The organism is Polynucleobacter sp. es-EL-1 (assembly GCF_018687975.1).
In the GTDB taxonomy this organism is placed as follows: Bacteria; Pseudomonadota; Gammaproteobacteria; order Burkholderiales; family Burkholderiaceae; genus Polynucleobacter.
In genome coordinates this window covers 1,379,151-1,435,498 of record NZ_CP061310.1, presented here as the reverse complement: position 1 = coordinate 1,435,498, position 56,348 = coordinate 1,379,151, and the positions used below count along the sequence as shown (strand labels likewise).

The 56,348-nt window shown below is 45.5% G+C and carries 57 protein-coding genes, 1 other RNA gene and 1 pseudogene (2 of these 59 cut by a window edge); 37 read left to right on the top strand and 22 right to left on the bottom strand.

Annotation, left to right across the window (positions count from 1 at the left end; translation table 11 throughout):
• Nucleotides 1-725, bottom strand: the 5' portion of a protein-coding gene (locus FD974_RS07365; protein WP_215363960.1) for an SDR family oxidoreductase. 37 nt of this gene lie to the left of the window's left edge; 725 of the gene's 762 nt are visible here — the first part of the coding sequence; its start codon is at nt 723-725; its stop codon lies beyond the left edge, outside the window.
• Between the two features lie 108 nt (nt 726-833).
• On the opposite strand from FD974_RS07365, the gene FD974_RS07360 reads away from it, so the two are divergent.
• The 12 genes from FD974_RS07360 to FD974_RS07305 all read left to right on the top strand — a co-directional run bounded on the left by FD974_RS07360 (nt 834) and on the right by FD974_RS07305 (nt 12,201).
• Nucleotides 834-2,129: a TAXI family TRAP transporter solute-binding subunit gene (locus FD974_RS07360; protein ID WP_215363958.1), complete on the top strand. Its 1,296-nt coding sequence runs from the start codon at nt 834-836 to the stop codon at nt 2,127-2,129.
• Nucleotides 2,130-2,153: 24 nt separating this feature from the next.
• Nucleotides 2,154-2,909: a 2OG-Fe dioxygenase family protein gene (locus tag FD974_RS07355; protein WP_215363956.1), complete on the top strand. Its 756-nt coding sequence runs from the start codon at nt 2,154-2,156 to the stop codon at nt 2,907-2,909.
• Nucleotides 2,910-2,964: 55 nt separating this feature from the next.
• Nucleotides 2,965-4,200, top strand: coding sequence for an MFS transporter (locus FD974_RS07350; protein ID WP_215363954.1), 1,236 nt, complete (start codon nt 2,965-2,967; stop codon nt 4,198-4,200).
• Between the two features lie 9 nt (nt 4,201-4,209).
• A complete protein-coding gene (locus FD974_RS07345) occupies nt 4,210-6,669 on the top strand; it encodes a heavy metal translocating P-type ATPase (protein ID WP_215363952.1) in 2,460 nt (819 codons plus the stop codon).
• A 9-nt stretch (nt 6,670-6,678) separates the two neighbouring features.
• Nucleotides 6,679-6,858 (top strand): cbb3-type cytochrome oxidase assembly protein CcoS, encoded by a 180-nt coding sequence (gene ccoS / locus FD974_RS07340; RefSeq protein WP_215363950.1) that lies wholly within the window; start codon nt 6,679-6,681, stop codon nt 6,856-6,858.
• 169 nt (nt 6,859-7,027) lie between these two features.
• Nucleotides 7,028-8,467, top strand: coding sequence for a cytochrome-c oxidase, cbb3-type subunit I (gene ccoN / locus FD974_RS07335; protein ID WP_215363947.1), 1,440 nt, complete (start codon nt 7,028-7,030; stop codon nt 8,465-8,467).
• A 12-nt stretch (nt 8,468-8,479) separates the two neighbouring features.
• Entirely contained in the window at nt 8,480-9,130 is a 651-nt protein-coding gene (gene ccoO, locus FD974_RS07330; RefSeq protein WP_215363944.1) for a cytochrome-c oxidase, cbb3-type subunit II, read from the top strand.
• Between the two features lie 32 nt (nt 9,131-9,162).
• A complete protein-coding gene (locus FD974_RS07325; RefSeq protein ID WP_215363942.1) occupies nt 9,163-9,330 on the top strand; it encodes a cbb3-type cytochrome c oxidase subunit 3 in 168 nt (55 codons plus the stop codon).
• Nucleotides 9,327-10,250 (top strand): cytochrome-c oxidase, cbb3-type subunit III, encoded by a 924-nt coding sequence (gene ccoP / locus FD974_RS07320; RefSeq protein WP_215363938.1) that lies wholly within the window; start codon nt 9,327-9,329, stop codon nt 10,248-10,250. Before FD974_RS07325 ends, ccoP begins: the two co-directional genes overlap by 4 nt.
• A 3-nt stretch (nt 10,251-10,253) precedes the next feature.
• Entirely contained in the window at nt 10,254-11,711 is a 1,458-nt protein-coding gene (ccoG, locus tag FD974_RS07315) for a cytochrome c oxidase accessory protein CcoG (protein ID WP_215363936.1), read from the top strand.
• Between the two features lie 29 nt (nt 11,712-11,740).
• On the top strand, nt 11,741-11,944 hold the full coding sequence (locus FD974_RS07310; RefSeq protein WP_215363934.1) for a FixH family protein: 204 nt from the start codon (nt 11,741-11,743) through the stop codon (nt 11,942-11,944).
• Nucleotides 11,941-12,201, top strand: a complete 261-nt coding sequence (locus FD974_RS07305) for a hypothetical protein (RefSeq protein WP_215363932.1) — start codon at nt 11,941-11,943, stop codon at nt 12,199-12,201. Before FD974_RS07310 ends, FD974_RS07305 begins: the two co-directional genes overlap by 4 nt.
• A gap of 5 nt (nt 12,202-12,206) precedes the next feature.
• On the opposite strand, the gene FD974_RS07300 is transcribed toward FD974_RS07305, so the two are convergent.
• Nucleotides 12,207-12,965 (bottom strand): helix-turn-helix domain-containing protein, encoded by a 759-nt coding sequence (locus tag FD974_RS07300; protein ID WP_215363929.1) that lies wholly within the window; start codon nt 12,963-12,965, stop codon nt 12,207-12,209.
• 79 nt (nt 12,966-13,044) lie between these two features.
• On the opposite strand from FD974_RS07300, the gene FD974_RS07295 reads away from it, so the two are divergent.
• Nucleotides 13,045-13,776 (top strand): sulfite exporter TauE/SafE family protein, encoded by a 732-nt coding sequence (locus FD974_RS07295; protein ID WP_215363927.1) that lies wholly within the window; start codon nt 13,045-13,047, stop codon nt 13,774-13,776.
• Here the strand turns inward: FD974_RS07295 and FD974_RS07290 are convergent.
• Both FD974_RS07290 and FD974_RS07285 read right to left on the bottom strand, forming a co-directional pair.
• Nucleotides 13,773-15,404 (bottom strand): SulP family inorganic anion transporter, encoded by a 1,632-nt coding sequence (locus tag FD974_RS07290; RefSeq protein ID WP_215363923.1) that lies wholly within the window; start codon nt 15,402-15,404, stop codon nt 13,773-13,775. The genes FD974_RS07295 and FD974_RS07290 overlap by 4 nt on opposite strands.
• Nucleotides 15,405-15,416: 12 nt before the next feature.
• On the bottom strand, nt 15,417-15,833 hold the full coding sequence (locus FD974_RS07285; protein ID WP_251374561.1) for a DUF2177 family protein: 417 nt from the start codon (nt 15,831-15,833) through the stop codon (nt 15,417-15,419).
• A 72-nt stretch (nt 15,834-15,905) separates the two neighbouring features.
• On the opposite strand from FD974_RS07285, the gene FD974_RS07280 reads away from it, so the two are divergent.
• A complete protein-coding gene (locus FD974_RS07280) occupies nt 15,906-16,346 on the top strand; it encodes a universal stress protein (protein WP_215363919.1) in 441 nt (146 codons plus the stop codon).
• 15 nt (nt 16,347-16,361) lie between these two features.
• Here FD974_RS07280 and FD974_RS07275 read toward each other — a convergent pair whose 3' ends face one another.
• Entirely contained in the window at nt 16,362-17,738 is a 1,377-nt protein-coding gene (locus FD974_RS07275) for a M23 family metallopeptidase (protein WP_215363917.1), read from the bottom strand.
• Between the two features lie 221 nt (nt 17,739-17,959).
• Between FD974_RS07275 and FD974_RS07270 the strand changes: the two genes are divergently transcribed.
• On the top strand, nt 17,960-19,093 hold the full coding sequence (locus FD974_RS07270; protein WP_215363914.1) for a mandelate racemase/muconate lactonizing enzyme family protein: 1,134 nt from the start codon (nt 17,960-17,962) through the stop codon (nt 19,091-19,093).
• Nucleotides 19,094-19,169: 76 nt separating this feature from the next.
• Here the strand turns inward: FD974_RS07270 and FD974_RS07265 are convergent, their stop codons facing one another.
• The 4 genes from FD974_RS07265 to FD974_RS07250 form a co-directional block, all read right to left on the bottom strand.
• Nucleotides 19,170-21,182, bottom strand: a complete 2,013-nt coding sequence (locus FD974_RS07265; RefSeq protein WP_215363912.1) for a TRAP transporter fused permease subunit — start codon at nt 21,180-21,182, stop codon at nt 19,170-19,172.
• A gap of 69 nt (nt 21,183-21,251) precedes the next feature.
• A complete protein-coding gene (locus FD974_RS07260) occupies nt 21,252-22,202 on the bottom strand; it encodes a TAXI family TRAP transporter solute-binding subunit (protein WP_215363909.1) in 951 nt (316 codons plus the stop codon).
• A gap of 26 nt (nt 22,203-22,228) precedes the next feature.
• A complete protein-coding gene (locus FD974_RS07255) occupies nt 22,229-23,158 on the bottom strand; it encodes a dihydrodipicolinate synthase family protein (RefSeq protein ID WP_215363904.1) in 930 nt (309 codons plus the stop codon).
• Nucleotides 23,159-23,173: 15 nt separating this feature from the next.
• A complete protein-coding gene (locus FD974_RS07250; RefSeq protein WP_215363901.1) occupies nt 23,174-24,103 on the bottom strand; it encodes a 2-hydroxyacid dehydrogenase in 930 nt (309 codons plus the stop codon).
• 84 nt (nt 24,104-24,187) lie between these two features.
• Between FD974_RS07250 and FD974_RS07245 the strand changes: the two genes are divergently transcribed.
• Together FD974_RS07245 and FD974_RS07240 are read left to right on the top strand one after the other, a co-directional pair.
• A complete protein-coding gene (locus tag FD974_RS07245; protein WP_215366755.1) occupies nt 24,188-25,129 on the top strand; it encodes a 3-hydroxyacyl-CoA dehydrogenase family protein in 942 nt (313 codons plus the stop codon).
• Nucleotides 25,130-25,167: 38 nt separating this feature from the next.
• Nucleotides 25,168-25,848 (top strand): cytochrome b/b6 domain-containing protein, encoded by a 681-nt coding sequence (locus FD974_RS07240; RefSeq protein ID WP_215363899.1) that lies wholly within the window; start codon nt 25,168-25,170, stop codon nt 25,846-25,848.
• Here FD974_RS07240 and FD974_RS07235 read toward each other — a convergent pair whose 3' ends face one another.
• Both FD974_RS07235 and FD974_RS07230 read right to left on the bottom strand, forming a co-directional pair.
• Nucleotides 25,849-26,301 carry a cytochrome c gene (locus FD974_RS07235; protein ID WP_215363897.1) on the bottom strand — a complete coding sequence of 151 codons (453 nt, stop codon included), beginning with the start codon at nt 26,299-26,301 and terminating at the stop codon, nt 25,849-25,851.
• An 85-nt stretch (nt 26,302-26,386) separates the two neighbouring features.
• Nucleotides 26,387-27,049 (bottom strand): site-2 protease family protein, encoded by a 663-nt coding sequence (locus FD974_RS07230; RefSeq protein ID WP_215363895.1) that lies wholly within the window; start codon nt 27,047-27,049, stop codon nt 26,387-26,389.
• A 35-nt stretch (nt 27,050-27,084) separates the two neighbouring features.
• On the opposite strand from FD974_RS07230, the gene FD974_RS07225 reads away from it, so the two are divergent.
• Genes FD974_RS07225 through crcB form a run of 4 tightly spaced genes read left to right on the top strand, consistent with a single transcriptional unit; the run spans nt 27,085 to nt 28,607 of the window.
• Nucleotides 27,085-27,252 carry a hypothetical protein gene (locus tag FD974_RS07225; RefSeq protein ID WP_215363893.1) on the top strand — a complete coding sequence of 56 codons (168 nt, stop codon included), beginning with the start codon at nt 27,085-27,087 and terminating at the stop codon, nt 27,250-27,252.
• Between the two features lie 40 nt (nt 27,253-27,292).
• On the top strand, nt 27,293-27,430 hold the full coding sequence (locus FD974_RS07220; protein WP_174221123.1) for a hypothetical protein: 138 nt from the start codon (nt 27,293-27,295) through the stop codon (nt 27,428-27,430).
• A gap of 9 nt (nt 27,431-27,439) precedes the next feature.
• On the top strand, nt 27,440-28,219 hold the full coding sequence (gene ygiD / locus FD974_RS07215; protein WP_215363891.1) for a 4,5-DOPA dioxygenase extradiol: 780 nt from the start codon (nt 27,440-27,442) through the stop codon (nt 28,217-28,219).
• Between the two features lie 10 nt (nt 28,220-28,229).
• Nucleotides 28,230-28,607, top strand: coding sequence for a fluoride efflux transporter CrcB (crcB, locus tag FD974_RS07210; RefSeq protein ID WP_215363889.1), 378 nt, complete (start codon nt 28,230-28,232; stop codon nt 28,605-28,607).
• A 10-nt stretch (nt 28,608-28,617) separates the two neighbouring features.
• Here crcB and FD974_RS07205 read toward each other — a convergent pair whose 3' ends face one another.
• The 3 genes from FD974_RS07205 to FD974_RS07195 are packed head-to-tail and all read right to left on the bottom strand — an operon-like array spanning nt 28,618 to nt 30,655.
• Nucleotides 28,618-29,139, bottom strand: coding sequence for a chromate transporter (locus tag FD974_RS07205; protein ID WP_215363887.1), 522 nt, complete (start codon nt 29,137-29,139; stop codon nt 28,618-28,620).
• Nucleotides 29,136-29,675, bottom strand: a complete 540-nt coding sequence (locus FD974_RS07200; RefSeq protein ID WP_215363886.1) for a chromate transporter — start codon at nt 29,673-29,675, stop codon at nt 29,136-29,138. Before FD974_RS07200 ends, FD974_RS07205 begins: the two co-directional genes overlap by 4 nt.
• 5 nt (nt 29,676-29,680) lie before the next feature.
• Nucleotides 29,681-30,655, bottom strand: coding sequence for a D-2-hydroxyacid dehydrogenase family protein (locus tag FD974_RS07195; RefSeq protein WP_215363884.1), 975 nt, complete (start codon nt 30,653-30,655; stop codon nt 29,681-29,683).
• Between the two features lie 76 nt (nt 30,656-30,731).
• Between FD974_RS07195 and FD974_RS07190 the strand changes: the two genes are divergently transcribed.
• Nucleotides 30,732-31,034, top strand: a complete 303-nt coding sequence (locus FD974_RS07190; RefSeq protein WP_215363883.1) for an antibiotic biosynthesis monooxygenase — start codon at nt 30,732-30,734, stop codon at nt 31,032-31,034.
• A 10-nt stretch (nt 31,035-31,044) separates the two neighbouring features.
• Here the strand turns inward: FD974_RS07190 and FD974_RS07185 are convergent, their stop codons facing one another.
• Nucleotides 31,045-31,812 (bottom strand): sulfurtransferase, encoded by a 768-nt coding sequence (locus tag FD974_RS07185; RefSeq protein ID WP_215363882.1) that lies wholly within the window; start codon nt 31,810-31,812, stop codon nt 31,045-31,047.
• Between the two features lie 112 nt (nt 31,813-31,924).
• Between FD974_RS07185 and FD974_RS07180 the strand changes: the two genes are divergently transcribed.
• Together FD974_RS07180 and FD974_RS07175 are read left to right on the top strand one after the other, a co-directional pair.
• Nucleotides 31,925-32,476 (top strand): carboxymuconolactone decarboxylase family protein, encoded by a 552-nt coding sequence (locus FD974_RS07180; RefSeq protein ID WP_215363881.1) that lies wholly within the window; start codon nt 31,925-31,927, stop codon nt 32,474-32,476.
• Between the two features lie 3 nt (nt 32,477-32,479).
• The gene (locus FD974_RS07175) at nt 32,480-33,670 is read left to right on the top strand and encodes a class I SAM-dependent methyltransferase (RefSeq protein ID WP_215363880.1); all 1,191 of its coding nucleotides are present in this window, start codon (nt 32,480-32,482) and stop codon (nt 33,668-33,670) included.
• A 29-nt stretch (nt 33,671-33,699) separates the two neighbouring features.
• On the opposite strand, the gene FD974_RS07170 is transcribed toward FD974_RS07175, so the two are convergent.
• Nucleotides 33,700-34,122 (bottom strand): VOC family protein, encoded by a 423-nt coding sequence (locus tag FD974_RS07170; protein WP_215363879.1) that lies wholly within the window; start codon nt 34,120-34,122, stop codon nt 33,700-33,702.
• A 190-nt stretch (nt 34,123-34,312) separates the two neighbouring features.
• Between FD974_RS07170 and FD974_RS07165 the strand changes: the two genes are divergently transcribed.
• Nucleotides 34,313-36,055, top strand: a complete 1,743-nt coding sequence (locus FD974_RS07165; protein ID WP_215363878.1) for an IlvD/Edd family dehydratase — start codon at nt 34,313-34,315, stop codon at nt 36,053-36,055.
• An 889-nt stretch (nt 36,056-36,944) separates the two neighbouring features.
• Here the strand turns inward: FD974_RS07165 and FD974_RS07160 are convergent.
• From FD974_RS07160 to ompA, 6 genes are all read right to left on the bottom strand, one after another.
• Complete coding sequence (locus FD974_RS07160; RefSeq protein WP_215363877.1) at nt 36,945-37,739, bottom strand: hypothetical protein; 795 nt, start codon at nt 37,737-37,739, stop codon at nt 36,945-36,947.
• Nucleotides 37,740-37,744: 5 nt separating this feature from the next.
• Nucleotides 37,745-38,899 (bottom strand): glycosyltransferase family 4 protein, encoded by a 1,155-nt coding sequence (locus tag FD974_RS07155; RefSeq protein ID WP_215363875.1) that lies wholly within the window; start codon nt 38,897-38,899, stop codon nt 37,745-37,747.
• A 320-nt stretch (nt 38,900-39,219) separates the two neighbouring features.
• Nucleotides 39,220-39,578, bottom strand: a transfer-messenger RNA (tmRNA) gene (gene ssrA, locus FD974_RS07150).
• Between the two features lie 72 nt (nt 39,579-39,650).
• Entirely contained in the window at nt 39,651-40,334 is a 684-nt protein-coding gene (locus FD974_RS07145) for an HAD family hydrolase (RefSeq protein WP_215363873.1), read from the bottom strand.
• A complete protein-coding gene (gene ubiG / locus FD974_RS07140; protein ID WP_215363871.1) occupies nt 40,331-41,020 on the bottom strand; it encodes a bifunctional 2-polyprenyl-6-hydroxyphenol methylase/3-demethylubiquinol 3-O-methyltransferase UbiG in 690 nt (229 codons plus the stop codon). The genes FD974_RS07145 and ubiG overlap by 4 nt, the downstream gene beginning before the upstream one ends.
• Nucleotides 41,021-41,117: 97 nt before the next feature.
• Nucleotides 41,118-41,693 carry an outer membrane protein OmpA gene (gene ompA / locus FD974_RS07135; protein ID WP_215363869.1) on the bottom strand — a complete coding sequence of 192 codons (576 nt, stop codon included), beginning with the start codon at nt 41,691-41,693 and terminating at the stop codon, nt 41,118-41,120.
• Between the two features lie 160 nt (nt 41,694-41,853).
• Between ompA and gyrA the strand changes: the two genes are divergently transcribed.
• The 12 genes and pseudogenes from gyrA to rfaE1 form a co-directional block, all read left to right on the top strand.
• A complete protein-coding gene (gene gyrA / locus FD974_RS07130; RefSeq protein WP_215363867.1) occupies nt 41,854-44,571 on the top strand; it encodes a DNA gyrase subunit A in 2,718 nt (905 codons plus the stop codon).
• A gap of 31 nt (nt 44,572-44,602) precedes the next feature.
• Complete coding sequence (serC, locus tag FD974_RS07125) at nt 44,603-45,700, top strand: 3-phosphoserine/phosphohydroxythreonine transaminase (protein WP_215363864.1); 1,098 nt, start codon at nt 44,603-44,605, stop codon at nt 45,698-45,700.
• Nucleotides 45,700-46,794 carry a prephenate dehydratase gene (gene pheA, locus FD974_RS07120; protein ID WP_215363862.1) on the top strand — a complete coding sequence of 365 codons (1,095 nt, stop codon included), beginning with the start codon at nt 45,700-45,702 and terminating at the stop codon, nt 46,792-46,794. The genes serC and pheA overlap by 1 nt, the downstream gene beginning before the upstream one ends.
• The gene (gene hisC / locus FD974_RS07115) at nt 46,791-47,918 is read left to right on the top strand and encodes a histidinol-phosphate transaminase (protein ID WP_215363860.1); all 1,128 of its coding nucleotides are present in this window, start codon (nt 46,791-46,793) and stop codon (nt 47,916-47,918) included. Before pheA ends, hisC begins: the two co-directional genes overlap by 4 nt.
• A gap of 34 nt (nt 47,919-47,952) precedes the next feature.
• The gene (locus FD974_RS07110; protein WP_215363849.1) at nt 47,953-48,834 is read left to right on the top strand and encodes a prephenate dehydrogenase/arogenate dehydrogenase family protein; all 882 of its coding nucleotides are present in this window, start codon (nt 47,953-47,955) and stop codon (nt 48,832-48,834) included.
• A gap of 8 nt (nt 48,835-48,842) precedes the next feature.
• The gene (gene aroA / locus FD974_RS07105) at nt 48,843-50,162 is read left to right on the top strand and encodes a 3-phosphoshikimate 1-carboxyvinyltransferase (protein ID WP_215366752.1); all 1,320 of its coding nucleotides are present in this window, start codon (nt 48,843-48,845) and stop codon (nt 50,160-50,162) included.
• Between the two features lie 12 nt (nt 50,163-50,174).
• Nucleotides 50,175-50,861, top strand: coding sequence for a (d)CMP kinase (gene cmk, locus FD974_RS07100; protein WP_215363846.1), 687 nt, complete (start codon nt 50,175-50,177; stop codon nt 50,859-50,861).
• Nucleotides 50,862-50,980: 119 nt separating this feature from the next.
• Nucleotides 50,981-52,654 carry a 30S ribosomal protein S1 gene (gene rpsA / locus FD974_RS07095; protein ID WP_215363843.1) on the top strand — a complete coding sequence of 558 codons (1,674 nt, stop codon included), beginning with the start codon at nt 50,981-50,983 and terminating at the stop codon, nt 52,652-52,654.
• A 52-nt stretch (nt 52,655-52,706) separates the two neighbouring features.
• Nucleotides 52,707-53,045: pseudogene (locus FD974_RS07090) on the top strand (integration host factor subunit beta); the annotation flags it as partial.
• A gap of 66 nt (nt 53,046-53,111) precedes the next feature.
• Nucleotides 53,112-54,323, top strand: coding sequence for a lipopolysaccharide assembly protein LapB (lapB, locus tag FD974_RS07085; RefSeq protein ID WP_215363837.1), 1,212 nt, complete (start codon nt 53,112-53,114; stop codon nt 54,321-54,323).
• A 79-nt stretch (nt 54,324-54,402) separates the two neighbouring features.
• A complete protein-coding gene (locus tag FD974_RS07080; protein ID WP_215363835.1) occupies nt 54,403-55,767 on the top strand; it encodes a UDP-glucose/GDP-mannose dehydrogenase family protein in 1,365 nt (454 codons plus the stop codon).
• Between the two features lie 47 nt (nt 55,768-55,814).
• Nucleotides 55,815-56,348, top strand: the 5' portion of a protein-coding gene (gene rfaE1, locus FD974_RS07075) for a D-glycero-beta-D-manno-heptose-7-phosphate kinase (RefSeq protein ID WP_215363833.1). The gene runs 396 nt beyond the window's last position; 534 of the gene's 930 nt are visible here — the first part of the coding sequence; its start codon is at nt 55,815-55,817; its stop codon lies off the right edge, out of view.

Sequence of the window (56,348 nt, the reverse complement as noted above, 5' to 3'; positions counted from 1 at the left end):
ATGGTCATGGACAGAATATTACTTTCCAAGGGAAGTTGTGCCATATGAAGGACTGCTTGACCTACATGGTCAACATCCATTAAAGGTTCAGCTTTTTTAGACCCATCTGCTTGCATGATTCCGGCAGCCATCGGAATAGTCATTTCGGTTCCGGCATTACCAATATCAATCTGACCGCAGGTAATATTAAATGGGCGACCATCCAAAGAAATGACTTTAGTTAAGCCGGTAATGGCATGCTTAGTGGCAGTGTATGGCGCGGACATTGGGCGCGGCGCATGAGCAGAAATAGAGCCATTATTAATAATTCTGCCGCCTTGGGGAGATTGCGCCTTCATCATGCGAATTGCTTCTTGAGAGCAGAGAAAGGCACCGGAAAGATTGGCGTTCACCACATTCATCCATTGCTCATAACTTAACTCTTCCATTGGAATGGCCGGAGCACCCATGCCAGCATTGTTAAAGAGTACATCAATGCGTCCAAAGCGATTTTTGATAGCGCTAAACAGTTCTTTTACTTGGGCTGGTACACCAACATCACAAGTAAGGGCCAGGCAGTTTTCGTTAGTCCCGCCAATGTCATGCACTGCTCGATCAAGCTTATCTTGATTCCTGCCGGTAAGCACTACAGCAAAGCCCCCTTGAAGCAATGCTTTTGCAGCAGCTTTACCAATTCCAGTGCCAGCTCCAGTAACGAGGGCTACTTTTTTAGTTGTTGAGCTCATAGTCAGGTCTGTCCCAGTAAAATTTATTGTTAATTTATGGATTTGATTCTACTACCCATCTAATGCCTAGGGGCATAATGGCGGATACGGTACTTTCCATCCCATGTCATGCGTAAACTGATCTACAACCCGCTCGCTATTGCAGTTGCCTTTTTGGCCGTAGTAGCCATCTTGTTTGCTACGCTTTGGATTTTGATTCCCCCTCCACCGAGATCAATTGAGTTAGCAACAGGCTTTCCGACAGGTCTATATCAGGTGTTTGGAGAGAAGCTTCAGAGCGAACTTGCAGAAGAGGGCGTTTCCCTAAAGCTGAGAACGACGGGTGGATCTGCTGAGAACTTAGCTCTATTGAGTGATCCACATTCAGGCGTTGACTTTGCCATAGTGCAGGGTGGTGTTGCTGATATCGCTAAACATCCTCACCTTGTCTCACTAGCAGGTCTCTTTTATGAGCCGGTATGGGTTTGGTATCGAGAGTCTGCATTTAAGAGTGATGGCGGTAAGCTGGGTTTATTAAGTCAGTTAAAGGGGAAGCGTGTATCGGTTGGTAATGAAGGTAGTGGAACCTTTGCCTTGAGCTCTGAGCTGCTCAAGGTAACTGGTTTGAAAGCCGGGGATCTCATTACCGAGAAATTAAAACCAATAGAGGCTCTAGAGAAATTCAGGAAAGGGGAGTTGGATGCTGTTTTCTTGGTAAGTGCACCTGAGGCCCCAATTGTGCGAGATTTCTATCAAACTCCTGGTATTCGTTTAATGAACTTTGAGCAAGCTGATGCCTATGGAAACTTATTTCCTTATCTTTCCAAAGTAACTATTCCACGAGGTATCGTGAGTATTGAGCATGATGTCCCAAAGCAAAACATAGATGTACTTGCTGCAACTGCCACGCTTGTAGGTAAGGACAACATTAGTCCCGCCCTAGTTACCTTATTGCTAGGTGATACATACGATATTTTGAAGTCTTACACTTATCTTCAGCGACCTGGAGAGTTTCCATCAGGTGTTGGTCTAGATTTTCCCTTGCAAGTAGATGCAGAAATTTACATGAAAGATGGACCATCTTTCTTGCATCGATATTTACCATTTTGGACAGCTGTTTGGACTGGTCGCTTCATTAAGATTGTTATCCCATTGTTAGTCATCTTCCTGCCTTTGCTGACTTACATTTCGGCGACGAAAAATTTATTGCTACGCTTAAAGTTATCTCAGGTGTATGAAGAGCTCAAAGTCATTGAGAAAAATGCACACAATCCCGCTCTTAAGGAGAAAAACTTTAAGGAACTAGCTGCGATTGAGAGAAGGGTAGGCAATATCAAAGTTTCTTTACTGGATGCTAAAGAGCTCTATGACTTAAAGGGGCACGTAGGTGATGTGCGTAACCGCTTAAATTTGGTAGATAGCTAAGTATTCTTGCCCTAAAATCATTTAATGACACTCCCAAGCTTAACGCCATCCCTCACTCCTGCTATTGAAGTATCGCAATCCTTAAAACAAAAAGGATTTGCTGTGATTTCAGCGGAAGATGTTGCGCAGATATCTGGAGTGCCTCTTGGGCAGCTGATGGATCTCATTCCTTTTTGGGATGACCTTCCCCGTGATCCCTATCTTAAGGATGGGGGAAGGTATCGCTTTCGTCGGCATTCTAGCTACGAAATAGAGCGTGAATCCTTGAATATGGTTCCTCACCGCGCACATTGGCAATCGGTTGATTACAACGCTCTGCATGGTGGAATTGAGCGTTGGTTTGAGCCTTCCCAGCTTGCGCTGACTAACAATGCCGCTTGGCAGGCACTCTTATTAGGCCTTGGACGTCTTTTGAGTGGGCTCAAGCCAGTGAAGACTTGGTTTGTAGAAGCGCACCAATTTCGGATTGATACCACCGATGGTATCGGGCGCCCAACGCCTGAGGGGGCTCATCGCGATGGCGTAGATTTTGTTGCTGTCTTTTTGTTAAACCGTGTTGGTATTAAGGGCGGTGAAACTCGTATTTTTGAGGCGAGTGGTTCTGCTGGTTTGAGATTTACCTTGTCCCAACCTTGGTCTTTGCTCCTCATGAATGATGAAAGCATGATTCATGAATCTACTCCAATACAGCCGATTGGCTCGTATGGGTATCGGGATACTCTGGTCTTGACGTTTAGGTCTAATGGGTTTCAGGATTCGCCCCAGCGCAGTCAACAGTAGGACCTCCTCGCGACCATAGGCGAGTAGAATGGCTCATCGAATTGGCTAAGCTCCTATGCGTTTTAAACCTACTGGCTATACACCCCTCATGCTCATGGCGCAGACTTGCGCACTATTGGGGTTTGCATGTTACGCCGTTGTATTGACCACCTTACAAGATGAGTGGTACCTAAGCAATTTGCAATCGGGCCTGATTGCGAGCGCCTTCTTCTTTGGTTATATGCTGACTGTCCCCTTGGCAACCGCGCTGACTGATCGCGTGGATGCCAAAAAAGTCTATATTGCCGGAGGTTTATCAGCCACTTTGGGGCTTTTAGGTATGAGCCTTTTTGCCTACAACTTTTGGAGCGCTTTAATCTTTATGGCTTTAAATGGGGCGGGCTTAGCGGGAACCTATATGCCGGGATTAAAAATTCTCTCCGATCGCATTAAGACTGGTGAGCTAACAAGGCATATTGCTTTTTACACAGCATTCTTTGGTATAGGTACAGGCTTTTCCTATTTGTGTTCGGGCTGGCTTTTAAGTGCTCTAGGTTGGCGCTATGTATTTGGCTTCATTGCTTTGGGACCATTTACAGCTTTAATGATTGTGCTCGTATTTATCCCAGCCTTAGCACATGAGAAATGGCATGGCCCCCTTCATATTCGATTACGTGATATTTTTCCTGTAGATAAGTGGCGTTTAGTTTTGCAAGATAAAACTGCCTCTGGATTTATTTTTGGCTATACCGTTCACTCTATTGAGTTATTTGCATCACGTAGTTGGATCGTCGCTTTTTTTGGATTTTGTGCTGTTGTCTCAGGAGAACCTTTTTGGTTAATGGCAACGACTTTAGCGGGCTTAATTAATTTCTTTGGGGTGCCGGCATCCATTCTGGGTAATGAAGTTGCTCTGAAGGTTGGCCGTCAAAATTGGATATTTTTTGTGATGATTACTAGCGCGCTCTTTGGAGTCGCTCTGGCTTTATCTACTGGCCAGTCTTGGTGGCTCATTATTGTTTTAGCAATAGGCCATACGATTTTTATCATGGCTGACTCAGCTACTTTGACTGCAGGTTTAGTGATGAGTGCGCAAGAAAATATCAAAGGGGCGGCAATGGGCTTGCACTCTTTAATGGGCTTTGGCGGAGGTCTTTTGGGACCAGCCATTTTTGGTTATGTAATGGATCTCACTGGCTCGCGGGAAACCCAAATGTCTTGGGTATGGGCTTATGCTGCCGTTGTCATATGGGGTGTTCTCTTTGTTCTTTATGAGCGTCGTCGAGGTTGGGCGAATAAATCATCAAGGTAGTTGGGGTTTATGAGTTCAAGCGATAAAACCAATCCTCCAAGCAATAGCTGCTATCACTGTGGCAGCTTTATATTGCCAGGTGATTCCTATGAACTTGTTTTGGGCGGTGAGGTACGCAAATTTTGTTGCGCTGGTTGCATGGCAGTTGCGCAAACTATTCATGGAGAAGGTCTAGAAGTTTTCTATGCGCGCCGTGCACAATCAAGCGATAAGCCCGCTGCCTATCTTGCCTCAAATGAAATCCCTGAAAGCCTAGCGCCTTATGATGACCCCTCTTTATTGGGTCGTTACACACGTCCCAGCGGTGAAGAAGGGCATTTAGAAACTACGCTTCGTCTAGAAAAGATCCGATGTGCTGCTTGCGTCTGGTTGTGTGAACAACACCTTCGCCGGATACCGGGCGTTAAAGATGTGCAAATTAATTACGTGAGTCAAAAAGTCAAAGCTGAATTTGCTCCAGAGCAAACCAGTTTAGCCCGTTTGCTTTTTGAGGTGGAAAGAATTGGTTATGAGGCGTGGCCCTTTGAGCCCTCCCTATCAATTGAGAAATCAAAAAAAGAGCGACGTCAATTACTGACGAGATTGGGCGTAGCGATGCTTGGCATGATGCAAGTGATGATGTATGCATGGCCAAGTTACGTGGGAAATAGTGACATCACTGTTGAGTATGATTTGTTGTTGGGGTGGACTAGCTGGGTCTTGACGGTTCCAGTCATGGTGTATTCCGCAGGGCCTATTTTTCAGGCTGCATGGCGAAGCGTCATGTCGTTTCGTCAAACACATATGTTGGGAATGGATGTTCCCATTGCATTAGCTTTAGCGCTGGCATTTTCAGCCGGAACAATTAATTTATTCATGGGATCTGGTGAAGGTTACTTTGATTCCATCACTATGTTTGTCGCTTTTATCTTGGCTGCACGTTATGTGGAGCTATTAGCTAGGCAGGATGCCCAAGGCGGTGCAGAGGCTTTAGCAAAACAACTGCCAGCAACTTGTGAGCGTGTATTACATTACCCAGCCTCAGAGCAGGTCGAGATTGTGCCGGTAGTGAACTGTAATCCTGGTGAGGTGCTGCGAGTCCCTCCTGGTGATGTCGTCCCGGCTGATGGCGTTTTGATTGAGCATGAAAGTGCCTTAGATGAATCTCTTTTGACGGGTGAGTCTAAGCCAGTAGATAAAAAAGTGGGCGATCGTCTTTATGCGGGGACTCACAATATCCTCAATCCACTACTGATGAGAATTGAAGCGGTTGGTCAAGCCACACGTATCGCAGGTATTGCCTCCTTGTTAGATCAGGCTTTGCAAGCAAAGCCTTTGATGGTTAGTCTTGCCGAGAAATGGGCTGGCTATTTTGTAGGCTTCTTATTGGTGGTTGCTTTTCTTTCTTCTGCAATTTGGTGGTACGTAGATCCAGCTAGAGCTTGGACAGTATTGGTCTCCGTGTTAGTGGCCAGTTGTCCTTGCGCCTTGTCCTTAGCAGTACCAACTGCGATGGCAGCTGCTCAAGGTGCAGTAACTAAACTTGGTCTATTGATTGTGCGCGGCCATGTTTTAGAGGGTCTGGTTAAAGCGACAGATTTAGTCTTGGATAAAACAGGCACTCTGACGATTGGTCAGCCAGAGCTTACTGAAATTCGCATTGTTCGATCCGGGTTTTCTCGAGAAAAGGTATTGGGTTTAGCAGCAGCCATGGAGGCAGGGCAAAAGCATCCTTTAGCACTCTCTTTGCTGCGTGCTGCCCAAGCTGAAAACATTAGCGCGCATGACTTAGTAGAGCCCATTTCAAATCAATTAGGCAAAGGTTTAAGTTCGGGCACTTATCGCTTGGGAAGTGCCAGTTGGCTTGGGATTTTGCAAGGCAGTCACGATGCAAATGCTGGGCAGTATGGTCAAGTGCATTTAGCGGATGACCAAGGTTTAATAGCAAGTTTTGTTTCCCTAGATACTCCTAGAGCTGGTTTAGAGAATTTATTGTCAGCGGCTAAAACTAGGAAGATCACCGTTCATTTGGTTTCTGGGGACGATCCAGCGACAGTTGCCTGGTGGGCTCAAGCAATGGGCATTACAGTTTTTCAGGGTGGGTGCTCGCCAGAAGATAAATATCACTACATTGAGAGTCTGCAGCAAGAAGGGCGCTTTGTCTGGGCAATTGGCGATGGCATTAACGATGCTCCACTATTAGCAAGAGCAGATGTTTCAGTTGCTGTAGGGGCGGGTGCGCCTTTGGCAACGGCGGGGGCGGATGCTATTTTGACTTCCAGCTCCCTGTCTCCTTTAGCTAAAGCCTTGTTATTGGCTGATAAGACCCAATTGATTATTAAGGAAAATCTCATTTGGGCGCTTGTCTACAACCTGCTGGCCATTCCAGCGGCCATGATGGGATGGGTAAATCCTTGGGTGGCCGGAATCGGCATGTCTTTATCTTCCCTGGCTGTCACTTTAAATGCCTGGCGACTAAGAAAGGCCTAGACTAGAGGGATGGAGAGTCTATACCTTTTAATACCCATATCGCTTATTTTGGTCGGGCTACTGGCTTGGATTTTGTATTGGTCAGTGAAAGCAGGTCAATTTGATGATTTGGAGGGTCCTGGGGAGGCGATTTTGATGGATGATGACACCCCAAATACTAAAAATGTTAGTAAGCACTCTGAAAAATAGTTATATAAAACAATAATTTATAAAAATTGACTATTTGAATGTGCATTAAAGATATGCAAATGCACGCATCCTTTTTGATGTAGATCAAAACACCACAGGCGGCTTACTTCGATAATTGCCGCAGTCTATTTGAATTATGTCGCTGTTTGGTCACCAAAAAGGAGAAACCATGGGACTTACCGTGGGGAACAATCAAGATACCTTCAATTACAAGGTAGTCAGTCAGTTTGCCATTGTCACCGTACTTTGGGGAATTGTCGGTATGTTAGTTGGGGTAGTGCTAGCTGCTCAGCTCATCTGGCCTGATATCACCTTAAATATTCCATGGTTAAGTTATGGTCGCTTGCGTCCACTGCACACCAATGCGGTGATTTTTGCCTTTGGTGGCTCGGCGTTGTTTGCGACCTCTTACTACATCGTGCAGCGTACTAGTCAAGCAAGACTCTTTTGTGACAAATTAGCGGCATTTACGTTTTGGGGCTGGCAACTGGTAATTGTTTTAGCTGCAATCACTTTGCCGCTGGGTTACTCCACTTCTAAAGAGTACGCTGAATTAGAGTGGCCAATTGACGTGCTCATTACCCTGGTTTGGGTTGCCTATGCAGTGGTGTTCTTCGGCACCATCATGAAGCGTAAGACGAAACATATTTATGTATCGAACTGGTTCTTCGGTGCGTACATCTTGACTATTGCTATTTTGCATATCTTCAATAACCTGGAGATGCCAGCAACGTTGTGGAAATCCTATTCTGCTTATGCTGGTGTACAAGACGCGATGGTGCAGTGGTGGTATGGTCACAATGCAGTTGGCTTCTTCTTGACCACAAGCTTCTTGGGCATGATGTACTACTTCATCCCTAAGCAGGCTGATCGCCCGATCTATTCCTATCGCTTATCGATTGTTCACTTTTGGGCTTTGAACTTCACTTATATGTGGGCAGGTCCTCATCACTTGCAACACACTTCATTACCTGACTGGACTCAATCTTTAGGTACCGTGTTCTCATTGATTTTGTTGGCACCTTCTTGGGGCGGCATGATCAACGGCATTATGACTTTGTCAGGTGCTTGGTACAAATTGCGTCAAGATCCTATTCTGAAATTCTTGGTAGTGGCACTTTCTTTCTACGGTATGTCTACCTTTGAAGGTTCCATGATGTCTATTAAGACTGTGAATAGCTTGTCACATTACACAGACTGGACTATTGGTCACGTGCACTCAGGCGCTTTAGGTTGGGTTGCAATGATTACGATCGGCTCGCTGTACTACTTGATTCCACGTTTAGTGGGACAGAAAGAAATGTATAACGTGCGCTGGATTGAACTGCACTTCTGGATTGCTACGATTGGTGTTGTTCTCTACATCGCTGCAATGTGGATTGCTGGCGTAATGCAAGGTCTCATGTGGAGAGCATTCGAAGCCGATGGTACTTTGACTTACAGCTTCGTTGAGTCAGTTAAAGCAACCTATCCGTTCTATGTAATTCGTTTATTGGGTGGCCTGTGCTATCTCAGCGGTATGTTCTTGATGGCCTATAACGTCTTCAAAACAGTCCAAGGTAAAACTTTTGTCAATGCGCCGATTCCAATGGCCGTGGCTGAACACTAAGAGGAGAAGAAAATGTCTAGCGAAAATAAATTCTTTTCCCATGGAACGCTTGAGAAGAACGTTGGCTGGTTAATCATTGCTACGATTTTGGTAGTGTCGATTGCTGGTTTGGTGCAGATTGTGCCCTTATTCTTCCAGCACACTACTACTGAACCAAGCCCTGGTATTGAGCCATACACCGCCTTGCGTTTAGCCGGCAGAGATGTATACCAGCGCGAGGGTTGTGTTGGTTGCCACTCTCAGCAGATTCGTACCTTGCGCTCTGAAGTAGAGCGTTATGGCCCTTACTCTTTGGCTGGTGAGTCTGTATATGACCACCCATTCTTGTGGGGCAGCAAACGTACTGGCCCGGATCTAGCCCGTGTTGGTGCTCGTTACTCCGATGATTGGCATCGTATTCATTTGCGCAATCCTCGCGATGTAGTTCCTGAGTCTAATATGCCTGGCTATCCATGGTTAGCAAAAAATGCTGCTGAAACTTCATCGATTCAAGCCCATATGGTTGCAATGCGTCGTTTAGGTATTCCATACACTGATGAAATGATTGCTAATGCTCCTAAAGAGCTAGAAGGTAAAACGGAAGAGGATGCTTTGATTGCTTACCTCCAAGGTTTAGGCATCTCTCGTCGTTACATCACCGTAGACGAAGTAGTAGCAAAGTAAGCACGAATATTAATTAACACTATATAAATTAAATGGAACAGATCGCCCCCTATCTCTCCGCATTTTCAACAGTCATTGGATTGGTTGTTTTTATTGGGATTGTTTGGTGGGCTTGGTCTCCAGGTAGAAAGAAGGCTAATGAAGAATCTGCCGAACTTCCATTTGATCTTCCGGATGAATTTAGCAAGGACAAATCATGAGTGACTTTTTTAGTGGTGCTTGGAGTGATTACATTGCACTCGTTTCATTGGTCGGTATTGTTTGGTGTATCTGGCTACTCGCTTCACAGCGTAAAGCTAAAGTTATCCATACAGCTGATGGGGCAGTAGCGGATACTGGGCACGTATGGGATGGTAATTTACGTGAGTTGAATAACCCACTCCCACGTTGGTGGGCATGGATGTATTTAATTTTCTGTATCTTTGCCTTGGTGTACCTAGTCTTATTTCCTGGTCTAGGATCTTTCCCTGGTGTTCTCGGTTATACCACTGATGGCGCGTTGATGAGTTCGATGACAGATGCGAATGAAGAGTTAAAGCCTGTCTATGCGAAGTATGTTCAGATGGATATCGAGCAAGTGGCCGCAGATCCAAAGGCTCGTGAAATGGGTCAGCGTTTGTTCTTAAATTCTTGCGCGCAGTGCCATGGCTCTGATGCTGGTGGCGCTAAAGGCTTCCCGAATTTGACTGATGGTGACTGGCTGTATGGCGGTTCACCAGAAAATATCAAGACTACATTGATTAATGGTCGTGCAGGTGTAATGCCTCCATTCCCGCAATTGGATAGCAAGCAAATTGTTGATGTTGCTAACTATGTTCGTAGCTTGTCTGGATTGCCGTCTGATGACCTGAAGGCTGCTCGTGGTGCTGATGTCTACAAGGCGAATTGCGCAGCCTGTCATGGCGCAGATGGAAAAGGCAATATTGTTTTGGGTGCACCGAACTTGACCGATAAAACTTGGTTATATGGTGGCTCTGAGGCAGCAATTGTGGAGACGGTAACCAAGGGTCGTATGGCTATGATGCCTTCTCAAGATAAAGTCTTGAGCCCAGAGAAAATCCATCTTTTGACTGCCTATGTCTGGAGTCTATCCAATAACAAACCTACTCAGGCTAAGTAACTAGTGTCAGATAATTCGCCGGTTGGGAAACCTATTCCCATTGATATCATAGAAGAATCTCTTTATGAGGTCCGGCGAAAGATTTACCCGCGCTCTGTAAGCGGGCTGTTTGCCCGCTGGCGTTTCATACTGGTATTTGCTACCCAATTACTCTTTTATGGTCTCCCATGGATTGATTGGAATGGTCGTCAAGCAGTTCTTTTTGATTTAATTCAGCGTAAGTTTTATATCTTCGGCATTGTCTTATGGCCGCAGGACGTGATTTACCTCACGCTCTTGCTGATCCTCTCCGCGCTCGCTCTTTTTCTGTTTACGGCTATTGCGGGGCGATTATTTTGTGGCTATGCCTGCCCACAAACGGTTTACACCGAGATCTTTATGTGGATCGAGCGCAAAGTGGAGGGCGATCGTTTTGCGCGGATTCGTTTGGATGGCGAAGAGTGGCCTTGGAGCTTGCGTAAGTGGCGCCTCAAAATCACTAAGCATTTCTTATGGCTGCTCATTGCATTTTGGACGGGCTTTACCTTCATTGGTTACTTCACCCCCATTACTACTCTGGGCTCGGCCTTAATCCATCTCTCATTAGGCCCTTGGCAAACATTCTGGCTCTGTTTCTATAGCTTTGCAACTTGGGGTAATGCTGGCTTTATGCGTGAGCAAGTTTGTAAATATATGTGTCCATATGCACGCTTCCAAAGTGTGATGGTGGATAAAGATACTTTCCTGGTGACTTACGATAAGGTTCGTGGTGAGCCAAGAGGAAGTCGCAGTAAATCAGCTGACCATTCTTCCTTAGGTCTTGGCGATTGTGTGGATTGCAGTATTTGCGTGCAAGTTTGCCCGACGGGAATTGATATTCGTGATGGCTTGCAGTATATGTGTATTGGCTGTGGCGCCTGTATTGATGCTTGCGATCAGGTCATGGAGAAAGTCGACTATCCAAAAGGACTCATTCGCTACACCACTGAACGCGCTATTGAAGATAGGGAGTCGAATCAAAGTGCGATTAAGCACATCTTGCGACCCCGTGTCTTGATTTACACTGCATTGCTTACAGTTTTAACGAGCATCTTCTTGATTTCTCTTGTAACTAGAAATCCATTGCGTGTTGACGTTATGCGGGATCGTGGTGCTTTAGCGCGTGAAGTAGATGGGGTACGCATAGAAAATATTTACCGAATTCAGATCATGAATGCCTCTGAAAATAATATGAACGTGCAAGTGAAGGCCACTGGTTTGGAAGATTTAAGAATTCTGGATTCTCGTGGTCAGGTAATTACTGAGATTGAAGTGGCGCCATCCAGTAATTTATTGATGCCGATTAAAGTAAGTACCACAACGGGTGTTAATGAGCCTGGCAATTACCCAATTCACTTTGATGTAGTTGGACATGAGTTATCTGGTAATGAGATGATTACCCGAAAACGTGATGAAAAATCGAGCTTTATTATTCCCCGCTAAAAATATAGTAGAGTAAAGAGAATATGAATATGTCTGATCAGCACGCTAACAAACCTTGGTTCAAGCAACTATGGCCCTGGCTCTTAATTAGCGGCCCTGCAGTTGCGGCGATTGGCTGCATTATCACCATCTATTTGGCTGTCACCCTGTACGCTGACAAGCCGGTTAGAGATGGGGTAGTCAAACGTGGTTTAAAGGTTGAGCAAATTAAAGTAGAGCAGGTTGCCAAATGAAGTATCGCCTCTTCATCTGGATTATGTGGCCATCATTTTTGGTTTCTATTCTGGCTGAAGGCCTCTTATTTAGTTTGATTCATCCATCAGAAATGCTTTTTTTTGGACATCGCCCAAATATTTCTGATGAAGGAATTTACACGATTGGATTTTTCTTAATCTGGATTTTCTGTTCAATTTCCAGCGCTTTAACTGTCTATATTCTTCCTGGAATTTGTCCGGGTAACTCTAAAGACTCTGATCAGAGCTTGGTTTAAAAATTCTAGGCTGTAACTGGCTTGATGGGAATACTGCGTTCTGGGTTGGGTACCCCAGCCAATTCATAAAGACCATCCATATCAATGAGCTTGATGTGCCGTTGTTTTATTTGAATTAAGCCTGATTCGGCAAAACGCGATAGCATGCGACTGACGGTCTCAATTTGAATGCCAAGATAGCTGCCAATTTCCACTCTGCTCATCCGCAAATCAAACTCATTGTCTTGGTAGCCTCGCGCTGCAAGCCGTTGCGACAGATTAAGCAAAAAGGCAGCAAGTCGTTCTTCAGCGCGCAAACTACCCAAAGAAAGTAAATGACGTTGGTCTTGAGTTAACTCTCGACTGAGGATGCGGTGAAACTGTTGCTGTAGAACTGGAATCTGGCGTGCTAAATCCTCAAATGCAGCATAGCGAATGATGCAGACTTCACTCTCTTCTAATGCAATAGCTTCAGATTGGTAATGTCCGTCACCAATGCCGTCTAGACCTAAGATTTCGCCAGGTAAGTGAAAGCCAATAACCTGTTGGCGACCATCTTCCAGGCCATACTCTGTTTTAAGGGTGCCAAAACGAACGCTGAAAACCGCATTAAGGGGGTCACCATAGCGATAGAGGGCCTCTCCTTTTTGAAGGTGAACCCGATCTTTGACTAAGGTGTCGATCTTAGCTATGTCGCTTGCGCTAATGCCTACCGGCAAGCAAAACTGTCCCAGTACACAGACTGAGCATTTGCTACTAGGGGCATCCGAGCTGGTGTAATTCATATTGGATCAAGTTATCAGACCAGTTTATTCTACTAGGATATGAGCAATATTTGCATACCTTTACCCTGATTGACAAGATATGTTAACCACTAGTCTCTTACTTGCTGTTTTTTTGGGCGCTTTAGTCAGCGGCTGGCATTGTGCCCTGATGTGTGGAGGTATTGCTGCAGCCATTGAACGTCGAGAGGATCGGCAAGCGCAAACTGTTATCCCGCTGCAAAGTAAAGCGCAGCTCTTTTATTTGCAACTCATCATGCATTTGGGACGCATCTCAACCTATGTCATTCTTGGTGCGCTTGCAGCTTGGGTTGGAGTAGTGGTCTGGCAACAAAATATGGTGCCCATTCAACGTCCTCTATTTGCCCTGACTTCGATCATCTTGATCTTGATGGGAATACGTTTATTGCGTCAGGATTCATCAAACCCATTATTTTTGGGTAAATGGCTAGGCACCCAAATGGCTACTTATTGGGGGAAATACTTGGGCAGATTTACACGGGGATCTTCGCGTTGGTTTAGCGGGATGTTGTGGGGTTTAGTTCCTTGCGGTTTGGTCTATAGCGTATTACCACTCGCATTCTTATCGGGAGATGTTTTAACCGGTGCTGGATTGATGTTGGCATTTGGCTTGGGTACCTTACCCAATTTGCTATTGATTTCTAAATTTTCTGCAGCGCTGACCCAATTTGGTCAATATGTCTGGGTGCGATACTTGGCCGCTTTATTATTATTTGTAGCCGGATTTTTCGGTTTATATCGTGCCTGGTTTTTACCAGAGGCTCTATTAAAAGGCGGTTTTTGTATTACTTAAATCTCAGCGCTTGCGGTAATGCCTTTTGCGAGATCTGGGTAGATGCAGTCTGCCGGAACAAGCTCAAATAAACCTGCCCGCGCCGCCATCTCATGAGGTTGGTGCGCTAACCCACAAATAATCAACTTTACTCCTTGCGACTTGCATGTCCGTTCTAATTCCAGAATGGCATCCATTCCTGATACATCAATATAGATGACGTTTTTGAAGTCAAGAACCAGTGCCTTTGTGGGCAATTCAGTTTCAATTTTTTCAATGAGTTTGACTGCACCAAAAAAGATAGAGCCATAAAGGCGTAATGCAGTGATCTTTCCCTCTTGATTTTGAAGTGCTGGGAAGTCTTGGGGGTTAACGCTCTCAGAGCGAGACAGGCTAGAAATTCGGTAGATGAAAGTAACAAACGCTAAGAGTAGACCAACTTGGATTGCTACAGTAAGATCTAAAACAACCGTGAGCAAAAAGACACTCAACATGGTGATGCGATAAGGCATGCGAAATTGCTTGAGGTCGATAAATTTTCTCCACTCACCCATATTCCAAGCAACAAACATCAAAATAGCCGCTAGACTTGCTAAGGGAATATTTTTGGCTAGTGGTGCGCCAAACAAAATAATCACCAGCAGGGTAAGTGAGTGCACGATTCCAGCAATAGGGGTGCGGGCACCACTTTGAACATTGGTGACGGTGCGTGCAATCGTTCCCGTTGCAGGCATGCCACCAAAAAATGGACTGACAAAGTTGGCGATGCCTTGCGCCATGAGTTCTTGGTTAGATTCATGACGATCATGTATGAGTCCATCAGCTATGCGCGCACAAAGCAAAGATTCAATGGCGCCAAGTAAGGCTAAGGTAATAGCCGGTGCAATGACAAACTGGGCCGTACTCCATGTGACTGGAATCCATTCAAAACTGGGTAAGCCCGAAGGGATGCCGCCAAAGCGGCTACCAATAGTATCAACAGGTAAGCTAAAAATACTAGTGACAATAGTGGCTACTGCCATAGCAACAACGGTACCAGGTATATGGCCCGCAAATCCGAGGCGCTTCTGATATTTTCTCCAGGTGATCAACAGGACCAGGCTTCCAACGGATAGGCCTAGCGCAATGGGATTAACCGTGTCAGCTGCTGCATACAGCGCTTGAATAGCAAGAAAGAATTCGGCAGGCATTTTGGCGATCTGCAAACCAAAGAATTCTTTAATCTGAGATAGCCCAATAAGAACAGCAATACCATTAGTAAAGCCAATAATCACGGCAACTGGAATAAAGCGAATTAAGGTTCCTAGCCTTAGCATTCCCATCAGAAATAAAAACACACCTGACATGGCTGTAGCTAGCAATAGGTTAGCAATGCCGTAGCGATCCACGATGCCATAAACAATGACGATGAATGCGCCAGCTGGCCCCCCAATTTGTACGCGACTACCGCCTAGAAGTGAGATTAATCCTCCCGCAATAATGGCGGTAAAAATCCCTGCTTCTGGCTTTAAGCCGCTGGCAATAGCAAAGGCCATTGCCAGAGGTAGCGCCACAATTCCGACGGTGATACCGGCAAGCACGTCTTTAGTAAAGAGGGCGCCGTTATAGCCATGAAAGGAATCGAGAAGGCGTGGATGAAAGAGTTTCATAAGATTCGTATTTTATGAAACTTTACTACCAATCCAGTAGGCTAAGGTGGCTGATATCGCAGTTACGCTAGCGCCCCAGGCAATATCTATGAAAGCAAGTCGCGTGGGGAAATCTTTGATGACGGCTAAATTGGTGAGATCGTAGGTCATATAGCAAAAGAAGCCAAATAAGGCGCCATATTGCAGTGCATATAACCAAGACTGCTTTGACAGCGCTGGAACGATGACAAAAATAGTGGCGCCCAAGGCATAGAGAAGGTAAAAACCGAGCCCGGCCCAAAGATTGGGTTCATTTGCCATTAAAGAGCCCATTTCTGTGCGGTACAGATTTTTAGCAACACCTAGCAGCCAGATGAAATCGATAATGAGTAGTGCAATAAAAAAAGAAAAATATACCGCTAAGTATTTGAGCAAATCTATCCCCTTCATTTTTGTGCCTGCAGATTGATATAAGTATTATGATCTAAAGAAGTATTTGACGGTTCAATTAAGGGGGTTAACATGTTTAAACATTTTCTCGTGCCGGTTGATGGTTCAGATGTGAGCAAAAAGTCCCTAAAGAAAGTCGCTGAGCTTGCTTCGCGAGATGGGGCAGCAATCACCTTGATTTATGTCTCTGATCCATTACCCCCAATGATCTACTCCGATAGCACCATGGGTTATGGCATTTCGCAAAAAGACCATCAGAAGGTATGTGCAGCTTTTGCTGCTGATGTATTTAAAAAGTCAATTACAGTTTTGGGTTCAAGCCATAAAGCAAAAACACTCCATATTGCCAATACCAATTTGGCAGAGGGTATTTTGGAGGGTGCTAAAAAGGCAAAGGCTGACGTCATTGTGATGGCATCACATAAACGTACTGGTATCAAAAATATCTTATTGGGCAGTGAAACCCATGAGGTGATTGTTCACTCGAAGATGCCGGTATTGGTTTTGGCTTAGCTATTGTTATTGCGATTACTCTTTTAAGATGGGCGTGCCGAGCAAAAGGATTTCTCTCGTTAACAATCCACTATCGCTGTCACGCATATTCCAGAGATCTAATTCGTTTTTAGTGCTGTAAGGATCTAAATAGATGCCATCTTTTCTTAACTCAAAGTGGAGATGTGGCCCGGTGGATCGGCCGGTTGATCCAACGTAGCCAATTTCAAAGCCGCGCCGCACTTCATTTCCAAGTTCCAACTCAGTGTTGTAAGCGCTTAAATGCGCATAGTATGTGCGGTAGTTGCCGGGGTGTTCGAGAATAATCAAGTTCCCAAAGGCACCGCTGTAGCCTCGGTGAACTACTTTCCCTGTGGCAACGCTAAATACGGGCGTTCCTGTTGGAGCTGAATAGTCAATACCCATGTGGGTGCGATAGCGTTGCTTGGGCGGTGCAGCAGGGGCGCCGTTTTTCGTGGGCGCTGCTTTCTTGCTAGATGCCCTTACACTTCCAACTCCCCGAGAAATACGCCGATAACTCAATGGGTTTGTCCAGAAGGTGCGCTCGATCGATTCTCCATCGGCCGTAAAAAACCCGCCCGGGATGTCTGGCCGCTCAACCCAGAATGCACTTGAAAAGACTTCGCCAGAGCCAGGATCAATAATTTCAGCTGCCCAAATTTGCGCCCAGCGCTCCTTGTCTCCGAAGTCAACAATAAGTCGGACAACACTACCAGTATTCTCTAACGCATTGTTTTCTTCTGGGTAGATTTGTTTAATCAAGGAGTTGAGCTCCCAGACTAACTCTACTGGTAATTGATCGCCAACTTTCTTGGGGTCATACAAAACATCGCTTAGAGGGAGTTGAATTTCAGTAAAGCGTTTGGACTCATCCTTCAGATAATCTTGCTGGATTAAGAAGCCACCTGCTGCAGAAGGAGTGAAAGTCCAAATTTCGGTTTTGGCATCTTGGACCGGGCCATTCATAATGCTCAGCGATTCAAATCGATTGCGATTACCGAGAGCCAATGCATAGGGAATGCAGCTACCTCGCACACGATCAAAAAAACCTTTTGTTTGGGATTTAAAGAAATCATTGAAGTCCTGATCATTAATGCCGATGTTGGCAGGCAAATCATCATCATTCAGACTACGGCGTATGCAGCCCCGTTGCACTCGGTAATCTAAGTTGTTATCGACTTGACCGCTATACGCTTTACTAGAGCGTCCGAATAGTTCGGGATCTAAGCTAGTACTCTTGTAGCTAGTATTAGTTGATTTATCTTGAAGCTTGATTCCTGCCTGGGGAGTATTAGCGGGGCTCTTTTTTTGTTTAACTTGAGGCGCTTTATTGGTTGCCTTATTCACTGGCGAAGTTTGTTGCGCCTTCGCAGATTGCAGGGAACCTAGCATTAGCGCGAGGGTCACCCCTATTAGAAGAGGGTAAATACTCTGAATTGCATTCTTGAACAAAGAAGGCAGATGGCTTATTCGTATTTTCACCTCTCAATTATCCAATATTGTCTTGGTAGGATTCATTTTTTATGTTGTAGTGCAGCATTTTTCTATTGAAGCAGGTCAAGGAAAGTGCTTTAGGTTGTCGATACAATCTTTTTTTAATTAAAGGAACTCTCATGCCTATTATCGATTCCGTCTCAGTTGCCGCAGTGGCGGTTCCCCTCGATAAAGTTACCTCATTTTCTACGCGCACTGTATCGGAACGCCACTATTGCTTGGTGAAGGTAAGGGGTAAAGACGGTAATGAGGGCATAGGCTTTTGCTATGTTGGTAGTGCTGGAGGCGATATTGCTAAGCTTGCTGTAGAGCAATTATTGGCCCCTAAGTTGATTGGGCAAAACAGTCATCGCAGCGAAGGTTTGTGGATAGATATGTATAACGAATCCATTCTGCAGGGTCGCGCGGGAGCTGTGATGCGTGGCATCTCTATTTTGGATACGGCTCTGTGGGATTTAAACGCGCGGGCTGCAAAGTTACCACTTCACCAGTACCTAGGATCCGTTGTGGATGATCGCGTTCCTGCTTACGCTAGTGGTGGATATTATTTAGAGGGCAAAACCCCTGCCAAGCTTGGTAAAGAAATGGAATCTTACGTTAAGCAGGGCTTTAAGGCAGTCAAGATGAAAGTGGGTCGCTTATCCCCTAGTGAAGAGGAGGCTCGCGTGAAGGCGGCACGCAAGGCAGTTGGTGAGGACGTTTTACTGACTCTGGATGCGAATAATGCCTGGCGAGATCTACCTACTGCTCTTGAATACATTCGACGTTTCGAAGCTTACAACCCATACTGGATTGAAGAGCCTTTTTCTCCCGATGCTATTGATCTTCATGCTGCTCTCGCTAAGCAAACCAAAATCAATGTGGCAACAGGCGAGATGGAAGCTGGGCGCTGGCGTTTTAGGGAGTTAATTGATGCCGGTGGCGCAGCCATTTTGCAATCAGACGCTGCTGTATGTGGTGGTATTACAGAATGGCGTCGCATTTCTGCTTATGCGGATTTGAAAGGGGTTATTGTTTGCCCTCACTGGATGCATGACCTTCATGCCCCTTTGGTTGCGTCAACTCCGAATGCGCGATTCGTTGAGTTTTTCTTAGATGATCAGGTGCTCAATTTCCGCAGATTGATCAACAAACAATTGGCCTTTAAGAATGGTGATTTGATTTTGCACCAGACTCCTGGACTGGGTTTTGAGTTTGATGAAGCTGCAGTTAAAAAGTATGCCGGTAAAGCAGCTTGGACTAAGATTACCTAATAATTGACGACTGTCGTGAGAAATAAAAAATCCCGCACATGAGGCGGGATTTTTTTATTGTCTGATGCCGTTCAACCTACGGCGAAAGTCTTCGAAGGCGGCGGTTTCTGAATGCTTGTGTGAGGAGTACGATGCCAAATCCTGCAAAGCCTAATAAATCGGCTTCATTCGCAGGATAGGCGAGCGCAACACCTGAAGCAACCATTACGACTCGCTCAAATACATTAGTCTTCTCAATGAACCAACCTTGTAATCCTCCTGCAAGGCAGATAACACCCATGACTGCGGTAAAGGAGATCCAGGCAATTTGACTCCAGTCGGCCTGAGCCAATGCAGTAGTCGAGCCCATCAACAACAGGCTCACTCCAGACTTGTCTAAGACAAACATAAATGGCACCAAGATGGCGGGGGCAACATACTTCCAAGTCTGTAATGTTGTCTTGTAGGGGTTGCCTTTACAGATCGCTGCCGCCGCAAATGGCGAGAGGGCTGTTGGAGGCGAGACCTCAGAGAGAACAGCGTAGTAGAAGATAAACATATGCGCTGCAAAATCAGGTACACCCAAGTTAATGAGGGCAGGCGCAGCAATGACGGCACAAATAATATAAGACGCTGTTACTGGTACGGCTAAGCCAACGACCCAGACAACTAAACCAGTGAAAATAGCTGTGAGCAATAGTGAGCCGCCCGCATATTGAATGACGATAGCGCTAAATTTGAGGCCCAAGCCCGTTAAAGTAACGGTACCTACGATAAGGCCCGCGCCAGCACAGGTTGCGGCGATTGCCAACACTCCAGTTGATCCAGCCGCAAGAGCTTTTGTTAGATTAGATTTATAGAGGCCGGACCAAAATGGCTCTTTACCTTTGAACCAGGACCATGGAATGATGGCAGTATCTTCGCGCAACATGCTTGAAAATGCTGACACGATTGTTGCTGCAAAGACGGACATGATTGGTGAGAATCCCAGCATCATGAATACAACAATAGAGATGAGCGAGAAAAAGTGGAACCAATATTTTTTGGTTAATTGCCAGGCGGTTTCAGCTGCCTTAAATTGCAGGTTCTTCATTCCATACTTACGCACATCAATTTCCACCATGACAAATAAGCCAAGGTAAAACAAGATGGTTGGTATGGTGGCCATCAGAATGACATCTAAATACGAGATCTTGAGGAAGTCGGCGATCAAGAATGCTGCAGCGCCTAGAACTGGTGGAGAAATAATGGCGCCTAAACCGCCTGCAGCCAATAATCCCCCGGCAGCATTCTTTTCATAGCCCACTTTTTCTAACATAGGCGCAGCAACAGAACCTACTGTGACGGTAGTGGCTACACCAGAGCCAGATGGACCACCCAATAGGAATGAAGACATCACAATGGTGCGACCTACGCCAGATGATTTACCGCCCATGGCGGCAAAGGAGAAGTCAATGAAGAACTTACCTGCCCCAGTAAATTGTAAAAAGGCGCCGAAGATCGTAAATAAAATAATCAGGGTTGCGGAAACATCTACTGCTGTGCCATAAATACCTTCAAGCGTCATATACATGTAACCCACTAAACGATCGAGATCATATCCTTTGTGGGTCCATGGAGCAGGGAGGTAATTGCCATATAAAGCGTATAGCAGGAATAGCACGGTGACCGTTACTAGAATTAATCCATTGGTTCTGCGTACTGCTTCAAGAATCATGAGGATGAGGCAAATCCCCACAAAAACATCAAATTGGGTTGGAAATGTATTTCTGTCAAACAGGTCATCTGCATTACTCAGCATGTAATACGCAATTAATAGCGAGCCAATTGCAAATATGACGTCCCACCACATGAGTCGGTTCTTAAAACGCGACGCAATGGGGAAGCTTAAAAAGATTAAAAAGAGTACAAGTGCTACGTGAATAACGCGTAATTCTTGGGTTGGAACAATTGAATATGCTGCATAGAGATGAAAGAGAGACATGCCCACTGCCACTAGGGTAATAAATTTTGCTAGAAATCCTTTGTAGTCATTGGAATCACCTTCCTCTTCTTTAATGAAGGCATCTAGCTTGGCTTGAGTTTCGTTGTCAATTACGTTTTGAGTCATGTCTCTACTTATATTTTTTATTGGATTTGCAAAAAAAGAGCGAGGCATGCCTCGCTCTTTTTAACTACATCAATTTACGTTAATGTTTTTCTCTTTGAGATACTTCAAAGCGCCAGGGTGATACTGAACTGGAGAGGAGCTTTGCTTTTGATTCTCAAGGGTTACGTTAATGTATTCCTTATGAGTACGAACTAAGTCAATTTTGTTGTCGAATACGGCTTTAACAATTTTGTATGCTTCATCATCTGGCATTTTTGCGTTAACAACCAAAATGTTGGCAACACCGGCAGCTTGATTGTCTTTAGCCATACCTTTGTAGGTAGTTTTAGGAATGACTGCTTTGAAGTAGAGATTGCCATATTTCTTGTTCATAGCGGCTACTTCATCAGCATTGTCAACCATCACAATGGTCATGCCTGGGCTGTTAGCCAAGTCAGTCACGGCAGAGGTTGGTAAACCGCCTACCCAGAAAAACGCATCAATCTTACGGTCTTTCATCGCATTAACAGACTCTGCTGCACCTAAGCGCTCGCGTTGCACATCTTTATCTTTGTCTAGGCCAGCAGCCTCAAGCAGACGAAATGCCATTACTTCAGTGGCGCTACCTGGTGAGCCAGTACTAACGCGCTTACCTTTGAGGTCCTTCATGGACTTGATGCCAGTGGATTCAACTGTGACAACGTGCATGAGATTTGGGTAAAGAACGAGTAGGGTGCTCAAGTCAATTGGTCTACCCTTAAATTTTCCTTGGCCAGCCTCAGCATCTTTAGCAGCGTCGGCCATAGAGAAGCCAACATAAGGTTTTCCTGAGCCAACTAGGTTCAAGTTATCCACTGATCCGCCAGTAACTTCTGCAGTTGCTGTCATTCCAGGGACTTTGCTAGAAAGTACGGAAGCGAGTCCACCACCCATTGGGTAGTAAACACCACCTGTACCGCCGGTTGCGATTGAAAGGTTTTGCGCTTGTGCGCCACCCCAGATTAAGCTAAGGGATAGGGCCACTATTTTTAGGAATTTCATATTGTTATCTCCGTTTGTAAAGTGTTTTAGTTAAGGCCAGGCATACTGAAATTGATCTTTTTCAACTCTGCTAATAACTTCGCTTGCTGGTCTGCGCTAAGCTGCATGAGTGGTGGGCGAACCCGTAACCACTCTGGATCATTACTGTAATGTGCCACAGCAGTTTTCATCCCGGCAATCATTTGATATTGAGCAAAGATAGAGCGTACTTGATCTAGCGCTGTTTGACGTTGATCTGCGTCAGATTCTCTCCAATGGGCCGCCAATTCGGCAATTGCCTTAGGGTTTACGTTAGCTGTAGCAGAAATGCAACCGACGCCACCAGCACGTAATGTGCGCATTAAAAATACTTCACTGCCTGCATAAACTCTAAATCCTGAGGGTGCGAGCAACTTGATCACAGATTCTGTGTAGGCCCAATCACCAGAGCTATCTTTCATGCCAACGATAGTCTTTGGATACTCTTTAGTCAGACGCTCTAGCAAGGAGAGGCTTAAATTAATTTTTGTGACCGGCGGAATGTTGTAAATGTAAATCTGCAGACCAGCATCACCGACTTTTTGAATGACCTCTGAGAAAAAAGCGAAGAGCCCATCATCGGTGATGTCTTTGTAATAGAAGGGAGGCAACATTAAAACGCCAGCACATTTGTATTGCAGTGCATGCTGAGTCATGTTGACGGCAGCGTCAACCGAAGTTGCTCCAGTCCCAGGCATCATATGGGCTGGATTAAGACCGCCTTCAATAAGCGCAGTTAAGGTGCTCATCTTTTGACGGGTAGAAATGGAGTTCGCTTCAGAGTTTGTTCCAAAGATAGCTTGACCCACCCCATTTGCTTCTAACCACTGACATTGCTTTAATAATTTTTTGATATCGGGACTGCCATCTGCTGCAAATGGCGTGATTACTGGTGAAAGTACTGCAGGTAGAGTTGAAGGGTGTAGGGAAATAGTCATGCTTACTCCGTTATTTTAATTTTGTACTTCTGTAAGAAGGGGCTGTTGATTATAAAAAGCTTCTAAATTATCGATTGCTAAATTTGTCATTAATTGTCTAGTTTCCGAAGTTGCACTACCAATGTGAGGCGTTAGTAAGACATTATCAAGATTTAAGAACCTTGCGTCAGGATTCGGTTCATTTTCGAACACATCTAACGCTGCCCCGGCAATCTTTTTTTGCTGCAGTGCAACTAAAAGTGCAGCCTCATCCACTACGCTACCTCTAGCAATATTAACTAAATAGGATTGTGGTCCCAGGGCTTCCAAGACCTCGGCGTTAATCATTTTTTCGGTGGCTGAGCTGGCAGGGCAAGCTAAAAAAAGAACATCGCATACTTTGGCCAAGGCTTTGACATTAGGTAGATAGGTGTAGGGCAGATCTTTTGCCGAGGGTCCTGTGTATGCAATATCTACCTTAAAGGGCTCTAAACGCTTTGCTAGATCTTGCCCAATTCTGCCCATACCAACAATACCTACACGCTTACCGGCAAGCGTTGTTGTTACGGTAAATAAACCCTTAGACCAGGCTGCGCTTCTGACAAACTCATGCGCTTCTGGAATGCGGCGTAAGAGCCCAAACATCATGCCTATTGCCAACTCGCACACCGCGTCATTTAAAACACCAGGGGTATTGCTGGCTTTAATCCCCCTTTGCTTTAAGAAGTCTAGCGGGAGGTTGTCATAACCAACGCCACAAGTAGCCACCATTTTGACTTGCGGAAGCTTTTCAAGCAGTGCGATGGGGAGCTTGGTATTGGAGCGAATCAAGATGCTGTCAAAAGAGCCCGATGGAAGCTCGGCCTGAAGATCGTCGAAGCGAGTTGGAACAATGCGTTGATCGATGACCATTTGCATCACTTCTGGAAATTGGCCGACCTGCAGCACTGAATTGACTGGGATCATGTCTCACTTACATATTTATTGGAATAATGAAAACATTGTAAGAGGATTTGTAATCCTCATCTTGGTCCCGAAGGAGAAATGAAGATGTTATTTACCCCAGCCGAAACTAAAGTGGTTGTCGTTGGCGGAGGCACCATGGGTGCAGATGTCGCTGCAGTTTGCGCTCGGGGCGGTTGTGCCGTGCAGGTGGTTGAGCCGACTACTGAGCGCCGAGCCTTGTTACCAGACTACTTTGCCAGCACTATGATGGAGCTAGGATATGAAAACCGCATTCATTTACTGTCGGTTGCCGGTTCGCTTGAAGAGGTCGATTGGGCGGATATTGATCTGGTGATTGAGTGTGTTCCTGAGCGCTTGGATATTAAGCAGGAGCTGTTTGCCAAGCTAGAGCAATACGCCAAGCCTGAAGCAGTTTTGGCCAGTAATAGCACGAGCTTTCCGATTAGCGATATCTCCAGAGGTCTGAAAACTGCCGCACGAATGATTGGCCTACATTTTTTTATGCCTGCACACCTCGTGCCCTGCGTCGAGGTAGTTTATGGGGAAAAAACCTCACCGATGGTGGGTGAAAGCCTCTCAAGGTTAATGACGGCATGTGGCATGGTGCCCGTCACGGTGAAAAAAGATTTGCCGGGTTTTTTGGCGAATCGCTTGCAGCATGCTTTGTCCCGCGAGGCCTTTTCAATGGTAGATGAGGGGATTGCTAGCTTAGAAGATATCGATAAGGCAGTGCGCTTTGGTTTTGGCTTTCGCTATATTGCAGCAGGACCAGCCATGCAGCGCGATCATGCCGGACTTGAGGTGCATGGTGCTGGCGGAGCAACAATTTATCCAACACTCAATAATTCTGCAACGATTGCAAAATGCTTGAGCGATCGCATTGCTAGTGGAAAGTTTGGCATGAAAACAGGCGAAGGTTTTTATAGTTGGACGGCAGAATCGATCAAGGCTGAACGTGAGCGCTATCAAGAGGCCTTGCGTGAGGGCTTAAAGATCATCCAAAAAGATTTGCCCAAAATTAAATAAATCTGAGCTTAGGGCTCTGCATGTTTTATTCTTAGTGAATGAAAAAAATCATTCGTGTTTGGGATTTGCCGATTCGACTATTCCATTGGTTATTGGTGTTATGCATCATTACCAGTTTTATTACCGTAAAAATTGGTGGTAATGCCATGGAGTTGCATGCGCTGTCTGGGTATTGCATTCTGACACTGATTATTTTTAGAGTTTTCTGGGGTTTGATTGGCTCTTACCATGCCCGATTCATTAATTTTGTACCGAGCCCCAAAAGACTCCTACAGTACTTGACTGGAAAAACCTCCGGAGGTCTTGGGCATAATCCCTTAGGCGCCTTATCGGTTCTAGCTTTGCTTGGTTCGGTTGGTGTTCAGGCTATCACTGGTCTTTTTACCAATGACGACATTGCTTTTGAGGGGCCGTTCGCGAAATATGTATCTAGTGGAACGGTTGAGCTACTGACTTCAATTCATTATTTCAATGAAAAAATTCTCATTGCTGTGATTGCGCTTCATCTATGCGCGATTTTTTACTACCAAAAATTTAAGGGTGAAAATCTAATTAAACCCATGTTGCTGGGCGATAAAGAAATCGACCCAAGCGATGAGGCAAAACATTTGCCTGCTGACTTGGGTCGTGCCTCCAAGGATGGAGGTTTGCAAAGAGGCTTTGCTTTATTGCTGCTTGGCCTGATTGCCTTGATTCTGATTTACTTCATTAAGCGCTGATTATTTTTTCTTGAAGTCATCATGGCAACCTTTGCAGCTAGCACCAGCTGCACCAAATGCCTTCTTGATAGCTTCTTGATCGCCAGATTGTGCTGCGGTATTAAGGTTAGCAACCGCTAGCTGCATCTTTTCACCGGCAGCTTTGAATTTAGCGTTATCAGACCAAACCGCTGGAAGCGCATTGCCACCTTCGGTGCCAGGACCAAAAGCTTGCCAGGGCAAAGTAGAGAGTGTTGCAACAACGGCAGCATTTTTTGCAACTTCATCTTTGTTAAATGGAGCTTCGCCTTTTACAACGGCGCCAATTTTCCCAAAAGAGTTTGCCATCACAGTAAACGCGCTTTGACGGTATTTAATAGCGTCATCTGGTTTTTTAAACTGCGCAAAAGCGATGCCTGATGTGGCTACTAAGGCTGGTGCAATCGCGATTAATAAAAGACGTTGAATTTTCATAGAATGGCTCCGATAGTGAAATAGAAATAACAAAATTACTAGTTCCAGCATACTACTGATTCAACATCTTTTCCTACACGTTTTGTCATAAAAGCATCTGAATAGGCAATGTCATGTAATAAATGATCACCTTAAAAAATCCCATCAGCGGTTCCATCCATAGACTTCCAATGATTCCTGTAAAAACCAGGCCTAGGACAATGAAAAAGCCCCAGGGCTCTAGCCTTCCTAGTGCTATGGATTGCTTTGGGGGTAGTAGGCCTGCCAAAATCCGCCCGCCATCTAGAGGGGGTAGGGGAAATAGGTTGAAAACCAATAAACCAATATTCCAAGTCACGCCAGCTTGAGACATGGCTATTAAAAAGCGTTCGTTAACCCCAAAAGCATGAAGTCCTATCAGCAGGACTGCCCAAATGAGGGCTTGTATAAAGTTTGAGCCAGGGCCTGCAAGGGCTACCCAAATCGAATCAATACGGGGGTTTTTGAGGCGATCAAAGCGTACCGGGACTGGTTTGGCATAGCCCACCAAGAAAGGGGATCCGCTCAGAATGAGCATCAACGGAATGAGAATTGTCCCAATGGGGTCTATGTGTTTCGCTGGGTTTAGGCTGACCCGCCCCATCAAATACGCGGTATTGTCACCCAGTCTACGGGCAGCATATCCGTGGGCTGCCTCATGGATGGTAATAGCAAAAATGAGGGGAATCGCATTAATAGCGACAGCTTGGATAGAATAGTCAGTAAACATGGCAATATGATAGCCATAGTCTAAAGGAGCAAAAAGTGACTGATGAGAAGAAACCAGAATCCAAAACGCCGGCTAAGCCCGTGATTGCTAAGCCGCCAGCACGCCCACCAGCACCTAAGGGCCCATCTGGCCCTGGTGGTAGGCCTCAGGCAGGGTTTGGTGGTGGAAAAGGCATGATGCGCAAGGCTGGACGCGGGCGATAGTGGATAATTGCGCTATCAATCTGTTAAACGAGGATGAAACATGAACGAATGGCATAAAGAGTCGAAAGACGAAGTCAATAAAAAGATCATCACCTTGATCGTGATGTTGGCCGCCGCTACAAGTTTGGCTATTTTGTTTGCATTAGTTGCTGCTCACACTGGTTACGTATTCGGCTAATTTGTTTTAATGACTAGCCAGCGCCAACCTGCTGTATTTGCTGGCCATGGTAGTCCGATGTGCGCCATCGAGCCCAATCGCTACACTGCAGTTTGGGCTCAATTGGGTAAGTCGCTCAAGCGACCAGATGCTATCTTGGTTATTTCGGCGCACTGGGTAACTCGAGGTGTCTGGGTTACCGCTATGCCCAAGCCCAAAACGATTCATGATTTTGGTGGGTTTCCGCAAGAATTATTTGAAATTCAATATCCTGCACCAGGATGCCCTGCGCTCGCTGATCGCGTTCAAGAACTTTTAGATACCCCAGTAGTTCTCGAGGAGTATGAGTGGGGCATTGATCATGGCGCATGGTCGGTTCTGAAATATCTTTATCCAAATGCTGATGTGCCCGTTGTGCAACTCAGCCTAGATGGGTCACTATCGGCACGAGAACATTACGAGTTAGCGAAAAAATTACAACCTTTGCGAGATGAAAATATCCTAATTCTGGGCAGTGGTAATGTTGTTCATAACCTGCGAACGATTCATTGGGAAGATGGCGCAAAACCTTATCCATGGGCTCAAGAGTTCAACGACTTTTTTGTCTCGGAAATGAAGGCGAATCACCATGAGTCACTCATCGAGTGGGAGCAGTTTGGTGATGCCGCCCATTTATCTGTGCCGACCCCTGAGCATTATTTACCTGCTTTATACATTCTTGCTCTAGAGGGTAATGATGAAACTCCTAAGGTATTAATTAATCAAGTAGAGATGGGCTCAATTAGCATGCTTACTTTTTCAATTCAATAGAGATTTTTATATGTGGCCATCTATCTTTGCTATCTTCTGCGGCGCGGGTTTCGGAGCTTTACTGAGAGCTGGATTTAATCTAGTTACCGTTGGAATTGCTTCTAGCGTGCCCTTAGGCACCTTTATCTCCAATATGGTTGGCGGTTATCTCATTGGTATTGCGGTCGCTTTCTTCGGGAACAACGCCCATCTTTCTCCCGAGTGGAAGTTATTTATTGTTACTGGCTTTCTAGGTGGCTTGACAACCTTTTCGAGCTTTTCTGCAGAGGTTGTAGGCTTGATGCAGCGTGGTGAAGTCACTTGGGCCTTAGGCACTGCACTCTTAAATTTATTGGGCTCACTCACTTTAACTTTTTTAGGTATCTTGACCTATCAAGCCTTGAAATAAATTGGTAGGTTTATATCAGCCCAAATAATCCCAAAGCAGCACCCAGGGCAATGAGGTACAAAGGGTGCCAGCGAGTAAATACGGTTAATCCAATGGTTGCAAGGGTTAAGGCATAAGCAGCGATGCTGTGATTAATTTGCAAGGCAATTTGCCATGCAGAAGAAAGTACTAAGCCAATCGCTAAAGCTGCCGCTGCATATTGAATCGTTTTCTTTTTCTGCTGGTCACTCATGCCCATGACCCAGCGTTGCAGGAAGAAGACGAGGATAGAAGATGGCCAAGCAATAGCAAAGGTCGCAATCAAAGCTCCGAGTACGCCATAAACATGCCAGCCAATTAAGGTCACCGTCATGAAATTGGGTCCCGGTGCAGCTTGAGCAATCGCAAAATAATCTGCAAAGGTTTGAAGATCAATCCAGCGCTCTTGATTGACCGATAAATCTAACAAACTTGGAAGCAGGGCATTTACTCCGCCAAAGGCGATGAGCGAGAACGCGGACAGCTTGAGAAATAAACTCAATAAGACGCTCATAGAATGCGAGCTTTCTGGTGCGCCAAATACAAGGCGAGTGGTGATGCGGTCAGCACGACCCAGCCTAATCCTAGATGAAAGTAAGTGGCAGTAATGATGGTAAGTATGACAACTAACAACATTGCCGGGTAACGAAATTCATCGCGCAGCATCTTAAAACCGGTTGATGCAATCAGGCCCACACCAACCGCTGAAATTCCGCGAAGAATTCCCTGTACTGACTCCATGTAACTGTAATGTTCGTAAAGGAGTGCGAGGAGTAACACAATACAAATGGGCCCCAAGGTAAGACCCAGTACTGATGCAAATGCACCTTTAGCACCGGCAAAGCGTGCGCCAACACAGACAGCAAGGTTCACAATATTGGGTCCAGGAACAATCTGGCAGATGCCCAGCATGGCGCTAAATTCTTCAGAACTTAGTACTTTATCTTGTTCCACTAGAGTGCGTCGTGCCCAAGGCAATACCCCACCAAAACCAGACATGCCGATTTTGCTAAAGCTAATAAATAGCTGGGTTGGAGTCAGTGTGTTCAATACTTTTACGCTTCAAAAGGGTGGGGAATGGTTTGTTGGGTAAGCCAAGCCTCTAGCGTGTCTGTAATACCTTGAGCAAAGACTTTGAAGATGGGCTCAGCAACAAAGCCCAAGTGGGGGGTTAATAGCAGTGCTGGATGATTTCTAAGGGAGTCTTCTTTTGGGAGAGGTTCAATCTCAAAAACATCTAAAGCTGCTTGAGCGGGCCGACCCAGTTTCAATGCAGTCTCTAAATCATCCATCTTGATCAGGGCTGATCGAGCAGTATTGACTAATAGTGCATCCGGTCTCATTAAGGCAAGTTGCTCGGCACCAATCAATCCCTTGGTACTTGGACCTGCCACCAGATGCAAGCTAACCACTTTAGAGCTTTGTAAGAGCTCATTTAGGCTGACTGATTTCACCTGTTGCGCTGCTGCGCGCTCTGTCGTCATATTGGGACTCCAGGCAACCACTTCCATTCCAAATGCAATACCTACTTTAGCTACTGCACTACCAATTGCTCCTAAGCCAATTAAACCTAGGCGTTCACCAGAGAGTATGGGTAATACTGATAGCTCATCACGCCATTCTCCGGAATGGATTAATTGATTTTGGCGCAGAAGATGTTTGCTGGCACCTAAAATAAGTGCCCAAGTCAACTCAGTCGTGGAGTCTTTTGATGGGCCGCCAGGAGTGCAGGCTATTGGTATATTTCTCGCTTTCAGTGCAGCAACATCTAATGTGCTGTTACGCTTGCCCGTGAACATGAGTAATTTGAGTTTTGGAAGTCGGGCAATGAGCGCTGCATCAAATGGAATTCGGTCCCGAACCAGAATGACAATATCAGCATCCTTGATTGCTTCGTATAAAGACTCATTACTTAGGGGGTCGTCATACATTTGGATGTGGCAAAGTTGATCTACTTTGCTCCAATCAGAATAGCGACGTAGAGCGTGCTCATAATCGCCAAGAATGACAACATTGGGTAAATTGGCCATGTCTCTAGTATCGTTATTTATTATGTGGATTTAAGTTTACTATTGAAGATAGGCTATTTTAAAAAAGGAAATACAAATGATTTTGGAGCACTGTGATATTGAAATCGATCCAAGCAAGTGTGCCCAGTTTGAGGAAGCGATTTTGCGTGGGGTGAATACCGTGATCTCAAAGGCAAAGGGATTTCAGGGTTTTAAGGTGAATCATAGTATTGAGAGCCCAGCCCGTTATCTATTATTGATTTATTGGGATACTTTAGAAAACCATACAGTCGATTTTCGGGGTTCAGAAGCTTTCGCTGATTGGCGTGCGATTGTGGGGCCATTTTTTGCAAAACCCCCTTTTGTTGAGCATATGACTTTAGTGGGTAAGTCTAGCTAGAGAGTCTTTTCTAAGCCTTGAGTTTTTTGCGGATCGAATTTTCCAAGGGAATTGAATCCAAATTAGGTTCCAAGGCTTCACGCTCATCAAATACAAAGCAGCTACCTTGGTAATGTGCGGAGCCTACTTCCTCAAAGTATTTGAGGATTCCGCCCTCTAGCTGGTAGCTGTGCTCCATACCGATTTCTCGCATATAGAGACCAGATTTTTCACAGCGAATCCCACCAGTACAAAAGCTCACTAAGGTTTTGTCAGACAAGGCTTCCTTATGGGCTGATATTGCCTCTGGGAACTCAGTAAATTTATTGATGTTGAAATGCAGTGCATTTTCAAAAGTACCGTAATCCACTTCAAATGCATTACGGGTATCAATCATCACAACAGGGCGACCTAAGTCATCCGTTCCACGATCTAACCATTCCTGTAATTTCTTTGGTGAAATAAATTTTGCCCTACCTTCTTCTGGACGAATCGCTGGATGATTCATGCGAATAATCTCGTTCTTAATCTTGACGAGCATTTTCTTGAAGGGCTGCGTCTCGGACCAGCTTTCTTTGGCTTCAAGAGGCGCAAAGCGAGCATCTTCTCTTAACCAATCCAAGAAGCCGCGTAGTTCTAATTCTTTGCCTGCCAGAAAGAGATTAATGCCCTCTCCAGTGAGCAAGATGGTGCCCTTGAGCTCCCGAGCATTGCATTGATCCAAAATCTTGGTTCGCAGCTCAGTCAAGTGATCTAGGCTAACAAATAAGTAGGCGGCTATATTGAGAATGGGTTTCATGGCGAGAGTGGTATTGCTGAGTGCTTATTATCAAGGAAGATCTTATTAGAGTGATAATCTTAGCCACACTGTCTATTTTTTGCCATTGATACCTTTTATTTAGAGCAACTCTATGTCTGAGCGTTTAATTCCCTACCAGCCAATCGATCTGGCTGAACCAGCTGATCTGGTTGCCGCCATCCGCAAGCGACGTGGTGGTCAATTTATTAATCTAGATCGTATGCTTTTACATAGCGTTCCGATTGCCCAGGGTTGGAATCACTTTATTGGTGAGATCCGCAATAACCTCTCCTTGGATCCAAAATTACGTGAATTAGCGATGTGTGGTGTTGCGGTCTTAAATGGTGCTGAGTATGAGTTCTTTCATCATGCCCCACCTTTTATGAAGGCAGGCGGTACCCAAGCCCAGGTAGATGCACTCAGACTCATTGGGCAAACCAATTTCCCAGCAGAATTATTTAGTCCGCTAGAAAATGATGCTGCTAGCCTCACTTTTCAGATGACACGCAATATCAAAGTCGACCCTGATTTAATGAAACGCTTACAGCTTGCTCTAGGCAATACGGATGCCGTAGAGCTGGTTACAGTGATTGCAGCGTACAACATGGTCTCACGCTTCTTAATTGCTCTGGATGTAAATCCTGAGGAGCATCCTCCTGCCTAATCTATGAATCAGAATGAACTCATCTGCTGGGATGAAGGGGGAGAGTCACGCTCAGCAATGTGGCATTCTGAAAATGGGATAGCGGCTCACAAGCGCATTAGGCTTGCAGACGACACGATGACAGCTGACGAAGCCTATCGCTTGGCCTGTGAGGGCACGGCCCTGCTTTGGAGAGGTGATTTTCAGAATGCCCGTCAGCTCTTACAGGCTTTGATTAGGAGGGTTGATAAGCCTTCAAAAAAATCCAAGCGCTTAGGTAAAAGATCGGATAAATCTGCTAATCTTGCCCCTCAAAAAACACCATTAGATTTATTTAATCAGCACCGCTTGATGCAATCTCAGCGTGCACGGGTCTTGGGAATGCTATTAATTCCATGTAATCCAGACCACACGATTTCTTTGAGGCGCGCTCCAGATGTTGTTTTGGCTTGTTCGGAGGCTTATGGCCATACCACTGAACCCTATGTCATTTCGTTGCGTGAGCTCTTAGGAGTGATTAGTGCGCATGAATGGCGTAAACATGGTTTGCCAGTACTTGCTGATAGCTCTGGAGAGCCTATTGTTGTTCATCCCCATTACGGTGTTTTCTCCCCGATTCGTGGTGAATACCTTGAGTTAGTTTGTAATGCGCCATTACCAAATGCTTTAGATGGAAACTCTATTGCCTTTGACATTGGTGTTGGCACAGGCGTGTTATCTGTGATTCTAGCAATGCGAGGTGTGCAGAAAATTGTTGCTACTGATCTTGATGAAAGAGCGCTCATCTGCGCTGCTGAGAATATTCAAAGGCTCAATTTGGATCATCAAGTAGAAGTTGCGAAAGCGAATTTATTTCCAGAAGGAAAAGCAGCTTTAGTGGTGTGCAACCCTCCCTGGCTGCCTGCAAGACCAAGCTCTAGGCTAGAACATGCGGTGTATGACCCAGATAGCCAAATGCTCAAGGGCTTCTTAATGAGTTTAAAAAATCACTTATTGGATCAGGGTGAAGGTTGGCTCATTCTGTCGGATTTAGCAGAGCATTTGGGTATGCGTACCCGCAAACAACTACTCGATTGGATTGAGCAAGCTGGCCTGCAGGTATTGGGTCACATCGATACTAAGCCCAAGCACAGTAAGGCATTTGATGAATCCGACCCATTGTATTTTGCGAGATCTGCTGAGACTACTTCCTTGTGGCGCTTAGGTATTCGCTAGAAGCTTCAAAGAAGAACTTTTCACAGTTATTATTTTGCAAATAACTGAGTCGGATCTTCGAAGGCCTTAAATTCCAAGGCATTACCAGCAGGATCCAAGAAGAACATCGTTGCTTGTTCGCCTACTTGCCCTTTAAAGCGAATTTGTGGCTCGATGATGAATTGAATGCCACTGTTACGTAATCGATCAGCAAGCGCATTCCAATCTGCCATGGTCAATACGACACCAAAATGTTTTACGGGAACTTGATGACCATCAACCTGATTTGCGGCTGTAGTGCCGCATTCTTCTGGAGCCAAGTGGGCAACAATTTGGTGGCCATAAAAATCAAAATCGATCCATTCATCAGAACTTCTTCCTTCGGGACAACCTAAGGTCTTTCCATAAAATGCGCGAGCTGCCTCTAGGTCATTAACTGGAAAAGCAAGGTGAAAGGGCTGGATCGTTGGCATAAAGGTCCTGATTGGTTAGTTTGTTATCAAATGGGGCGCTAGAAAGTCAATTAAGTCAAAGTTTAGTATATTTACTCTATCAAAATAATGATTCATCAAAGAGATAAAAAGAGACATTTACTGCTTTCCAATAGAGCACTACTTTTGGTTTGAGTAAATCCATTATTGCCTAGAACAAAGAAAATATCTGATGACTGAAAAGAAAAATAAACAGATCCCTGAGAGCGGTCTTCGCAAGGGTTTAACGAGTTATGGCGATAAAGGCTTCTCATTGTTTTTGCGTAAAGCATTTATTAAAGGGGCGGGCTATACCAACAGCGCATTAGAGAGGCCTGTGATTGGGATTATTAATACGGGTAGCGCATACAATCCTTGTCACGGAAATATGCCCCAGTTAATCGAAGCGGTGAAGCGTGGCGTGATGTTGGCTGGTGGTCTGCCCATGGATTTTCCAACGATTTCGATTCATGAGAGTTTTGCAGCGCCAACCAGTATGTATTTGCGCAACTTGATGTCGATGGATACCGAAGAAATGCTACGCGCACAACCGATGGATGCTGTAGTCATGATCGGTGGTTGCGATAAGACTGTGCCGGCTCAAATGATGGGTGCAGCTTCTGCAGGTTTGCCTGCCATTCAATTAATTACCGGATCGATGTTGACGGGTTCACATCGTAGTGAACGAGTTGGTGCATGCACTGACTGCCGCCGTTATTGGGGTAAGTTCCGTGCTGGCGAAATTGATGAAGTAGAAAAAGATGAGGTCAATGATCAATTGGTTGCCAGTGTGGGAACCTGTTCTGTCATGGGCACCGCTAGCACCATGGCATGTATCTCAGAGGCGCTAGGCATGACAGTGCCAGGTGGCGCCACTCCACCCGCCGTGACTGCTGACCGCATCCGAATTGCCGAGGAGACTGGTGCGCGCGCTGTACAAATGGCTAAAGATGGTTTAACGATCGATCAGGTATTGACTGCAGATGCCTTTGAAAATGCCATGCGCGTTTTACTGGCGATTGGTGGTTCAACAAACGGCATTGTTCACTTAGCAGCTATCGCTGGTCGTATGGGTCTGGAGATTGATTTAGAGGCTCTCGATCAAATGGGTAATGAAACCCCTGTGCTCGTTGACCTGAAGCCATCGGGCGACCATTACATGGAAAATTTTCATGATGCTGGTGGTATGACTACCTTGCTGCGTGAGTTAAAGCCATTATTAAAGCTCGATGCTATGACAGTTACCGGTCGTACCTTGGGTGAGGAAATTGATGCTGCTCCACCCAGCTTTAAGCAGGATGTGGTGCGCCCATTCAATAACCCAATTTATCCACGGGGCAGTATTGCTGTATTGCGCGGCAATTTAGCGCCTGGTGGTGCGATTATCAAACAGTCTGCAGCAAATGAAAAACTCATGGAGCATGAAGGGCGCGCCGTTGTTTTTGAAAATGCAGAAGATCTCGCCAATCGCATCGACAGTCCCGATTTGGATGTCACTGCAGACGATATTTTGGTTTTAAAGAATATTGGTCCAAAAGGGGCGCCCGGCATGCCTGAGGCGGGCTATATTCCGATTCCATTGAAATTAGCGCGCGCAGGCGTAAAAGATATTGTGCGTATCTCAGATGGCCGTATGAGTGGCACTGCATTCGGAACGATTGTGTTGCACGTAACACCAGAGGCTGCAGTGGGCGGGCCATTAGCCTATGTACAAAATGGGGATCGCATTCGCTTAAGTGTCAAAAATCGCGAGATCAGCTTATTAATTCCTGATGAAGAGCTAGCTCAGCGTGCAAAAGCAAATCCAGTGATTGAACCTACTGCAGAGCGTGGCTATCTCAAGCTGTTTTTAGATACCGTTACACAAGCCGATAAAGGTGTCGACTTTGATTTCTTAAGAGCGGTGAAGATGGTGGGTAAAACGCCGAAGCGTTAATGAAATTAGGGTGAATTAAAAAATGGAATCAAAGAAAAACGCCACCCATTGAGGTGGCGTTGGTCTATCAAGCAAAGCAATTTACTTCATAATGATGGAGACGGTGTCTACTTAACCCAAAGATATTTCTTGAGAGGCTTTGGGTCTTCCTAAGTAGCCACGTCCTTGTTGTTAAGAGGCCGCCAAAGCAAAAATCGGCAATAAGTCCCAGCTTATCCGTACTCCATAAATATCTAACGTTACTTTACCAACCTATACCTCTTAGGGCTAATCACGCACTGTGCATGGGGAAGCAACTTAAAAGGAGAATTAATGAAGACTGGATTTGCAGACCCCTATGTTAAAAACCTGCGTGCTGCGGGCAGGTATACAGACTTGGTTTCAACAGGCTTAAATCTAAACATTAGGAAGAATGGCGGCAAGTACTGGGTATTCCGTTATTTATTGGCTGGGAGGCGTCGAGACCGATCGTTGGGCGTCTACCTGAGGTAAGTCTTAAAGTGGCGCGTAAGAGAGCTGTAGCCTGCCGTCATGAGTTATCTCAAGGCGTTTAAAACGTTGTTGTCTTAATCCTGCAGCTTGTAAATATTCTACCTGTAGGTACTATGGCACAACCCCTCCCTAAAGCATAAGGAATATAAAAGGTGAGATTCATCCACAATACGCCAATGGTTTTTATACAAAAGAGGCCAAAGCCGAGTTCAGCGCAAAAAATTTAATGCTCAGATACTTAACCGACTTAGGCAGCCACTGCAATATGTTCTATGAAAAGCTTAAAACCTGAGGCCAACCCCCTTCGGGGTATACGCAGTAAGACCTAACAGGCTCAGAACAATTGGCTCTTGTGGTGTTTAAAAAAACGCAGTCAAGTAAATGGGTTGACAAATTGTTATCCGTAGTGGTCTTTTGTCATACCCAGCATGCTAACAATATTAGGATCATGATTAAGCGGGAGCTCATGAAATTTCTTTCCCTCATGAAGTTTAGCTGCAATAAAAACGGATTCCGCCCTTTCAGTAAAGCCGCCTAGAGAACCCCAGTGAGTCTCATACGGAGGTAAATTTGCCCATGGATGCATTTCTGAACATAGCTGTTTTAGCCACTTACTCATGGATTGAAATTCTTCTCTTGGTAGCAAATATGTTTGATACAAGGTTAGCGGTTTATTTAAAAAAATTTCGGAACCATAGCTTTTGTCGAAAAATTTGTTAAAACTTTCTAAAAGAAATCCCCAATCTCGTTTCTCAGAAAATGCCAACGGATGAAATTTTCCTTGAGCATCCATAATATTTCCAACGCTCATTCCATATAAGCTCTCGGATGAATATGGTGCATTTTTTAAGCTCCGAATTAATTTTGATGCTCTAGGCGTCCATACCATATCATATTGACAAACCCCAATTAAATCAGCATCACCATATAATTCATTTTCTTCAACATGAACATAACAAGAAGTCTCACAGAATCCTCTAGCTTGGATTTCTGGGTGGAATAATTTTAATTTGTTCTCTAAAATTAGATTTGGATAATTTTTCAAATCTAATTCATTACCATTAATCCTCTTCTGATACTTCTCATTAACAGCATACAAAGAAAAGATTGATAAATAATCATCTTTTTCAAAATGCCTAAAAATAAATTCATCTATGTTTTTATGGAAGACACAAAATATTTTTATATTCATAAAAATTAACCTGATTTAGCTTGATTAAATATATCAATAAGTTTTTTAACAGCAACAGACCATGAGAAATTTTTTCCTATAAATTGCTGAGCAAAACTATTGTTTAATCTGCTTGCCTTGCCCTCAATTAGAAGTGAAAGCTGCTCTATCAGACTATCGAGTGAAGGTTTTAGCTCGGTTGTGTTGCCTGTTTTGTATAAGACGCTCTCAATATGTAATGCGAATGATTCATGAAAATAATCATCAGTTGAGCCACCTTTGGTAATTACTATTGGCGTACCGCTAGCAGCTGCTTCTAGAGGTGTCAAATTGAAACCCTCAGCCCTATATGGAGATACATAACAATCTGCCGCTCCATACAACCCATTTAATTGGCTTTGAGTTAAATTATCTGACATGGAGATAATTGATTTAGAAATATTTTCAGATGCCAGCTTAGGATTTTGTTGGTAAAGACCAGTCAATACATCACGAATGCGGATGCCATAAAGATTGCTAGAGTCTTTTAGAGCAAGTTTTAAGTGGGGGTATTTTGTCTTTAGTGTAGCAAATGCCGCTATCAAAATATCGATACCCTTATTTGGCGTCATAGCGCCCAAGGAGAGAATCAGAAAGTCTTCATCAGATACCTTTAGAGCATCTCTAAACTGTTTTCGCCTCAAATCAGAAAGCGGCTTGTAAATTTTTTGGTTGACACCATGCGGCACCACTACGACTCTAGATTCATCAAATCCAGCTTTTAAAAAGCCAATCTTTGACCAATTGGAGGGAGTGACCACTGTAAGACTACGATTATTGATGCCCTCTTGCAGTCTATCTTCATAAATATAACCATCTATATTTTGTAACTCAGACGTCCCAAATACAAATAATTTTTCACTTTGAGCTGGATAAAGTCTATAAGGAAAGCTAATTCTATAAGTTATGTCTTGTTTTTGAGTAAAGTCCGCAGCTTGTATTGAGGCAATTTTTTGCTTATCGCTCTCCTCGAACCCAGAGTTATTGTCAATTAAATTCCATTTTTCATCGTAAAAAGGTAGGTCCAGGTGTTGCAATTCCAAACCCATCCCTTTCATTTCCAGTAGCTGGTATTGATTGACCATTGCATAAGAATGATTAATACCTCGCCAACCCTCAATCAAAATTTTCTTTTTAGTCATTGGGTAATGATAGTCAAATTACTCCACTCAGGACTATTGAGGCCATATAAGCCTGCGTATGATGGACATTGCTTCAAAAAATTCAGAATCCTTTAAGCAAAATAGGGTAAAGAGGTTATCTGCATGGGACCCAAAAAACCTCATTGGATGGGGGTCGGTTTCTGGAAAATGCTAAAGGGGTCTTCCAATGCATGAATTTATGAGAAAAGATAGCCTTGATTTAAAACACGTTGAGTTCGCTGACCAGAGTGTGGTTTAAAGAGTGGCCTTGTGGGGAAGAAGTAGAAAAGGGCCCGAAGGCCCTTAATCTATTGACAAAATGGTGGAGTCGGCGGGAATCGAACCCGCGTCCGCAAATCCTCTACAACAAGTTCTACATACTTAGTCATATCATTTAATTTAGCCTGCTAGTCACAGATTGACATGTTCCACGCAAGCGATTCACTAAATTTTCGTACTACCCCTCGTGACGCGAGATAGTCTTATCTCTTGTATATGACCCTGATGTAGCTTGCGCTACCTGACCCAAGAGAGAATCAGTTCAGGGGCAACCGCAATTAAGCGGCTAGTGCGTAACGTTCGTCGTTAGCAGTTATTACATTCCCATTGATTTACGAGATAACGGGTCCTCGGTATGCCCTTGATGCTTTGTAATCCACGTCGAAACCATGTCGACCCCAGAGTTCATGCATAAGAATCTCTATTTTAAGGCCGATACTCTTAAATTGCTCAATATCTTTAAGAATGTGCTTTAAGCCCTATTGGGGAAGATGATTTCTAGTAGCTCTAGTGGATGGCGCACGAGGTAATCAGCGCCCCAGGCCTCGGGTGGCTCATCGCAACCACAGTAGCCATAGGCTGCTGCGATCGTTTGCATGCCAGCTGCTTTACCTGCCACGATGTCCCTAATGTCATCACCAACATAGACTGACTTACTGGGATCAATATTGGCCATTCTGGCGGCGTGCAGAATAGGTTCAGGGTGTGGCTTAGAGTAGGGTGTGGTGTCACCAGAAACCGTGGAGATCGCTCTCTGGCGAAGTCCCATGAGATCTGTCAGTGGGTTGGTGAAGCGTTCACTCTTGTTGGTAACAATGCCCCAAGGCAGCTTTGCTTGATCTAATTGATCGAGTAAATGATTGACGCCGTCAAAAATGACGCTGTCAACTAGGAGCGCTTTTTCATAATTGGCAAAGAATTCATCTCGAAGCACAATGAAATCCGGGTGATCGGGATCAATTCCAAACGCACCACTAATGAGTCCGCGTGCCCCAGCGGAGGCGCGTGGTCTTAATACTTCATATGCTTTAGGACTCAGCTTACGTGCCACCAGTAGTTTGTTTGCTGCTGCTACGAGATCTGGAGCAGTATCGGCAAGGGTGCCATCTAAATCAAAGAAGACTCCGCTAAATGGACTGACTTGCGCCACATTCATTTGCGTACCGCAATCATGTAGTTCACATCCACATCGTCACCGAGGCTATAGACTTGGGTCAGTGGGTTGTAGCTCATTCCTTTGATGCCAATCATCTCTAGTCCAGCTTGACGGGTAAATGCCACTAACTCAGAGGGTTTGATGAATTTTGCATATTCGTGCGTACCTTTGGGAAGCAGTCTTAAGATGTATTCGGCGCCAATGATGGCGAATAAGTAGGACTTAGGGCTGCGATTCAAAGTGCTAAAAAAGAGGGTGCCACCTGGTTTGCATAGTGTTGCACAGGCTTGAACTACCGATGCAGGGTCAGGAACATGCTCGAGCATCTCCATGCAGGTTACAACGTCATACTGTTCTGGTTGCTCTTGTGCGAGTGCTTCTGCGGAAATGGAGCGATATTGCAGGCTAGCGCCCACCTCTAAAGCATGTAATTCAGCAACCTTCAGAGCCTTTTCTGATAAATCAATGCCACAAGTATCGGCCCCTGACTGCGCAATAGATTCTGCGAGGATGCCCCCGCCACAACCTACATCAAGCACTTTCTTGCCATTGAGGTCTACGTAGGACTTAATCCAGTCCAAGCGAAGTGGATTAATGGCATGCAGGGGCTTAAATTCGCTATTGGGATCCCACCAGCGGTGGGCTAGGGCGCTAAATTTAGCGATTTCAGATTGATCGACGTTCATAAGCGTTAAACCATGGGTAATGCGGGTTAGATGAATTACGAATATAGCGGAAATAAAAAAGCCCGCTAGAAGCGGGCTTTTTTACAAGTAAAAAGAATTACTTAACTTTAGCTGTACCAACAACTTCGATGTCAGTACGGCGGTTCTTAGCGCGGCCTTCAGCAGTTGCATTGCTTGCAACTGGATTGCTCTTGCCTTTAGATTCTGTGTAGATACGGCTACCGTCAACACCTTTGCTTACCAAGTAAGTTTTAACGGACTGAGCACGACGCTGACCGAGAGCCATGTTGTAAGCATCAGTACCAATGCTATCAGTGTTACCAACAGCAATAATGACTTCCAACTTGATTTTGCTCAAGTCTTTAGCGATTTTGTCCAAAGTAGCTTTACCTTCTGGCTTCAAATCAGATTTATTGAAGTCATAGAGTGTGTCAGCTTGCAAAGTGATCTTGCTTTGGCTTACACCTGATTTGGCAGCTTTCTTAGGAGCTAACCAGCCATCGCAACCAGGAGATGCAGTTGCAGGTGTCCAGCTGTTATCGCGCCAGCACAATGTGCCGTCGCCGTTTTTCCAGTTCAAGCCAGCGCTGTTTACCCAGTTATCAGAAGCCATGGCTGCAGATGCAGAAACGGTAACAACAGAAGCGAGCAACACTTTTAGGGTTTTGTTCATTTTTAGTCCTCAAAAATCTCTTTTTTAATTAAAGTCAAACTTAAATGTAATTCGCCCTACTTTGAAGCAAAAAACCGCAAAGCGACACATCTCAATTTCGTACAAACTGACAGAATCTTAGCATAGGGGCCATCAGTCATCAAAATGATATTATTTCTAAATGGAACAAGCCGCTAAAGAAACACTACCAATATCCCTCGAAGACGAAATGCGGCGGTCCTATTTGGACTACGCAATGAGCGTCATTGTCGGCAGAGCCCTGCCAGACGTACGTGACGGCCTCAAACCGGTTCATCGCCGGGTCTTATTTGCGATGTATGAATTAAACAACGATTGGAACCGTGCTTACAAAAAATCTGCCCGTATAGTTGGCGATGTGATCGGTAAATACCATCCGCATGGCGATTCTGCGGTGTATGACACGATTGTTCGTATGGCCCAGGACTTCTCTCTGCGCTATATGCTGGTTGACGGGCAGGGTAACTTTGGCTCTGTAGACGGCGATAACGCTGCTGCAATGCGGTATACCGAGATTCGCCTTCGTAAGATCGCCCATGAGTTATTGGCTGATTTGGACAAGGAAACCGTGGATTTCGGGCCTAACTACGATGGTAGTGAGAAGGAACCCCTGATTCTTCCTGCAAAAGTGCCTAATTTGCTGATTAACGGTAGCTCAGGCATTGCGGTGGGTATGGCGACCAATATCCCCCCTCACAACCTAGATGAGGTGGTTTCGGCCTGTTTACATGTCCTTCATAACCCAGAGTGCACGATTGATGAGCTCATTGAGATCATCCCGGCGCCAGATTTCCCGACTGCCGGCATTATTTATGGTGTTCAAGGGGTTCGGGAGGGGTATCGCACAGGTCGTGGCCGTGTGGTGATGCGTGCTAAGACCCATTTTGAAGATATTGATAAGGGCGCGCGTCAGGCCATCATCGTTGATGAGTTGCCATACCAAGTAAATAAAAAGAATTTACTCGAACGTATTGCTGAGTTGGTTAACGAGAAAAAAGTAGAAGGTATCTCTGATCTGCGTGATGAGTCTGATAAGTCAGGTATGCGAGTAGTGATTGAACTCAAGCGTGGTGAAGTACCAGAGGTTGTTTTGAATAATCTCTATAAGAGCACTCAACTGCAAGACAACTTCGGCATGAACATGGTGGCCTTGGTGGATAACCAGCCACGCTTGCTGAACTTGAAGCAAATGCTCGAGTATTTCTTACAGCATCGTCGTGAAGTGGTAACACGTCGTACGATTTTTGAATTACGCAAAGCACGTGAGCGTGGTCATGTCTTAGAAGGCTTGGCAGTTGCATTGGCAAATATCGATGAATTTATTGCCATCATTAAAGCTGCAGCAAACCCAGTGATTGCTAAGTCAGAATTGATGAGCAAGGCATGGGATTCTTCCATGGTGCGTGAGATGTTGGCTCGTGCGGAGACGGATACCCCTGGTGGTCGTAATGCTTACCGTCCTGAAGGTTTATTACCTGAATACGGTATGCAGACAACAGGCCTCTATCGCTTGTCTGATAGCCAAGCACAAGAAATTTTGCAGATGCGTTTGCAACGCTTGACTGGCCTTGAGCAAGACAAGATTGTGAATGAGTACAAAGATGTCATGGCGGAGATTTCTGACCTTCTTGATTTGCTTGCTAAGCCAGAGCGTGTCACTCAAGTCATCGAGTCTGAATTGAAAGAAGTACAAGCCGAGTTTGGTATTGCCGGTGGTGACTCAGGTCGTCGTTCATTCATTGAAATGAATGCCACCGAGTTGTTCACAGAAGATTTGATCACTCCACAAGACATGGTGGTCACACTTTCTAACACGGGTTACATGAAGAGTCAGCCTCTGAGTGAATACCGTGCGCAAAAACGTGGCGGTCGCGGCAAACAAGCTGCAGCTACCAAGAATGAAGATTGGATTGAAACGCTCTTCGTTGCGAATACGCACGACATCATTCTGTGCTTCTCTGATCGTGGACGGATGTACTGGCTCAAAGTGTGGGAAGTCCCCCAAGGAAGTCGCAACTCACGCGGTAAGCCAATCGTCAATATGTTCCCGCTGATTGAAGGCGAAAAGATTACGGTGATTCTCCCGATCAAGGGCTATCAAGATGATCATTACGTCTTTATGGCAACCAGTTTGGGTACAGTGAAGAAGACACGCTTGTCCGACTTCTCTAATCCTCGTAAGGCCGGAATTATTGCGGTTGATTTGAATGAGAATGACTTCTTGGTAGGCGCAGCAATTACCGATGGTCAGCATGATGTGATGCTCTTCTCTGATGCTGGTAAAGCAGTGCGCTTTGATGAGAACGATGTGCGCCCAATGGGTCGTACAGCACGCGGCGTACGCGGTATGAACTTGGGTGAAGGTCATCAAGTGATTGCGATGTTGGTTGCTCCAGCTGAAGCTGCCGAAGGTGCTGAAGCAGTTGTCGTAGATGCAAATGGCCTCGCTATTCCAAGCAGCGTATTGACTGCAACCGAGAATGGCTTTGGTAAACGTACTCCAATTGGTGAATACACTCGCCATGGTCGTGGTACTAAAGGCATGATTGCAATTCAGACAACTGAGCGTAACGGTAAAGTAGTTGCTGCTGCTTTGGTTTCTCCTGAAGATCAAATCATGTTGATTACGACTGGTGGCATCTTAGTGCGCACGCGCGTTTCTGAGATTCGTGAAATGGGTCGCGCTACTCAAGGCGTCACCTTAATCAACGTCGATGAAGGCACTCGTTTATCTGGCTTACAGCGGATTGCTGAGAGTGATTCTGATGATGAGAATGATTTGGATGATGGTGAAGAGGGCGGGGATGTAGCCGCTGATCCAGCAGTTGACTCCAGTTCTGATGAAGCTGGTGATGCCTAATTGGCATTCATTTAAGGTTAACTAACTCATCATGACGTTTGACCGCCGCATTTTCAATTTCGCTGCGGGGCCTGCTACCTTGCCTGAAGAGGTATTAAAGCAGGCTGCTGCAGAGATGTTGAATTGGCAAGGCTTGGGCGCCAGCGTCATGGAAGTCAGTCATCGCGGCAAAGAGTTCATGGCTCTTTACGAAGAGGTATTGCAAGACTTACGCTCCTTGATGAGTATTCCTGACACCTATGAAATCTTGATGCTTCAAGGTGGTGGTTTGGGTCAGAATGCTGCCATTCCAATGAATCTCATGCCCTTAGCCAAGAATGGCCCTAAAGCCGATTTCTTAGTGACTGGTATCTGGTCTGAAAAGTCCTATAAAGAAGCAGAAAAATATGGTGTTGCCCATCTAGCAGCATCTTCTGCAGCTGAAAAATTTAATACGATTCCAGCACGCTCTACTTGGCAACTATCAGATGATGCTGCCTATGTGCATTACTGTGCCAATGAAACCATTGGTGGCGTAGAGTTTCCAGACGTGCCTGATGTCAATGGCAAGTTATTGGTCGCAGATATTTCGAGCAATATTCTTTCCAAAGAAATGGATGTCACAAAATGTGGCGTTTGGTTTGGTGGGGCGCAAAAAAATATTGGACCTTCTGGCGTAACGATTGTGATCGTGCGCAAAGATTTGATGGGTCATAGCATGAGGATTACTCCTTCGATTTGGGATTGGTCTAAGCAAGCGGCAACAGACTCCATGTTGAACACACCGCCAACTTTTTCGATTTATATGGCTGGCCTTGGATTTAAATGGCTGTTAAAGCAAGGCGGCGTCAAAGTCATCGAGCAGCGCAATCAAGAAAAAGCGGAATTGCTCTACAACTTCTTGGATCAAAGTAGTTTGTATGAGAATCGAGTCCCCGCAGAATATCGCTCCCGCATGAACGTCACTTTCTTCCTGAAAGATGAGCATTTAAATGCTCAGTTCTTGGAGCAATCTAATGCAGCAGGATTAGTTGCTCTGCGTGGTCACAAGGCTGCTGGCGGTATGCGTGCCAGTATTTACAACGCAATGCCGATTGAAGGTGTTAAGGCCTTAGTCGAATTTATGCGTGACTTTGAAAGGCGTGCTTAATGAGCTCTCAAGACCAGGGTACAGAAGAACAGCGCTTGGCGCCTATTCGCGAAAAAATTGACTCACTCGATGCTCAAATCTTAGATTTGCTGACTCAGCGCGCTAAAGCTGCGCAAGAGGTTGGTCATATTAAAGGTGGGTTTTCATCGCCGGTATTTAGACCAGAGCGTGAGCGTCAAGTTGTTGCGCGCTTACAAGAGCTGAGCAAGGGTCCACTCTTACCCGATGGTATTGCTGCAATTTGGCGCGAGGTGATGTCAGCTTGCCGCGCCTTAGAGGCTCGGCAGACGATTGCGTATCTCGGACCAGTGGGAACATTTTCAGAGCAGGCGGCACAAACGTATTTTGGCCACTCGATTGCAGGCTTGCCTTGCAATAGTCTTGATGAAGTGTTTAAGGCTGTTGAAAAGGGCGCCGCCCAATTTGGCGTTGTCCCCGTTGAGAACTCTAGTGAAGGTGCCATTTCTCGTACTTTAGATTTGCTCTTAGATTCTCCAATGCGTATTAGTGGTGAAGTGGTGCTACCTATTCGACACCACTTACTGACCAAGAGTGGTAATTTAGACGGGGTTACAACCGTATGTGCCCATGCTCAAGCTTTAGCGCAATGTCAGCAATGGTTAAGTGTGCATACTCCTCAATTAAAGCGTCAGGCAGTGAGCAGTAATGCTGAAGCGGCTCGCATGGCATCGATTGACTCAACTTTAGCGGCGATTGCAGGTGATCCAGCACAGGAGGCTTACGGTCTGCAGCAAGTGGCTGCCCAGATTCAGGATGATCCCCATAACCGCACGCGTTTTGTTGTAGTTGGAACGTATGAATGTCAGCCTACCGGCGCAGATCAAACCTCTTTGGTATTGTCGGTTGATAACCAGCCTGGTGCAGTACATCGTCTACTAGAGCCTTTGGCTAAGCATGGCGTTTCCATGAATCGTTTTGAATCTCGTCCAGCGCGTAAGGGCACATGGGAATATCACTTTTATATTGATGTTGCAGGTCATGCGGCAGATGCAAAAGTAGCCAAAGCATTGGAAGAATTAAAAACAACTGCCGCTTTTTACAAAAACCTCGGCTCCTATCCCCATTCAGCATGACATCTAAATCTCCTATTGGTTTAAAGCATATTCAAGCGATAGCGCCTTATGTCGGTGGACGTCCGATTAGTGAAGTGGCGCGTGAATATGGCTTAGATGAGAGCAAGATTGTGAAATTGGCTTCCAATGAAAATCCATTGGGCATGCCAAAGTCTGCCCAAGACGCTATGCTCAAGGCGGCATCTGATTTAGGTCGTTATCCAGACTCCAATGGGTTTGAGCTCAAGAATGTATTGTCTGCGCGCCTCGGTGTTCCAACAGATTGGATTACCTTAGGTAACGGCAGTAATGACATTTTGGAATTGGCTGCGCGCGCGGTTGCTCAAGCTGGTGATGAAGTCATCTTCTCGAAACACGCTTTTGCGGTTTATCCATTGGCAACACAGGCTGTTGGGGCTAAAGCAGTTGAAGTTGCTGCCACTAATCACTTTGGCCATGATTTACCTGCGATGTTGGAGGCGGTGAAGGCTTCTGGTGATAAAGCTAAGCTGGTATTTGTAGCTAATCCCAATAATCCTACAGGCAGTTACTTGGGAGCAAAAGAGATTGAAGCATTTTTGGCGGCATTGCCAGCACATGTCGTAGTGGTTTTGGACGAAGCGTATAACGAATATTTAACCCCTGAGCAGCAATATGATGCGGTAGCTTGGGTGAAGCGTTTTCCCAATATGATTTTGTCGCGAAGCTTTTCAAAAGCGTACGGCCTCGCTGGTTTGCGAATTGGTTATGGTGTAGCTCAGCCCGCTTTGACTGATCTACTCAATCGCATTCGTCAGCCATTTAACGTAAATAGCCTTGCGCAAGCTGCAGCAATTGCAGCGTTTCAAGATCATGAATTTTTAAAGCAAGGTTTTGAGCTCAATCGGGCTGGCTTTGCTCAGTTAACTGAGGCATTTGATGTGCTTGGATTAACTTACCTCCCATCGGCAGGCAACTTTGTATTGGTAAAAGTTGGTGAGGACGATGGTGCTGGTGCTCGTATCAATTTAGAGTTACTGAAGCGCGGCATTATTGTTCGCCCAGTGGGTAACTATGGCTTGCCACAGTGGTTGCGTATCTCCATTGGCTTACCAGAAGAGAATGCTGCCTTTATTGCCGCCCTCCAAGAGATTTTGGCGAAGTAGCCATTCAAGAAAAATAGATAAACTCAATTAGCCAATGTCCATTATTAACCCCTCTAGCAACTACGGTACCGTCACGATTGTTGGTGTTGGTCTGATTGGCGCCTCTTTGGGTTTGGCTCTCAAGCAAGCTGGTGTGGTCAATAAAGTATTGGGTGTTGGACGTAGTGCGCAGAATCTAGATCAAGCCCTCAAGATGGGCGCGATTGATGCAGTGGTCGATTTGGTTGAGGGTACAAAACAATCTGATGTGATTGTCTTGTGTGTACCGGTTGCTCAAATGCGCACTGCTTTTGAAGTCATCGAGCCACACTTAGAGCCCCGGACTATGTTGACAGATGCTGGCAGTACCAAGGGTGATGTGATTTTGGCTGCGAAGGAAGTATTGGGTAAGAAAGCTTGTCAGTTTGTACCAGCACACCCTATTGCTGGTGGTGCACAACATGGTGCGAGCGCTGCTAAAGCCGATCTCTTTGTCGGTAAGCAAACGATTCTGTGTCCTCTGCAAGAAAACTCTCCGCAAGATACCGATCTCATTGAAGGCTTTTGGCAGTCAGTTGGTTCTATCGTTAAAAAGATCTCTTGCGTGCAGCACGATGCGATCTATGCAGCGGTTTCTCATTTGCCGCATATTCTGTCTTATGCATTAATGGCAAGCGTAGTGAATTCTGAAGATGCTGATCAAAAGCTCAGTCATGTGGGTGCAGGCTTTAAAGACTTCACCCGCATTGCGGCTTCAAGTCCAGAAATGTGGCGTGATATTTGCTTAGGCAATCGCACCGCGGTCCTCAAAGAGTTGGATCAATATCTACTGATTGTTAATCACATGCGTAAGTTGATTGCTGAGAATGATGGTGTCGGCCTAGAGAAGTTGTTTAATAAAGCCAGCAAAGCCCGTCAAGATTTGGATGGTCTTTGATGAGTGGTTTGCCTGAGATCCAGATTGGTCCATTTAAGCGAGCCCAGGGCTCGATTGTCTTGCCAGGATCAAAGAGTATTTCGAATCGCGCCTTGTTATTGGCTGCTTTATCTTCAGGTACAACAACTCTCAAAAATTTATTGGATGCTGATGACACTCAAGTGATGCGTAATGCCTTGCGTCAGCTGGGCTTAACAGTTACTGACAAAGCTGATAAGGTCTGCGTGGTTGAGGGTTGTGGCGGCAAGTTCCCAGTCCAAGATGCCGATCTTTTTATGGGTAATGCGGGAACAGCAATTCGTCCGCTCACGGCAGCGCTTGCAATGCAGGGTGGTAACTATCGTCTATCTGGCGTGCCTCGCATGCATGAACGTCCTATTCGGGATTTAGTTGATGGATTGCGTCAAGTGGGCGCGAAGATTGATTACGAATTACAAGCAGGTTATCCGCCCATCAAGATTATTGCCGCTGATATTGATATCAAAGATGTGGTGAAGGTCCGTGGCGATGTCTCAAGTCAATTCTTAACCGCCTTGTTGATGGCTTTGCCCTTGGTGGCAAAAGAGCCTGTCAAGATTGAAGTGATTGGTGAGTTGATTTCTCGTCCATACATCGACATTACCTTGAAGTTAATGGCAAGATTTGGAGTGACAGTGGCTTGCCCCGATGCGCAGTCATTTGTAATTCCTGCCAAAACTACTGATGTCGTTTATCAAAGTCCTGGAACTCTTTCTGTTGAGGGTGATGCATCTTCAGCTTCTTACTTCTTGGCGCTTGGCGCCATTGGTGGTGGACCGGTACGCGTCTTGGGTGTTGGTAGCGAGAGTATTCAGGGCGACGTTGCTTTTGCTGATGCGTTAGCGTTAATGGGTGCCAAGATTACTGCCGGTGAGGATTGGATTGAGGTTGCTGGTGTAAAGAATGCCAATGGCAAACTCAATGGCATCACAATGGATTGCACAGAAATTCCGGATGCCGCGATGACGCTCGCTGTTGCTGCATTGTTTGCAGAGGGTCCAACCCGCTTAAACAATATTGCCAGTTGGCGCGTAAAAGAAACCGATCGGATTGCAGCGATGGCAAACGAGTTGAAGAAGATCGGTGCTGTTGTGGAAGAGGGCGCTGACTACATCGTGGTTCAGGCGCCTACATCACTTGCTGATTGGAAGTCGCCAAGCGAAGGTATTGATACTTATGATGACCATCGCATGGCAATGTGTTTCTCATTGGCTGCTTTTGGCCCCAATGCGCTAAAGATCAATGATCCCAATTGCGTTGCCAAAACCTTCCCCACTTACTTCGCTGAATTTGCAAAGATTGTTGCCTGAGAATTGCTTTTTATGAACTTACCCCCAGTGATTGCCATTGATGGACCTACCGCCTCTGGCAAAGGTACGGTCGCCTCTTTGGTGGCGGAACAATTGGGTTTTCACTATCTGGATAGTGGCGCCCTATATCGTTTGGTCGCTCTGGGAAGTCAAAAAGCAGGAGTTGACCCCAAAAATGGCCCAGAACTGGGTATTTTGGCCAAAAAACTGGTGATTTCCTTCAAAAATGGTCAAATTTTGCTTAATTTTGAGGATGTGACTGATGCTATTCGTACAGAGGAGATTGGATTACTTGCTTCTGCAATTGCAGTGCATCCCGAGGTAAGGCAGGCTTTGGTGGGTGTTCAGCATGGTTTTCGAATAACTCCCGGCTTAGTGGCGGATGGCAGAGATATGGCGAGTGTCATATTCCCAGATGCGGTTTTGAAGGTTTTCTTGACGGCAACAGCGCAAGCAAGGGCAGAACGTCGGTATAAGCAATTGATAGCTAAGGGAATTTCTGCTAAACTAGACGACTTGCTGCATGATTTGCAGGAGCGTGATGCCAGAGACAGTAGTCGAGGTGCTGCGCCTTTGTTAGTGGCAGATGGCGCTAAAGTGCTTGAAACATCAGAATTATCGATAGATCAAGCAGTTAAGACAGTTTTAGATTGGTATCAATCCAAAATTTCTGAAGTCGCTAGAGGTGAAAGTAAGTAGTAAAGCTGTAGTTTTGGTGTCTTGAGAAACTCTACAACGCGATTTTCTAATTGAGCGTGTTTCTTGGGGCTTTTTTAACCTAACCCGTCGGGCCTTCTGGCGGCACAAAGTGAATATACATGTCTGAATCATTTGCAGAACTATTTGAAGAATCATTAACCCGATCGAATATGAAGACCGGCCAAGTTATTTCGGCTGAAGTCCTTCGCATCGACCATAACTTCGTCGTTGTTAACGCTGGCTTAAAGTCCGAAGCGTTTATTCCTGTTGAAGAATTCCATAACGACGCTGGCGAGATTGAAGTAGCTCCTGGCGATTTCGTTTCTGTTGCTATTGACGCTCTTGAGAACGGCTATGGCGACACCATCCTTTCCCGTGATAAAGCAAAACGCTTGGCATCATGGATGAACTTGGAAAAAGCACTCGAGCAAGCTGAGATCGTTACCGGTACTGTTACTGGTAAGGTTAAGGGCGGCTTGACTGTAATGGTTAACGGTATCCGTGCATTCTTACCTGGATCACTCGTTGATACACGTCCAATCAAAGACACCAGCCCTTACGAAGGTAAGACAATGGAGTTCAAGGTTATCAAGCTCGACCGTAAGCGTAACAACGTAGTGTTGTCACGTCGTGCAGTTGTTGAAGCTAGCCAAGGTGAAGAGCGTGCTAAGTTGATGTCCAACTTGAAAGAAGGCGCTGTTGTTACCGGCCTCGTTAAGAACATTACTGATTACGGCGCATTCGTGGACCTCGGTGGTATCGATGGCCTCTTGCATATTACCGATTTGGCATGGCGTCGTGTGCGTCACCCAAGCGAGATGTTGACTGTTGGTCAAGAAGTTACCGCTAAGATTTTGAAGTTCGACCAAGAGAAGAACCGTGTTTCACTCGGCGTGAAACAGCTTGGCGATGATCCATGGGTAGGTATCGCTCGTCGTTACCCACCAAATACCCGTTTATTCGGTAAGGTAACTAACCTGACTGATTACGGCGCATTCGTTGAAATCGAATCTGGTATCGAAGGTTTGGTACACGTTTCTGAGATGGACTGGACTAACAAAAACGTTGCTCCAAGCAAAGCGACTGCATTAGGAACCGAAGTTGAAGTCATGGTTCTGGATATTGATGAAGACAAGCGTCGTATCAGCTTGGGTATCAAGCAGTGCAAAGCCAATCCATGGGAAGAGTTCTCACGTGGCCAACAAAAAGGCGACAAGTTGACTGGCGCAATCAAGTCTATTACCGACTTTGGTGTGTTCATTGGCTTGCCTGGCGGCATCGACGGTTTAGTTCACCTCTCAGACCTCTCATGGAACGAGCCAGGCGAAGAAGCTGTGAAGAAATACAAAAAAGGCGATGAAGTTGAAGCTACTGTATTGGCCATTGATGTTGAGAAAGAGCGTATTTCTCTTGGTATCAAGCAATTGTCTGGCGACCCATTCAATAACTACACATCTGTCAGCGACAAGGGTAGCCTTGTAACTGGTACTGTGAAGGCTGTTGATGCTAAGGGCGCAACCATCCACTTGGCTGATGAAGTTGAAGCTTACTTACGTGCTTCTGAGATCTCAACAGATCGCGTTGAAGATGCACGCAATGTATTGAAAGAAGGCGATACCGTAACTGCAATGATTATCAATATTGATCGCAAGTCACGTGCTATTAATCTTTCAATTAAGGCAAAAGACAGCTCTGACCAACAAGATGCTATGAGCAAACTCCAAGGTGATGCGCAGTCCGGCACAACCAACTTGGGTGCTTTGTTGAAAGCGAAGTTGGATAATCAAGGCTAAATCAATATCGCCGCTTTCCATTAGGAGAGCGGCGATGTTTTATTGATAGACCATGTCAGAACAAGAGCAACAAGCAATTACCCGCTCCGAACTAGTGGAGAGCTTGGCGGAACAGTTTCCCCAGCTGCTACCTAGGGATGTGGAGTTGGCAGTAAAAACATTGCTAGACACCATGACTCATGCTTTAGCCGAAGGCAAGCGCATTGAGCTGCGTGGCGTTGGTAGTTTTGTTTTGCATCATCGTCCTGCTCGTACAGGCCGCAATCCAAAATCTGGTGAGAAAGTATTAATTCCAGAAAAGCGAGTACCCCATTTCAAACCTGGCAAAGAATTACGTGAGCGAGTTGACTACAAGCCTCTGAAACAAGCGGGCCCTAAAGAGGGTTCTGGTGCCTAGTCACATAACGCATAAGCAGTGGTCCATTTGGGCCATTTTTTTATTTAAGCTCTACACAGCATGATTCAAATCGCAACCTCCTGGTTACTATTACTACCAGTCATGTTTGGCATTGGCTGGCTGGCCTCGCGTTGGGATTTACGTCTTGAGAATCGCATGGATGAGCGTGAGCGCATGCGTCAACAGCGCTCAACCTTCAAAGGTTTAAGCCTTTTATTAAATGAGCAGCCTGATCAGGCGATTGAAACGCTGGTTAAGATTGCGCAGCTCGATCCAGAGACGATTGAACTGCATTTTGCGCTGGGAAGTTTGTTTCGCCGTCGAGGTGAAACAGAGCGCGCTATTAGGGTTCACCAACATCTTGCAGATCGCGATGACTTGAAGCCACGTGATCGAGACCATGCTGCTTATGAATTAGGTCGAGATTTTCTGCGCGCCGGTTTACTTGATCGCGCCGAGGCTTCGCTCAATCGTGTGGGTAAGGGTAAGTTCGCCGCCCCAGCTAAAGAGAGCTTGCTGGAGATGTATCAGATTGAGCGCGATTGGACCAAGGCCATCATCGCCGCTACTGAATTAGAGGGCCTACAAGGGAAATCCCATCACACAGAGATTGCCCAATTTCATTGTGAGTTGGGTCAAGAGGCGCTCCGGCGGAAAGATCTTCCTGCAGTGGAGCAGTCAATTGCTCTGGCATTGCAAGCAGTTCCCAATCATGCTCGTGCATTGATCTTGCAGGGCGATTATTTCATGGCGATGGATCGTCCAGCGCAAGCAATTGAAGTGTGGGCTGTGATTGCGAAGACGCATCCTGCTTATATGCATTTACTTGCAGATCGGTGGATGGTTGCACATACTGCACTAAATAAAGCAGATGAAGGCTTAAGTGCTCTTTGTGACTTGCTAAAGACTCAGGCCTCTGGTGAGTTGCTCGATATTGTGCAAAAACACATGATGCAAATTCGGGGTGCGCAGGCTACTGAGGGTATGTTGGTTGAAGTAATGCAACACTCACCAAGCTTAAGTGCACTTTCAAAGCTAGCCCAAACACGTTTAGTGCTCGCTGAATCGAATGGCACCCCAGAGCGAGTGTCGGATTTGCAAGCAACTCTTAGTTTATTGAAGCAACGTACTACCAGTCTTGCTCGCTATACCTGTGGAAATTGTGGATTTAGAGCACGTCGTTTTTACTGGCAGTGCCCAGGTTGTAATCATTGGGAGGCTTACTCTCCAAGACGCAGTGAAGGTGCCGTGCCTAGCGGCCCATCGATGTAATTACATTAAAGCTAGTTAATTAAACCGTCATCAAATGCAATTTTAATGGTGGTATTGAAATGAAATATAAGGAGTTGTTTTGAAAGTCACCATCATTGGCAGCGGTTACGTTGGTCTTGTTACTGGGGCATGTCTTGCAGAACAGGGTAATAATGTCTTTTGTGTAGACGTTGACCCTAAAAAGATCGATATTCTCAATTCTGGTGGCGTACCCATTTATGAGCCAGGACTTAAAGAGATGATTGAGCGCAATCGCGCTGCAGGCCGTTTGCAGTTCTCTACTGATATTGCTTCTTCTGTAGCGCACGGTGAGATTCAGTTCATTGCTGTTGGTACCCCTCCGGATGAAGATGGCTCTGCTGACCTTCAATACGTCGTAGCAGCAGCTCGCAATATTGGTCGCCATATGACCACCCCTAAGGTGATTGTCGATAAGTCAACTGTACCGGTGGGCACTGCTGACAAGGTTGCTGCTGCAATCACAGAAGAGTTGACTAAAAGAGGTCTTTCACCAGAACTCTGTTCTGTTGTATCTAACCCCGAGTTCCTTAAAGAGGGAGCGGCAGTAGAAGACTTTATGCGCCCAGATCGTATTGTGATTGGTACGCAAAATACGCCAGCAGGCCTGCGTGCTAAAGAGCAAATGCGTAAACTCTATGCTCCCTTTAATCGTCATCATGAACGCACCTATTACATGGATGTTAAGAGTGCTGAACTGACTAAATATGCTGCTAATGCTATGTTAGCGACGCGTATCTCTTTTATGAACGAGTTGGCCAATTTAGCGGACTTAGTAGGTGCTGATATTGAAGCGGTGCGCCAAGGAATTGGGTCAGACTCTCGTATTGGTTACGGCTTTTTGTATTCTGGCACTGGTTATGGCGGTTCTTGCTTTCCGAAGGATGTTTCGGCTCTATCCAAGACCGCCATTGAGCATGGCCGCGATCTGAAGATTTTGGACGCTGTCGAAGCCGTGAACGAAGCCCAAAAATATATTCTGGTTGAAAAGATTGAAAAACGCTTTGGCAAGAATCTGTCTGGTAAGAAGTTTGCCATGTGGGGCTTAGCATTTAAACCGAATACAGACGATATGCGCGAAGCGCCTAGTCGTGTCATCATTCAAGAGCTGGTTAAACGTGGTGCCCAGGTCGTAGCGCACGACCCAGTAGCGATGCCAGAAACTAAGCATTGTCTTGAGGTGGACTTTAAAGGCAACCCAGAAGGGCTTAAACAAGTGACTTTGGTAGATGACCCTATGGCAGCCACCCAAGGTGCTGATGCTCTAGTCATCGTGACTGAGTGGAAAGCCTTCCGTAGCCCTGATTTTGACCTGCTCAAAGCCAATTTGAAGAACCCGATTATCTTTGATGGCCGCAATCTATATGAGCCGCAATCTATGCAAGAATTAGGCATTGAATACCAAGGTATTGGTCGTCATAATTAGGCAGTAGATAAACGCTAAGAGAATCCATTAGAAAGATCAGTCAGTCCGTGGAAAAAGCCAACCGAGAACAATTTTCTAAAGCCCGCTTATTAGTGGTGGGTGATGTCATGCTCGATCGCTATTGGTTTGGTGATACGAATCGCATCTCTCCAGAAGCACCAGTTCCTGTAGTTCAAGTGGGCAAGATTGATGAACGTTTAGGGGGCGCAGCTAACGTAGCGCGTAACGTTGCAGCTCTTGGTGCAAAGACAACTATTTTGGGCGTGATTGGCGATGATGAGCCAGGTCGCCGTGTTTCTGAATTGCTGAAATCCAGCCACGTAGATAGTCAGCTTGAGGTCGATGGCAAAGTGCCAACAACTGTGAAGCTACGTGTCATCGCAAGACAACAGCAATTGATTCGTTTGGATTTTGAAGAGGCTCCTAGTGAGGCTGCCCTCGCTCATAAATTGGAGCGTTATGAAAAGCTTGTAGGAGATGCTGATGTCGTGATTTTGTCTGATTACGGCAAAGGTGCATTGGGACAAGTAGCTTTGATGATCGAGCAGGCTCGTGCGCAGAAGAAGATGATTTTGGTAGAC

Coding starts and splice junctions, on each gene's coding strand:
- FD974_RS07360 (WP_215363958.1), top strand. CDS start 834: ATGCGTAAACTGATCTACAACCCGCTCGCTATTGCAGTTGCCTTTTTG.
- FD974_RS07355 (WP_215363956.1), top strand. CDS start 2,154: ATGACACTCCCAAGCTTAACGCCATCCCTCACTCCTGCTATTGAAGTA.
- FD974_RS07350 (WP_215363954.1), top strand. CDS start 2,965: ATGCGTTTTAAACCTACTGGCTATACACCCCTCATGCTCATGGCGCAG.
- FD974_RS07345 (WP_215363952.1), top strand. CDS start 4,210: ATGAGTTCAAGCGATAAAACCAATCCTCCAAGCAATAGCTGCTATCAC.
- ccoS (WP_215363950.1), top strand. CDS start 6,679: ATGGAGAGTCTATACCTTTTAATACCCATATCGCTTATTTTGGTCGGG.
- ccoN (WP_215363947.1), top strand. CDS start 7,028: ATGGGACTTACCGTGGGGAACAATCAAGATACCTTCAATTACAAGGTA.
- ccoO (WP_215363944.1), top strand. CDS start 8,480: ATGTCTAGCGAAAATAAATTCTTTTCCCATGGAACGCTTGAGAAGAAC.
- FD974_RS07325 (WP_215363942.1), top strand. CDS start 9,163: ATGGAACAGATCGCCCCCTATCTCTCCGCATTTTCAACAGTCATTGGA.
- ccoP (WP_215363938.1), top strand. CDS start 9,327: ATGAGTGACTTTTTTAGTGGTGCTTGGAGTGATTACATTGCACTCGTT.
- FD974_RS07310 (WP_215363934.1), top strand. CDS start 11,741: ATGTCTGATCAGCACGCTAACAAACCTTGGTTCAAGCAACTATGGCCC.
- FD974_RS07305 (WP_215363932.1), top strand. CDS start 11,941: ATGAAGTATCGCCTCTTCATCTGGATTATGTGGCCATCATTTTTGGTT.
- FD974_RS07300 (WP_215363929.1), bottom strand. CDS start 12,965: ATGAATTACACCAGCTCGGATGCCCCTAGTAGCAAATGCTCAGTCTGT.
- FD974_RS07295 (WP_215363927.1), top strand. CDS start 13,045: ATGTTAACCACTAGTCTCTTACTTGCTGTTTTTTTGGGCGCTTTAGTC.
- FD974_RS07290 (WP_215363923.1), bottom strand. CDS start 15,404: ATGAAACTCTTTCATCCACGCCTTCTCGATTCCTTTCATGGCTATAAC.
- FD974_RS07285 (WP_251374561.1), bottom strand. CDS start 15,833: ATGAAGGGGATAGATTTGCTCAAATACTTAGCGGTATATTTTTCTTTT.
- FD974_RS07280 (WP_215363919.1), top strand. CDS start 15,906: ATGTTTAAACATTTTCTCGTGCCGGTTGATGGTTCAGATGTGAGCAAA.
- FD974_RS07275 (WP_215363917.1), bottom strand. CDS start 17,738: ATGCTAGGTTCCCTGCAATCTGCGAAGGCGCAACAAACTTCGCCAGTG.
- FD974_RS07270 (WP_215363914.1), top strand. CDS start 17,960: ATGCCTATTATCGATTCCGTCTCAGTTGCCGCAGTGGCGGTTCCCCTC.
- FD974_RS07265 (WP_215363912.1), bottom strand. CDS start 21,182: ATGACTCAAAACGTAATTGACAACGAAACTCAAGCCAAGCTAGATGCC.
- FD974_RS07260 (WP_215363909.1), bottom strand. CDS start 22,202: ATGAAATTCCTAAAAATAGTGGCCCTATCCCTTAGCTTAATCTGGGGT.
- FD974_RS07255 (WP_215363904.1), bottom strand. CDS start 23,158: ATGACTATTTCCCTACACCCTTCAACTCTACCTGCAGTACTTTCACCA.
- FD974_RS07250 (WP_215363901.1), bottom strand. CDS start 24,103: ATGATCCCAGTCAATTCAGTGCTGCAGGTCGGCCAATTTCCAGAAGTG.
- FD974_RS07245 (WP_215366755.1), top strand. CDS start 24,188: ATGTTATTTACCCCAGCCGAAACTAAAGTGGTTGTCGTTGGCGGAGGC.
- FD974_RS07240 (WP_215363899.1), top strand. CDS start 25,168: ATGAAAAAAATCATTCGTGTTTGGGATTTGCCGATTCGACTATTCCAT.
- FD974_RS07235 (WP_215363897.1), bottom strand. CDS start 26,301: ATGAAAATTCAACGTCTTTTATTAATCGCGATTGCACCAGCCTTAGTA.
- FD974_RS07230 (WP_215363895.1), bottom strand. CDS start 27,049: ATGTTTACTGACTATTCTATCCAAGCTGTCGCTATTAATGCGATTCCC.
- FD974_RS07220 (WP_174221123.1), top strand. CDS start 27,293: ATGAACGAATGGCATAAAGAGTCGAAAGACGAAGTCAATAAAAAGATC.
- ygiD (WP_215363891.1), top strand. CDS start 27,440: ATGACTAGCCAGCGCCAACCTGCTGTATTTGCTGGCCATGGTAGTCCG.
- crcB (WP_215363889.1), top strand. CDS start 28,230: ATGTGGCCATCTATCTTTGCTATCTTCTGCGGCGCGGGTTTCGGAGCT.
- FD974_RS07205 (WP_215363887.1), bottom strand. CDS start 29,139: ATGAGCGTCTTATTGAGTTTATTTCTCAAGCTGTCCGCGTTCTCGCTC.
- FD974_RS07195 (WP_215363884.1), bottom strand. CDS start 30,655: ATGGCCAATTTACCCAATGTTGTCATTCTTGGCGATTATGAGCACGCT.
- FD974_RS07190 (WP_215363883.1), top strand. CDS start 30,732: ATGATTTTGGAGCACTGTGATATTGAAATCGATCCAAGCAAGTGTGCC.
- FD974_RS07185 (WP_215363882.1), bottom strand. CDS start 31,812: ATGAAACCCATTCTCAATATAGCCGCCTACTTATTTGTTAGCCTAGAT.
- FD974_RS07180 (WP_215363881.1), top strand. CDS start 31,925: ATGTCTGAGCGTTTAATTCCCTACCAGCCAATCGATCTGGCTGAACCA.
- FD974_RS07175 (WP_215363880.1), top strand. CDS start 32,480: ATGAATCAGAATGAACTCATCTGCTGGGATGAAGGGGGAGAGTCACGC.
- FD974_RS07170 (WP_215363879.1), bottom strand. CDS start 34,122: ATGCCAACGATCCAGCCCTTTCACCTTGCTTTTCCAGTTAATGACCTA.
- FD974_RS07165 (WP_215363878.1), top strand. CDS start 34,313: ATGACTGAAAAGAAAAATAAACAGATCCCTGAGAGCGGTCTTCGCAAG.
- FD974_RS07160 (WP_215363877.1), bottom strand. CDS start 37,739: ATGAATATAAAAATATTTTGTGTCTTCCATAAAAACATAGATGAATTT.
- FD974_RS07155 (WP_215363875.1), bottom strand. CDS start 38,899: ATGACTAAAAAGAAAATTTTGATTGAGGGTTGGCGAGGTATTAATCAT.
- FD974_RS07145 (WP_215363873.1), bottom strand. CDS start 40,334: ATGAATGTGGCGCAAGTCAGTCCATTTAGCGGAGTCTTCTTTGATTTA.
- ubiG (WP_215363871.1), bottom strand. CDS start 41,020: ATGAACGTCGATCAATCTGAAATCGCTAAATTTAGCGCCCTAGCCCAC.
- ompA (WP_215363869.1), bottom strand. CDS start 41,693: ATGAACAAAACCCTAAAAGTGTTGCTCGCTTCTGTTGTTACCGTTTCT.
- gyrA (WP_215363867.1), top strand. CDS start 41,854: ATGGAACAAGCCGCTAAAGAAACACTACCAATATCCCTCGAAGACGAA.
- serC (WP_215363864.1), top strand. CDS start 44,603: ATGACGTTTGACCGCCGCATTTTCAATTTCGCTGCGGGGCCTGCTACC.
- pheA (WP_215363862.1), top strand. CDS start 45,700: ATGAGCTCTCAAGACCAGGGTACAGAAGAACAGCGCTTGGCGCCTATT.
- hisC (WP_215363860.1), top strand. CDS start 46,791: ATGACATCTAAATCTCCTATTGGTTTAAAGCATATTCAAGCGATAGCG.
- FD974_RS07110 (WP_215363849.1), top strand. CDS start 47,953: ATGTCCATTATTAACCCCTCTAGCAACTACGGTACCGTCACGATTGTT.
- cmk (WP_215363846.1), top strand. CDS start 50,175: ATGAACTTACCCCCAGTGATTGCCATTGATGGACCTACCGCCTCTGGC.
- rpsA (WP_215363843.1), top strand. CDS start 50,981: ATGTCTGAATCATTTGCAGAACTATTTGAAGAATCATTAACCCGATCG.
- lapB (WP_215363837.1), top strand. CDS start 53,112: ATGATTCAAATCGCAACCTCCTGGTTACTATTACTACCAGTCATGTTT.